Source organism: Heyndrickxia sporothermodurans (genome assembly GCF_003055045.1).
Classification (GTDB): Bacteria; Bacillota; Bacilli; order Bacillales; family Bacillaceae_C; genus Heyndrickxia; species Heyndrickxia sporothermodurans.
Genome location: NZ_NAZB01000032.1, coordinates 1 through 57,671, shown reverse-complemented (window position 1 = coordinate 57,671; position 57,671 = coordinate 1). Strand labels below are relative to the sequence as shown.

Here is a 57,671-nt window from a genome sequence, read left to right as displayed (position 1 = left end):
TTTCGTCGTATGATGCTTGAATAGTAGCGATGGTGTTATTAAACGTATTCCATCTTTCGCTATACTTTGGACAAAGATTTTTTGCTTTTACTTCCCAAGGCCATCTACTAGAGGTTCCATCCAAATAATAAGGACCTTCTATAACCTCAAAATAACCCAAGAGCTTAGCTGTTCCCACAGCATAACAAATTAGTATATCTCCTTCTCTTACAGCAGCAGGTTTCCTCTTAGAAAAGTGAAGCTCCTGTATACCTGTTGATAGTCTTCTATGTTCAGAAAAAGGCTCGTCCGATACACCTACAGGTTTAATAAAGTAACGCTTATCAGAAGTAACTGTATGCTTTTTTTTATTAAGGATATCGCTGACGGTTAAACTAATTTTTGGCTCTTTAGGCATGGGAGATGCTTGTGAAAAGGCATCTATCTTTTTTATTATTTCCTCTAACTCTTTATTGGATAACACTATGCTTTCAACACTGTTGACTTCACTAACCAATTTTAATAATTGACTATTGTCATCAATTAAAACTCCCCATTCATGATTAGTCTCTAATCCAGAGTTTGTGAAATTAGCAGACGTAATTATTCCTTGTAATGGTGCTCCTGAATTTAAGGATATATATATCTTTCCATGTAATTTATTGTCAACTTGGACGCTATAACTAATATTGTTCTTTTGACAATTCAAACAGAAGGAATATAATGAGTTAGATTTTTTAAATAAGTCAGGGTCATTGTCTTTTAAGGTAGTTGTCAGCGAAATATGTCTAATACCCGTTCCTTGTAATTGACTGAAAAAATTATCAAATGATTCCATTAGAAAAGGGCTTATTATCTTTAGCTCATTTGCATTTAAAAGGATATTTTTAATGTCACTATAATGGTTAGAATTAATGTTATTTAAAATTTTCATAATCTCCCTCACCTCACATAGACATGTAACAATTTACCTATTTTAGTATACATTATTTAATTTTGGCTATCTATGATTAGTAAGAGAGAACAGTTTTCTTTTACACTTTAAAATAATAATGTAATTGTATGTCTTCTAACTGAGAGATTCCAATTCTCAAACACAAAGAAGAATTTAATTGAATTTCTTCCACATATTCAAGTTCTAATCTATTTTGTAACAGTAAGTCTAATTCTTTAGAATCCTCAACTATTAATATTGCTTGATGATTTTCAAGAAGAAATTCTTCAATCCTTTCACCATTACTTAGATACTCGTATAAGTGAGAAAACTCACTGCTTAGGTACTTTAACAATTCATTTGGTATATCTCCTGCAAGGTTATTAAGGTCTGTCAAACATTGAATCCTTTTCATCAACGATAACTCCTTGAAGGATTCTGTATAAGCTCTGATACTAAACAAGCTACAATTCCAACCACTGTTCCCATTAAAAAGTATTGCATTACTATTCCCCCTTTATTTTTCAAAAAGTAGTGTTCTTTTTCACATAAACGTAAATAGATACGCCAAATGCCACGCCTGCTTTGAATAGGTCAATTGGTGTCATGAACTCACCTCCCTTGCTGTAAGATTAAACACGAAAAAAGAGACGACAGCTCTTACAGAGCAAACCTCTCTGACTTGTAAATGTATTGATTATTCTACCTTTCCGACTGCCATTTCTTCATACGAAGCTAATAGGCTTCACAAGTTCACCATCTTTCAGCAAACCAATTCCGATATCTTTCAAACCATGCTTATCCTGTAATAAGTACACAACGTTCGATGTACCACCATCGTAGAAGAATACCCAGCATGTTAGTTCTGGTTTGTTTTCATCTGGAATAGTAGCCTTAACCTTTTCGTTCCTTATGTCATCTACTGAAAGAGTTCTAACATCCGCTTTCCAGTCCTTCCAAGCTAAATGTGGGTGATGCTCCTCCATGTAATTCCTGAATACATTAATAATGCTCATAGGTAATTTGCTCCTTTTCATAGGTTGATTAAAATAGAAAAAGGGGGAGAGAACTCATCCGTAATAGATGAATCCTCTCCCCCTTTAAAGGTGAAGTGTTTTGCAACTTCTTTATTGAGCTGTATTTGTATCGTATCAATCTTTCGGTCCTCACTGATGGTGATTTGTCGGATGAGCAGATGCATCAGCCTTTTCCTTTGCTCTCTAGTCAATGACTCTTTATAGGCACTCTTGAAGTTCTGCATGACCTGTTTGACCATAGAAAAGTTTATGAGCTGCGTACCACCTTGCCCCATCTGCAATTCAATTGGTGATAGCCTCTCTTCAAGTCGTTCCTTTTCTTCATTCAAGGTGGATAATCGTTGAACAAGGTCCGCTTTTTGAATCAAATCATCTTCGTACAAACCAAGGACCTTCTCTTTCTTTTGTTGATTGGATTCTAGTGCCTTTTTCAAGGTCTCATATTCGTGTTGAAGTGGAGAAGAATCTCGTTCTTTCTTGTTATTAATCCGTTCAACAATTTGCTCTATAAGCGCATCACTTGTGGCTATGTTTGATAGCTTTTCAAGTACATAAGGGTCTGCATAATCCGTTCTTACTCCATTCGAGCGACAAACCGCTGAACCTTTGTTCTTCCAAGCTCCACATACATAATACTCCAGAACCTTTTTTGTTCCGTCTTTGAGTGTGTTCGTTGTCCTTCCAATCACCATTCCTGCCCCACACGCAGGACACTTCATAATACCAGTGAGCGGGAACTCGCCGTCATGTATTCGATTAGGCTTGCCGCTTCTGCTCGCCATGATATTTTTTGCTTTTTCCCATGTTTCTTCTGAAATGATGGCTTCGTGCTGCCCCTTTTCAATTACAGGGTTAGGATTAATATTGTTTCTTCTCTTCTCGTTCCAATCTCTCCGGACATTGTAGCGAATAAATCCTGCATACAGGGGATTGCTTAGAATCGTTTTTACCCCGTTGATGGAGAAGTCTTTGTTCTTTTTTGTCCGGTGTCCTTCATTGTTAAGTTTGTTTGCGATGGATTTGTAACCATTCCCCTCAACGTAAAGGTCAAATACCTTTCGAACCGTTTGAGCTTCTGTTGGGTTAATCACAAGGGTAGATAGCTTTCTTTTACGATTCTCCCCTGGAACGCTTACGACATCGTAACCAAGCACCTGACCGCCATTCCAAGAACCTTCCTTTGCTCGTGCCAACATCCCCATTTTTACGTTTTGAGCGATATTGTCTCGTTCAAATTCAGCAATGACTGCTAACATACGAAACTGCATTTTTCCAGCAGGAGTTGCTGTTTCATAGTTTTCAGTATATGAGCGAAAAACAATATTTTTCCCTTCAAGTTCTTCAACAATATTAAGCAAATCTTTCGTCTTTCGAGAAAAACGATTCACCTTCCAAACAAGCACTAATTCAAAGTCTTTACTATTAGCATCATGCAGTAGTTGCTGTAAAGCAGGTCTACCTTTAATATTTTTTCCACTTTTACCTCTGTCCACGTATTCCTTATGAACAACGTAACCTTCTCGCTTGCACATTTCTCTCAGAACTCGTACCTGTTCGTCAATACTGTATCCTTCTTCTGCCTGTTCCAACGTGGAGACTCGGGCATAGATAGCTGCTCTTTTCTGTGTTCCAGTTCGGCTAAATTGGTCAAGCTGGTCGTGTAGCTGTCTCGCTGAGTTCGGCATCATGTTCACCCCCTTTCTTGTTTTCATCTTCAATTAAACCTTCAATTAACCACCAAGCTACCTGCGACAAAGGAATTCCTTGCATGGCTGCTAATCTTAAGTGTCTCGTATTGAGTAATTTGCACATGTATTCAAACACCCTCAATCCTTCTTGTGTGGAAGTGTCGAAAGGTTCCGTTACTGAACAAATCTCCACACCATATCTTGCAAGCTCTCTTTCTATTTGTTGAAGCTCTTCCCCATCAGGAGAAAGTGTAAATACATCCCAAACAACAACTACCCCGAACAAGCCTTTAGCAGCATCCTCCAATATTCGCTTCAAAACGTTTCTTCTTTTCCCGTGAGATTCCGAGCTTGGTTCCCAGTAGACTCTACTGACTTGATATCCAGCCCGCTCACACTTGTCTTTTAAGACCTGGACGTCTCGATGAATTCTGTACCCCTCGGGTTGGGTCCACGATGTATTTCTTGTGTAAATTACTATCTTGTCTTGGTTCTGCTGTGCAGTTTCATCTCTACTTATCATTGGAATCTCCTCCTTTGGGGTGTTTTGTAAGGTATTCTGTGACCATTTCTGCTAACATGTCTAAAAGATTTTGATATTCGTAGATAGAACCTTCTTTTTCGTTCATGGCAAGCTCTCCTCGTCGTAGTAATAATATATATTTCATTTTGCATATGATTTTAGGAAAGGGGGAGGGGTGGGGAGTAAAATGGAAACTTTACATATTTATTGCTCCCTTTATCCTTTCCCTTACCAGAATTTTTGTTTTTGTACTCCCCCTCCCCCCTAAAACTGAATGATTTCTCCATTTAAGGCTAGGGTTGGAAGGTTTTCTAACCTCACAAATTCCATTCCTTCGAAATAAACTGTTCCCCTGACTTTCTTTGTCACAATTGGAATCCCCTCATTTGCAAGAACAATTTTGAAGTATCTCCAAAACTTTTGTCGGGATTTAGTTCCTTTGTCGTCAATCCCTTGCTCGTTCAACCACCGTAAATAAATATCATGAAAATCAGATTGCCTTATACGAGCACCTTCTTTGAGAACTATATGTTCAACGAAAAACTCCCTTACAGGATTCTGTTCTACATAATAAGTCCGCTGGCATTCTTCAATTACCTTACAGTGAGTAAATTGGTAGTTATTTTCTCTCAACCGTTTTAGCCCTATAATTGCCCAGTTCAATATCCCAGGTAATTCTACTAGTAATTTGTCAGTAAGTTCTTTGTCCTGTTCATCCGATTCAAATTTCTGGGGGAATGGGACAATTACCAACTTCCTAAAAAAGCCATGAGTCACATCCATTGAATCAGGTAGGGCATTAACAACAAAGACGAGTTTGCAATGTGGTTTATAGCTTATAGAGGGATGATATTTGATATTTATGGTAATGGTGTCACCACTCACAATGGCTTTAAAGTTCTCTGTCTTTAACGCATTACCACCCATTTCATTTTCAGCAGCAATATTTACTGATTTATTGACTAAACCTTCAAGACCGAACTGCTTGCCGAATTCAGCCAACGGTATGCTACTTACATTTTCTCCTCCCACCAACCGAGTAATTATGGAAACAAGGACACTCTTACCATTTCCACCGCTACCGTAAAAGAAGAATGCCTTTTCCGCTTTTGTTTCAGCTGATAAAAGGTAGCCTAAAATTTCCTGATGAACCCGAATGAGTTCTTCGTCATCTTTTGTAATCCCCTTTAGAAACTGCTCAAAGGTTGGAGCAACAGCTTTTGGTTCATATTCAATTGGCAATTGCACCGTTGATAAATAACTCGGGTGGTGGGGAAGTAGTTCAAATCTATCCAAACTCAACATCCCATTTTTCAGATTAATGAAGTTTCGCATGGTATTCATCTCATCCACTGTGTCTGCTTCTCGCAACAAAACTTTAACTACCTCTGCCTCCGCTTTACTATTCCAACTGTTCCAACGCCCTTCATGCATCAAGGTTCGAATTACTTTACCAAGTTCAACTTCTGATGGCTCTACGAAAACACCTTTCCTATGGTAAAGAAATAGACGTCCATCATTCGTTGATTGAACATGGCATCTCCGAACGAATTGCTTAGCAAAAACATTCGCATTAAAGGAATAGCTATTCTTCTTTTCATCGTAAATAAAGCCATGTTCTTCCGCTTTACTAATGTTTATCACCTGTTGCAGTTCCTCCAACAGTTCATCAGGAATCATTGCTTCCGTAATTTGTTCTGCTGATTCAAATATCTTTGCAGATTCATAGTTTGGCATACGAATAAAATCAAAGAGCAATGCCTTAAAATATTGAAGGCTTTCTGAACGGTCAATCATATACAAAGCCGTTACTAACATCGATAGCTGTTCCTTCATGTGAATACCTTCAAGTAGTTTTCTAATTCTTTCACTTCTTTCAAGCAATCTCACTTTATGAACCTTGTAAGGGGAAATGTAGTGGGATACTTCTTTCGTTAAAACTTCCTTTATCTGCTTCATAGGTACTTGCTCCTTTGCAACAGAAGGGGGTATCCCTTCTGTTATTATGTATTAGGGTTTTCAATGGTCAAAATCTCTATCTTTTCAAAAATATTACCGGCTTCCGAAGTCACATGATGAATTCTTGCTTGTCCAGTTAAACCTATCAAATGCCCCATCGTTATTCTTTGACCTTTGAATACCTGTTTGAAGGCTCCAAGAAACATCATAAGAGCGGATTGTTGATTGGATGAGATATTATAAGCTAGTGACAACTTCGTAACTTGTTCGGTAACTTCACTATAAAGGGAAAACGTAATCACATACTGGTCTTTCAAACCAAATTGAGTCACTACATTATCACGAACGTTAATTTCATCGATTCGGTACTCAAATAAGCCCTCATTGACTTTTGCCATCCGCTGCATTGAAACAGAGTCATCAACAAATGAGATGATTCTTTCCATTGCATCATTTCTTTGGGAAGCGTTTGAAAATGATTCAGAGAGTCTTTCATTCATATTCTCGGTATTAATAGTGTTTTGTTGGTTCATAGAAAGTTCTTCCTTTCCATTTTTGTTTGCTTCTTGTTCTAGTTCTTTGTTGTTATCTTCACTTGGTTTATTTATTACTGGGCGTCTTACTTTTTTGAGAGCCATTATGCAACCTCCCTATTTTCACTTAGATACAATTAATAATTTCAATAGACTCGTTATCTCTTAAGCCAAAGCAATTTGAGTTGAATTCTGGGAAAAAATTGACCATATCATTGCTGACACTTCTAACTGAATCCTCTGGGTCATCCCCAAAGTATCCATCTTGAATTAATAGACCTTGTATTGGAGCTTTGTTCAGAAACTCAGCAAATTCAAGTAGAAGTCCTACATACTGCCCTCGGTTCATGACCATCTGATAACCTTTCGTATACCAGTCGATTTCAATCATGTCATCATGAATAAAGATGCGGTTAGGACGTACACTCAAATTAGAAAGGTCTTTCACAAGTTTTTGTAGCAGTCGTTCTAACCCATCCCCGCAAGTTTCTCCAGGAATTTTTACACATGCCGGTAAACGGTAAATTGCATTGATTCCATCATAGTGGTCACTACGAACACCAGTTAAGCCTGCAACAGCAATTTGAAAGTTATTTTTGTAACGAAGCATTTTTCATTCCTCCAATCAATTTCGCTTGCAAAATGAATATAACCCATTTTATTCATACTTGTGAAGGTAAAAATGCTGATTTAAACGGAGTTGATTAAACCTTGTTATTCATATAGAATATAATTATTCATATTTTTATTCATTATTGTTGTGGAACAAGTTATATTTCAGACAAATACCATTAGTCATCTATCGTATGGAGCTTTATTCATTCAAAAGCAATAGGAGACTAATAAAAAATGCACAATTACCGTAAATGTGACAAATTTGTGAACAACCGACTTTTAGGGGGAAATATCATGGAAACTAATATTCATTCAAATAACAATGAACGCTTATCGGAAAAGAAAAAACGTCATCAAGCTATTCACCTTTTGTTAGGGGAAATGGATTTACGAACTCACGAGGACATTGTTCTTGAATTGCAGAATCAAGGGATTAAAACAAGCCAATCTACCGTACATCGTGATTTAGAGCATCTTGGTATCAAGAAAAACAATGATGGGTACTTTAAACCATCACATGATGTACAAAAAAAATTTCATCTTGATATCCTTTATGACCTACTAATAAGCAGTGATTCAAGTACATCTAGCAATGTCCAGACCTATTTCATCAAAACTGAAAAAGGAAAAGCACAGCAAATTGCCTTTCATCTTGAACAGGCATTTAATGACATCGTCTTAAAAACAATCATTGATTTAGACAGTGTTTTGGTTTTTGCAGATGGGGATGAAGCGACGGATGAATTTCTGGAGGTTTTTGAAGGAGAGGATGAATGAGGGTGGCTATTAAAGCCATTCCTTATTCATCCCTCCAATCAATAATCCTTGGGGAACAACATTGTTTGGTATCTTTCGTCATCTATAATCCAAACAGTAGTATTTTTAGCTCCTTTGACTTTGTTATTGATGATAACCTTTGTTTGTAGTGAAGGTACTTCTTGCCTATTCGTTATTGTTAAAGTTTCTTCACATACACTAATTTCAAAAACTTGCAGATAATCCATTTGCTCCTTTCGTTGTTCATTGATTTCATCGTAAAATTGCCACAAGACCACTTGTAATTCAATATCTAATTCTTCACTGATTGCCTTTGTCATATAGCGTGATTTGTTAGTCAAATTTCATCCTTCTCTCCCTGTCCAATCAATACATTTTCATACACTTTTTCTTCATCTTTCAAACAAACTAAAAAGAGTGGATTATTGGTCCTTGCTTCTAAGGCAATTCCAATAATCCACTCTGATTCTCCATTGTATAAATATGTGTGAAATGAAACCGGATTCGGTAATATTTGCAATACATCCTCTGAAATGAGTTCCTCGTCTAGTTCCTCATGATATAGAAGTACCGTTTCCTCACCTATCTCATTTAATTCAACTGCTACATCGAATTTCTCTTCCATAAAATTTATCAATTGCTCGATACCAAACATGGCTTGCTCCTTTCATATATAATATTATTAGCTCACCTTATAGCTATCGTCATACGATACTAATTTCCACTTATGTTTCAGTGCTGGATAGAGAGGATGGAAACCTTTCCGACCAAAATTCGCTTCTATTTGAAGAATGTTTGCCTTCCTGTCTAGCAAAATGGCTAAAATCATATTTAACCGTTCAACAGCTTTCTTATTTGTTTCTACTCCTTTTCCAACCGCAATTATGACATCATCTACTCTAGCAATAGCTTCTTGGATACATTTCAAATTTTCAGTAACAGACTCTTTCGTTTCATCTCCTTCAATAGACGGAAATAAGTTCACAATTTCTGCAACACCATATTCCAATTTAGAAAGGTTATTAGTGACGTACATCGTTGTTTGGTCTTGCACAATTTCATCTGCTTGACCTGCGTTTTTCATGATGACAAGTGCCTTTTTCTTGTTCTTGTCCCACTCTTTCCTAATAAGATACTTGTTTTTCATTTCGTCATCATAAGTGACTTCTGTTTTCATCATGCTTTTTGTTGTTCTCACTGCTTTTTACTCCTTTCAGATATGGCCTTTTTCTTTCAATGAAATGAATGTTTCATCCCCAACGATAATGTGGTCAAGGACGTCTATGCCTATGATTTTGCCAGCTTCCGCTAATCTCTTTGTAACCTCAATATCTTCTTTACTTGGTTCTGGCAGCCCTGATGGATGATTATGTCCAACAATTATTGACGCAGCATTACTTAAGATTGCTGACTTCATCACCTCCCTAGGATGTACTATGCTAGCATTTAAGCTTCCAATATGACAGACATTAATTGATACTGGTTGGTTCTTGGTATCTAGTGAAGCTACAATGAAATGCTCACGGTCTTTATCCGCAAGAAATAACTTCATTAGTTGATAACCATCTTCAGGCGACCGCACTGACCTTTCCTTGTAAAGTAAGCTTGATTCCTTTACTAATTTAAGTGATACAACATTAATTCTCTTTGCTGTTTTAATAACTTCACTTTTTTTCATATAAAAGCCTCCCAACAATAAAATAAACCCCAATCCCTTTAATAAGAAATTGAGGCTGTTTGTCATAATAATAATATATATTTAAAACCACTTTCATTTCGCTTTCGTTGATTTATAAAGTTCATTAATATCTTTAAAGTTCTTTATGTAATTTCTATTTACAATCTCCCATAGATATAGTGAGACTATTGTATTATATGGCGACCAAGTTTTCCAATAATGTTCCCAATCAATATCCTTACCTTCAATATTATATAACCATAAAATGGCGTTCCTTATACTTACATCACTATTAGACAATATATTTTCTCGTCCTAATGAGAAGATTAAGAACATTTCTGCCGTCCATATTCCAATTCCCTTGATTTGTATCAATGATTCTATCACCTTTGAATCATTTTCCAAACTAAGCTTTTCTAAATCAATATTTCCTGATAGTACGCTATTTGTTAATTCTCTTATATATGCAATTTTCTGATATGAAAGCCCGCATTGTCTTAACTCAATATCAGATTTTTCATTAATTATTTGGGGTGTTAACAAAAGACTATTATTTACCACCCTTGATATTATTGTATTTGCTGCCTTGAGTGACAATTGCTGCCCAATAATTCTTTTTACCAATGCATCATAATAATTTTCCTGAAGACTTAACTTGTAATTTCCTATTACTTCAATTAATTTGCACAATTCAGAATCTACATTACAAAGATGATTAGTATATTCATCACCTAAACAAATAATTAGCTCTTTACTCATATTTATCCCCCTTCATCGAAGAAGCTTATATAAGACATAAAACAAAGATAGTAAAATTTAAGCAGAATAGCAAATGTATTCAATTAAAAGGGGTATTTTTCCTAAAGTAGTAAACATTCTTATCAAAAGTTTTTTGGATTAACAATTTTAATTTTGTTAAAGAAAATAATATACCTAATTCAAAGCCCTAAATCTTTAATTAATAAATTTAAAATTTCACAGATAACTGTAAAAATGTAGTAATATAAATGAATAGACTAAAAATTTTATATTGCTATCAGGGGGAAACAAGAATGGAAGCGGCTAAATATGATGAATACCTGCTTACAGTTGCAGAAAAACTTAAATCTATTAAAAAAGATGCAGTGATTGCAACTAATAACTTTTGTAAAGAAAAAATCTTAACAAGGGGAGGAAGAGTTGGCAGTGGTATGGGAACACTATTGGAAGCATTATGGGGTTTCAATATGAATCAATTATTATTGGAAGACTCAGAGTGTGATTGCGAGATAGCATGGTTTCCAGATAATGATTATAATGATTTTGCATGTATTAAGAGAGATGCTCTTTGGGAGCCTAAAACCCAGAGAGGAGAACTATTTAGAATTGAGATAAAGTCAATGAACAAAAATGCTGATGAATCTAAGGGACACTTTGATGAAATAAAAGAAAATCTAGGTGAATTTGATTTATTAGTTGTATTGATTTGGAGCTGGGGGACTGAAGATGGTATACGTTCTTTTCCATATATAGAAGATTACTTTATCGGTAACGCATTAGATGTGGCATACCTAAGAGATAAGCTTCATATCTCAAGAGGAGGCTCATTTGTAGACTCTTCAAATTGTCCAGACGATTGTACTGCCTTAGGTGTTGAATGTAAACATCACGGTGAGCCTCTAAATGCGAGTGGTAATAGAGAAAGAATATCAGGTCCTAAGTCTTGCAAACCATCAGGAAGTTCTCACGCATCCAACTTTGGTGGGTTGGTAAGAATGCTTAAAACAAGTAATGATAACATGCGAAGTGTTTTTAGGGAGATTCGTGCTAAAAATCAAACAGCTCATGATTACATTTCATTCATACATAGAAACTATCCTAATGAAGAATATCATCAATATACGGCAAATGAATGGCAAACATTAGGAAGTTCCCTTGGTATATCTGTAAGCAAAAAGAAAGAAGAGGCTGTCCAAACAATCAGAGAAACCGTTACGGATTATAAGGAAGGGCTTCGTAATCTATTTGAATAAAACCAAAAGAGGAAAACTAGATGTTAAACATCAGCTTTCCTCTTTTAGCTTAATATTAAACTGTTATTTCTAAATTATGCCCACCCTCTATAGCACCTGATTCTAATGAATTTTCGACTGTTGATATCATCATTTCTGGCAGGGAGTTTAATTCTTTCTTTAAAGTTGCTATTCTTTTAATTTTATTTATAATAAATGTTTCAAAATGAGACTGTACCTCAAGTGGAGGCAACGGAACTTCAAGTTCCATTAAATCCTTTATACCAAGTCTTGGAAGAGCCGAACCCGTTTGCATGAATTTTACATAGTTTTGAATATAACTTGAAGATAAAACAGTTCTTAGATAATTTGGTAATACTTTGCTAGTGTCGGGTTGTAAAACATGAAACTCGCCTGAACAAATCCCTTCCTCTATTTCATAATTGGCTGTAGCTAAGTACACTTTATTTAAATATGGTCTTAATCTAGCATACAAAACATCACCTTCATGAAAAACCTTAGAAGTCGATTTAATTTCATTTCCTTTTTTGGGATTAAAATTTACTAATTCCCCTGTTTGAGGAGTTACATTTTCCAAACCAATATAGTTAAATGGTCTATCCGGAAATTCAAAAGGTTTAATATTTTCTTTCCTTTCTTTAACAAGTTCTTTTATTTTTATCATTTTATAAGGAGATTCCACTTGCTTATCAGTGGTAGTAAATAGTTCTACTTTCCATCTCCCATCTTGCTTTAAATCTTTAGAATTAACAACTTTTATCCACATGGTTACCATCCCTCCTCATTCAAAAATCTCACTAATTCTTCTTGGACTTCTTCTAATTCGCTTCCTTTTTTATCACGTCCAGCAGCATCATATCCTATATTGTTTATTTGAGCTAAACAGATATTATAATTTTCTTCAATAATTTCATTAACATCCCACTTGCGCAGAAATAAAATACTTGTTTTAATATTTGCCCCAAAAGGAGAAAAAGTCTCCACCGGCAGGCTAATTATTGCTCTTATCTTTGCATGTTTTTGCAGCCAATCACGAACATATTGTGTTCTTTTATTCGCTAAAATACCATCTGGAAGAACTATAGCCATTTTCCCACCTGGCCTTAAAAATTGTAAACATCTCTCCAGTCCAACTACTTCAAGAGGAACCGATTTAAATCCTTCAGTTAACTCAAAGTGACCAATCTGCATAAAAGCTTCTTTACCTAATAATGAGCCAAAAGGAGGATTAGTAAGTATAATATCAAAATATTCAGGTTTTAAATCAGTGTAATTTCTAAAATCTAGTAAAGAATCATAACATCTTATGTTAGTACTTCCATCACCATGGAGCATCAAGTCCGTCATAGCTACTCTTACCATTCGGTCGCTCTTCTCAATTCCATGGAGATTATTTGAGGAAAACTCTTTTAATAAAATCTCCAAATCATCTTTTTTATTATTAACAACGGAATTTTTAATATATTCAAGAGTTGTTAACAAAAAGTGACCTGAACCACAAAATGGGTCAAGCATTATTTCATTTTTTGTGGGTTGAACTATATTAACCATTAATTGAATAATTTGTAGTGGTGTAAAATATTGGCCCATACCTGCTCTAATTGTGGGACTCAAAACTTTTTGAAATGCTCTTCCCTTTATATCAACATCTGACCTAGTTAAGTTGAAATTCTGAAAGGTTTCTATTACCTTTGCTAAGGCAGCAGAAGATAGTTTTATTTCTGTATTAAATACTCCAACATACCCTAGATATTTTTTAGTTGATTCATTAGCTTTTTTATATAGGCCTCTAATATTTGCTGCTAATTCTTCATTACTCCCATATATAGTACGTTGCATCTTTATTGGTGCATCTATTAAAGTTTCATTTTCGTCGTAAATTTTGCAATAGATTACTTTACAGAGTTCATCTAATGCTTCATCCATATGAAGTCCATCTATATCCCTTATATGACTATGAGCTTCAAAAAAGACACTTTCTACTTTTTCTGATAATAACCTTTGTGTTTTTAATTCTTTATCTCCTACATACTCAATATTATTTATAATGACTTTTTTTTCATTATGTAGCTTGTAATTTTCAATATCTACAATGTAATCTTGTTGTTTAGAACTACTTTTTTTACTTACAACTTTTGTGCCTTCTTCAGAGCCATCTGTAACTATACCTATCCCAACAAAGTTTTTTTCTTCAAAAAAAGAAGATAGATTCTTTTCAGCACTTTCAATATCACCAGGTACTGCAATAGAGACTATGATAAACGGTAGTCCATCTTCTGTATTAATTGTAAAACCATAAAAATCTTTTTCATTTATTAGCAACGTTCGTTCTTTAAGCCAGTCCATTGGATAATTATATCTTTCTATAAGTTCATTAAATATCCAATCTCTTACATCAGCTTTTTGAATAGTTTGCCCTTCATTTTCAGCCCTATTAGAAACCATAGCCCTAATTTTCATAATGTCCCTCCAAATTTATCGCTAAATAGAAGATATAATAAAAACGACAAGCTGTCAATTATTAAATTGACAGCTTGTCGTTAAAAAACCTCATTTACTTATGGTACGGTTCCCCCCGAATAATCCGAAACGCCCGATACACCTGCTCCACCAACACCAACCTCATCAACTGATGCGGAAATGTCATCTTCGAAAATGATAGGCTTTCGTTCGCACGCTTCATAACTCCATCACTCAACCCTAATGATCCGCCAATAACAAAAGCAATTTTACTTTTTCCGTATGTACCGAGTTTGTCGATGCCGTCGGCAAGTTCTTCGGAGGTTTTCATTTTTCCTTGGATGGCGAGGGCGATGACGTGGGCATCTGGGTGGATTTTTGCGAGGATGCGTTCACCTTCTTTTTGTTTGACTTGTTCCATTTCTGTTTCGCTTAGGATTTCTGGTGCTTTTTCGTCAGGGACTTCGATGATTTCTACTTTGGCGTAGGCTGTTAGTCTTTTTAAGTATTCATCGATTCCTTGCTTTAAGTATTTTTCTTTGAGTTTTCCGACGGTGATGATTGAGATATTCACAGTTTACCCCCACTATATGAACAGATTACAAACACAATATCCACAATAGTTATCCACATATCCACAAAAACTATCCACATTTTGTGTGGGAATATTAGTTCCCTACCATATATACTGCAGGAAGATTGCAGTATTCACAGGTTGTGGATAATGATTCGTCTTCTTTCAGTTTTTTAAAAATAGGTGCTAATGCATTTTCATAAATCGCTTGATCTAAGGCGATTTCAACATGCTCTTCGCATACATAAGCCTTCATAAAAAAACCAACCTTTCACTGCATTTTTATCGAACACTTATTGTCCAAATGCTATTTTACCATTAATTTTTCCATTTTCATAAAAAGGTTTTTATAGTTATTATTAATTAAATTCCCTGTAGGGTATGCGTGAAGCGATTTCTATACGAAGTATAACTAGCTGAACGCATACCCTACAGGACTTTAACAGAAACAATATTTTTTCACAAATACTGTGCTAATAACATTCATAGTTATCCACACAAAAACGGGAAGCGACATACGCTCCCCGTTTTTACAATTATCCACATTGTGAATTATAATCTTGATTCATTTGTTAATTTCAATGTTGCTTCTTTTTCTTTTCCTTGACGATAAAATTTTACTTTCATTGAATCGCCTGGTTTTTTATTAGTGTATAAATATTTTCTTAGCTCTAAGATGTTATTTACTTTATGACCATCTAATTCGAAAATTACATCCATTTCTTGCATGCCTGCCTTTGCAGCTGGAGATCCAGGAGAGACGCTTTCAATCATGATGCCTTGTGTTACACCTTTTGGAAGTCGTAATGTTTCTTGTTGATGGTAGGCTGGGACATCACTGACATTTTGAAGTGTTACACCCATTGCTGGACGTCTAATTTTTCCATACTTCTCTAAATCGTTTATTACTGGTTCTGCAGATTTAATTGGAATGGAAAAACCGATTCCTTCGACAGCTTCTTGAGCAATTTTCATTGAATTAATTCCAACGACTTGACCAGAAACGTTTATTAGTGCACCACCGCTGTTACCAGGGTTAATGGCAGCATCTGTTTGTAATACTTCTGCTTCCCAATCCTCAAGTCCGTCATTATTTAAATCCATAGGTACCGTCCGATTGACCCCAGAGACAATTCCTTGTGTGACGGAGCCGGCAAAGTTTTCGCCAAGTGGATTTCCAATTGCGATGACTGGTTCACCAAGTTTCAACTTATCAGAATCCCCAAACTGAGCAACAGTAGTTACATCTTTACCATCCACTTCAACTACCGCTAAATCTGTCCAAACATCACTACCTAATAATCTTGCCGATAATTTTTTTCCATCGTAAAGTGTGACTTCAAGTTGATCAGCGCCTTCAACAACGTGATTATTAGTTACGATAAATGCTTTTCCATTTGCTTTTTTATAAATTACACCTGAGCCCGAGCCTGTTTCATGTTCGCTTTTCCCTTGCCCTTGCTGTGACCAAAAGCCTTGTGATTGGATATTAGCAATCCCGACAACAGCCTTTTCGGCTTTTTGAACCGCTTTCGTTACATCTGTCGTCACATCTAAAGAAACTGATTTGCCTGTAATATTATTTTGGCTATTTTGTGCATTTTCAACTGATGTTTGTTGATCAGAGGAACGATTGAATACATTACCGAGTGAAGGGAAGGCAATCATTACAAGTAATGCTCCAATAATTACACCGACTAGACCAGAAATAAAGGATCCGCCTTTCGACCGCTTTGGTCGTTGATAGCGATCATTATCATTATCATCATAATAACCCACGTTTACCCATCCTTTCTTTCGTCAAAAACTATCTATATTTTAGTTTACCTTCTATATGCCCTTATTATAATCAGCAATTATTAAAATATCATTAAACAGAATTAAGAAATTTCTTTTTAATCAATTTCCAATGCAAAAAGGGCAAAAATCCTTTATGTAAAGAACCTTTACCCTATTTTTTATACTGCAGTCAGTGGAGTTGGAATTTTTGGATCGGTATCAAATAAATCAAATTGGTGACCAATTCCCATTCCACGTGCTTCCAACGTCTGAGCAACACTCATTCTCGCTAAATCTTTCATATTATTATCAAGACTTAAATGGGCAAGGTAAATTCGCTTCGTAGCATCACCGATTACTTCACTCATTGCGATTGCTGCGTCCTCATTCGATACATGTCCGACATCACTTAGAATACGTCGTTTAATACTCCAAGGATATTTACCCATACGCAGCATTTGGACATCATGATTGCTTTCAAAAATAAATACATCCGCATTTGAAATGGTGCCTTTCATTCGATCACTGACATATCCTGTATCAGTAATTACGACAAGCTTTTTTGATCCATTTCTAAACACATAAAACATCGGTTCGGCGGCATCGTGAGAAACGCCAAACGATTCAATATCAAGCGAACCAAAGGTTTTGACTGTTTCCATATCAAATGTAAACTTTTGCTCGACTGGGATAACACCAATGAGATTATCCATCGCTTTCCACGTTTTTTCATTTGCGTAGATCGGTAATTTATATTTACGTGCTAGAATTCCAACACCTTTAATATGGTCACTATGTTCATGGGTAACAAGAATTCCGTCTAAGTTTTCCGGTTTGCGATCAATTTTTTGAAACAAGGCTTCCATTTGTTTGCCGCTAAATCCAGCATCGACTAAAAATGAATGATTTTCTGTTTCAACATATGTCGCATTTCCTGTACTTCCACTGGCAAGTACACTAAAATGCAATGACATTCTTTTCACTCCAATGTTTCAGTTTCAGTTCCAGTTCCAGTTTCAGTTTCTTTATCATTTTTCGGGATTACGCGACCATCTATGGCATTTACAAATAGGTCATCAGCGACCTTGCCATGCTTAACGACAAAATGCCAAGTAGGTACAAGCATTTGTGATTCCGTTTGTGGGATTAATGTATAATAACCTAATTCTGCTTTTACAACTTCACTTTTAGCAAAAATCATATTCTTGGCATAAAGATTGCCGATCGCTGTCATAATCGGCAGTGCCTTTTCTCCGCCTCTTTTTTCCATCTTTTCTAAAATTGTTTGTTTATACGAAACAACTTCATTTTTATCGTTCAGAATTAACACCAACTGACCACTATCATTTTTGAAAAACTGTTTATCTTCATATGTCTGATAAAATATAATTACATTTTTATCTTTGTCGTATTCCCAATATTTATATTGATTGCCATACAACATATTTTCCGATATAAATGTTTCTAATTGAATCGGGTCGAAGCTGGAGTTTAGTTTTTCTGGCTTTTTAAAGGTAGAAAATAAAGACGTTTTATTTGGTCCAATTGTTACCGTTTGATTAACTAATTCTTTTATTTCTTTTTCGGTAAATTTCTTTGTTTTTGCGCTTATATACTGAACTTTAATTGATTCAGAAGGAAAGCTTATATTATAAGTAATCTCCGCTTCCTTTAACCGATCCTCTAATGAAGGATCTTCCTTTAGTTGCTCAATTTTGCTATCACTATATTGTCTAGAAAACTGGACAAATAAAAAGATATCAAGAATTAAGAAGACAATGATAAACATTGTTTTTGTTTTATTCCAATCCATGCTGCTCCCCCTTAATATCCTCAGACATCAATGGCAGCCATTTACCGTCATACTCATAATACCATATCGGTTCAAAATTTAGCACCTTTCGCATAGAATCATAGTCTAACTGATATCCAACCGATAAATTATTAATTTTTTGTTGATCAATATCAAGCTTTTCTAAGTATCCCAACACCATATCAGTAGAAGGAAGTTTTACTTCTCCATTATCTATAGGTACGAGGGATGAAAAGTTGATATATGGTCTTTCATATTCATAAATGATTTGGGCGTCTCCCCAATTGAGTGTTGCATCCGCTATATGGTCTGGATATTTCGTATTAAATACAGGGATTCCATTTTTGAAAAGACGAAAAACCACTTGATTTTTATTTGGATCCGTACTAAAGTAGCGAAAATCATCTTTCCATCCACCATTATTATTAACAAAGTCATTGCTCTGCCTAATTAGATTTTTAATGCGAATAAAAATCCCCGGGCTTTCACTTGGATTAAAGAAATCTATTGAACCACGATCTAAATTCGCCCTCATAAAACTTGTCCCATCTTGATATTCTATATTGCTGCCTTCCTGGCTTTTTTCTACAATCTTGGGTACAGGGAATAAAGCATTTTTGAAATTTTCTACGATTGATAAATCATTTTTATCCCACAAATAACTATATCTTGTAACAGTTTGTACGGATGTAGGTAATAAAATTTCCTTTTTATTATTTAACTTGTACACGTGATATGGTTCGTACAGATCCTTTTTATTGTTAATTTTATTTACAAAGGCTTGTAGACCAGTATAGCTAGCAGATCCACTAAACACTCGTTTCGCCTTTGTATTAATAAAATAAACGGATGCAACCTTCTGGGCCGGATTTGAAATATCAATCACCATTTGGTTAAACTCTTCAGTAGGAACCTTTTTGTCACTGACATGAATAACACCTTTAAATGTATCAAAAGGGATCAAATCTGAAAAATAAAGTTCTAATTTTTTTGATCCGTGTATAATCTTTTGCCAGTCATTGTCTCTATAACTCTTGGCAGCTCCAATCTCATAAAACTTAAAGCTCCCAATTTCATTCATAATCCGATCAATTTCTGTTTCTTCTGTTGTTCCACTATATAAATCATTATCATGAAGGAAAATTTTCATCGGTTTAATGATTTCCTTTAGTTCCTTTGGTTCAACATTTTCTGTATCAGGTGTTTCTGTATTTCTAATGGTTTCATAATTTACTTGGAACGTCCACAAACTCCATGTTAAATAAATACTGATGGCGACTAGAAAGATTAACAATATTGTTTTCAACGTTTCATATTTCATAACCATTCATCCTCTTGAGAACGATCATATGGAAGTGTTAAATAGATCGTTGTCCCTTTTCCTTCTTCACTTCTAGCCCATATTTCCCCACCATGTGCTTCAACCATTTCCTTGGCAATTGCTAGTCCAAGTCCAGAACCGCCCATTTTTCTAGTTCTCGCTTTATCAACGCGGTAAAAGCGTTCAAAAATCTTCTTCAGATTATCTTTAGGAATTCCCATTCCTTGATCGGAAATACTTAGTTCAATCATTTCATTAAGTTCACGAGCTCTAAATGTTATTTGCCCGCCTTCAGGTGAATATTTTAATGCATTTGAAATAATATTATCTAGCACTTGAGTCAATTTATCTAAATCAACCTCGACAAATAAGTCCGCGTTAGGAAGCTTTCGTTTAAAAGTTACATTTTGCTCTTTTGCCATTTCGAAACGATCAATGACATGGTGGAAATATTCAATGATATTAACCCATTCTTTATTTAATTGATAGTCTCTGCTGTCCATTTTTGATAATTTCAACAAGTCATTGACAAGGCGAATCATTCTTTCCGTTTCATTTTGCGTAACTGTTAAAAATCTTGGTGCAATTTCTTTATCTTCCCAAGCTCCGTCAGCTAATGCCTCTAAATAACTTCTCATCGTTGTAAGCGGCGTTCTTAATTCATGGGAAACATTTGATACGAACTCTCTTCGTTCCATATCAATTTTTTCTTGCTCGGTAATATCGTGTAATACAGTTATTAACCCGCTAACAAATCCCGTTTCACTTTGAATAACGGAAAAACTAGCACGCAAAATATACGGTTCATCCTTTTTACTATAATCCAAAATAACCGAGTCCTGTTCATTCAGTAAATCTTCAAAATGGTGGAGGTCCTCAATTTTTAGTAGGGAAACAAGCTCTTTGGAAAGGACTGTTTCACGTGAAACATCTAGCATATCCGCTGCAGGCTCATTAATTAAAATGACTTTTCCTCTTCGATCAGTGGCGATCACACCGTCCGTCATATGGGAAAGAATAGAGGAAAGTTTTCTTCGTTCTCCCTCGGTTGTTGCCTGAGATTCTTGAAGCTTTTTCGTCATATGATTAAAACTATATGCTAGTTGCCCTATCTCATCGTTGCCATACACTTTTACTTTTCTGGAGAAATTCCCTTTCGCCATTGCCAATGCCTGCCTTCGCATATCGGAAATTGGCCTTGTAATTGTTTGAGCTAGTACAATCCCAAGGATTGCTGTAATAACCATAGCGATCGCAGTACCTTTGGTAAAAATTGAATTAATTTCATTGATTTCTTTATATACTGATTCAATCTTACCGACGATATAAATATAGCCAGTTTCATTGCTGCTTAATTTAATAGGATCAATTAAAACCCAAATACGCTTTCCCGAGTTATCAACAAAACGCTTGCTCCAAGTATTTCCGGAATTTATCGCCCTTTTCACGTTATTATCTATTGCCTTTTGTCCGACAATTCCTTGATCACCTGTATCAGAAGTAGCGAGAATGACATTATTACTATCAATTAAACGTATTTCCTCAATCTCTGCGCGTGCATTGTCTTTTAATATATCTTGTATTTTTTTTCTGCTATCTTCATTCGTTTCCTCTGTGCTCATCGCCTCACGAATAAAGTATCCTAAACTGGTCACTCTCCCCTTAATGGAGCTCATAAAGTTTTCTTGTAGTTTTTCCTCTAATTTATTAACAAAATAGACTCCGATAATCTCCATTGATACTAATGTTAATAAAAGAAAAATTAAGACAAACTTTAAATGGATTGACTGAAAAAAACCAACCTTCTTCATCACATTACTCCTGTTCGGGATTACGCAAATAGTAGCCTACTCCACGGCGTGTAACGATCCACGCAGGATGACTTGGATTATCCTCTACTTTTTCTCTTAAACGTCTTACAGTAACATCAACAGTTCGGACGTCTCCGTAATAGTCGTATCCCCAAACCGTTTGCAGCAAATGTTCTCTCGTCATCACTTGACCGATATGTTGAGCTAAATAATATAGTAACTCAAATTCCCGATGTGTTAACTCTATCGTTTCCCCACGTTTAGAAACGATGTATGCATCTGGGTGAATAACTAATGATCCAATTGTAATTTCATTACTTTTCTCTTCTTCGTCTGCTACGGCTGCGACTTGTTGATGGCGTCGCAAATTGGCTTTCACACGCGCGATTAATTCTCTTGTGCTAAAAGGCTTTGTTACATAATCATCCGCTCCGAGCTCTAAGCCGATAATTTTATCGATCTCTGAGTCCTTAGCTGTAAGCATGACAATCGGCATTTCATATTTTTTTCTAACTTCTCTACATACTTCAATTCCATCACGCTTTGGTAGCATAATGTCTAATATTAATAAATCAGGGTTGATTTCCTCGACCATTCTAATTGCTTCTTCACCGTCATATGCACAGTAAACGGTGTATCCTTCTTTCTTCAAATTAAACTGAAGGATATCAGCAATTGGTTTCTCATCATCAACGACCAATATTTTTTTATCCATGCCTATTACTCCCTTTATATTCAAATAAAATCGATTTTAATTATAATGTATTATAATACGATAAAAATTATCCACTACCTCTATTTTACTGTAACATGTTCTATACGTGAATTCATCTTTTAAGGATAATTGATTTTTTCCAACTCTTCCAATTGTTTTTTTATATGAATAAAAAACCTCTAGACTTTGCTAGAGGCACTTTATTCATATATTAAAAGTATGTTTATTGTCTTTACTATTTAGGTTATGTCGAACTAAGATGTTGATTTCCGCTGCAGGTACTCGCTTTCCGCGGGGCTGGCGATGAGCCTCCTCATCGCTTCGCTCTTGCGGGGTCTCATCTGTCCAGCTAATCCCGCAGGAGTCTCGTACCTTCCGCTCCAATCAACTTGGCGTCAATAATCAACATCGAACTTTAAAAAAGGCCAGTATTTATAGAAAGTAATAAATAAAAAAGCATTGCGAGAGTCTTATGTCATCGCAGTGCTTTTTGATGATGGCTCGGGACGGAATCGAACCGCCGACACATGGATTTTCAGTCCATTGCTCTACCGACTGAGCTACCGAGCCAATTGAAATGGCGGTCCGGACGGGACTCGAACCCGCGACCTCCTGCGTGACAGGCAGGCATTCTAACCAGCTGAACTACCGGACCAAATATTATTATTAAAAAATATTTGAAGGATGAGCCATGAAGGACTCGAACCTTCGACCCTCTGATTAAAAGTCAGATGCTCTACCGACTGAGCTAATGGCTCGAACTTAATATTTCGTAACAACGTATTTTATATTACCATAACATTATTTCATAAAGCAACAACTTTCGGCAAATTTCGTAAAAAAAATAGAAAAGCTAAAAGCTCCTTGCTTAGCTTTAGCTAGACGTTGCAGGATAACTTTGTAGGACTGATTACAATAAAAAATGAGGATGATCAAAAATTCATCCTCATTTCCTCATTTATCTCCAAACACTATTAACAACATTTGTTTGTGAACGGTCAGGTCCAACAGAGAAGACGGACAATGGAATTCCTGTTAACTGTGAAACGCGTTCTAAATAGTGACGAGCATTTGCTGGTAACTCTTCTAATGTTTTGCAGCTTGTAATATCTTCCGTCCAACCCGGCAGCTCTTCATAGATTGGTTCACATTCAGCTAAAATATTTAGATTTGCCGGAAACTCTTCAATAACTGTATCTTTATATCGATAAGATGTACAAATTTTAACTGTTTCAATACCCGTTAATACATCAATGGAATTAAGGGAAAGGTCTGTAATTCCACTAACACGACGTGCATGGCGAACAACAACACTGTCGAACCAACCAACACGTCTTGGTCGTCCTGTCGTTGTCCCATATTCACGACCAACTTCACGGATTTGATTGCCTATATCGTCATGTAATTCGGTAGGGAATGGACCATCTCCTACACGAGAAGTATATGCTTTTGCTACACCGACTACATGATTAATTTTTGTCGGACCAACACCGGAACCGATTGTTACTCCACCGGCAATTGGATTGGATGATGTAACAAACGGATATGTACCTTGGTCAATATCCAACATAACTCCTTGTGCCCCTTCAAATAGAACACGGCGCCCTTCATCTAAAGCATCATTTAAAACAACAGACGTATCACAAACATATTGCTTAATTTGTTGTCCGTACTCATAGTATTCATCCAAAATTTCCTCTAATGAAAATCCATTCGTTTCATAGAAACGTTCCAATAAACGGTTTTTCTCTTCTAAATTACGAGCCAATTTCTCTTCAAATATTTCTCGATCAAGAAGATCAGCCATACGAATACCAACACGAGCAGCTTTATCCATATAGGCTGGTCCAATTCCTTTTTTCGTCGTACCTATTTTATTCGCACCTTTTCGTTCCTCATCCATCTCATCAATTTTCAAATGATAAGGAAGTATTACATGTGCACGATTACTAATTCGTAAATTATCTGTGGAAATTCCTCTTTCGTGCAATCCTTTTAATTCTTGAACAAGCGCTTTCGGATCAACCACCAAACCATTTCCGATAACACTGATCTTTTCTTTATAAAAAATCCCAGATGGAATTAAGTGTAATTTATATGTTTCACCATTAAAACGAATCGTGTGACCCGCATTATTTCCGCCTTGGTATCGTGCAATGACTTCTGCATTTTCAGAAAGAAAGTCTGTAATCTTTCCTTTTCCTTCATCGCCCCATTGTGTTCCGACAACAACTACTGATGACATTAATAAGGCACCTCCAAATAATTTTTACGTTCTATATTTTATACCCTACTTATTTTAACAATTTATATAAAAAAGTCAATCCAAACACGAACATTTAGTAGGTGTTTAATCTACTTTATTCGTAATTATGTAAAATATAAAAAAAGAGAACTGGTAAACTCCAATTCTCTTTATCTACTATTATTAATTCAGAAATCTTCTTAAGCTCCCGCCGGAACTTGAGCATCATCAAATCGACGTTCCAAATTAACAAACTTATTATATTCTTTTACAAAAGCTAATGATACGGTTCCAACTGGGCCATTACGCTGTTTAGCAATTATGATTTCGATAATATTTTTGTTTTCACTTTCCTTATCATAATAATCGTCCCGATAAAGGAAGGCAACAATATCCGCGTCTTGCTCAATACTTCCTGATTCACGGATATCTGACATCATCGGACGCTTATCCTGACGTTGTTCAACACCACGAGAAAGCTGAGAGAGGGCGATAACCGGAACTTCTAACTCACGTGCGAGTGCTTTTAACGAACGTGAAATTTCGGAAACTTCCTGTTGTCGGTTTTCACCTGAACGGCCATTCCCTTGGATCAACTGCAAATAATCAATTAATATCATTCCGAGACCATGTTCTTGCTTTAACCTTCGACACTTGGAGCGGATCTCGCTAATCCGAATACCTGGCGTATCATCAATAAAAATACCTGAATTCGAAAGACTTCCCATCGCCATCGTCAGCTTTCGCCAGTCTTCGTCGGTTAATGAACCGGTCCGCAAGTTTTGCGCATTAATATTCCCTTCTGCACAGAGCATACGCATTACTAATTGTTCCGCTCCCATCTCGAGACTAAAAATTGCCACATTTTCGCCAGCCTTTGTTCCGACATTTTGGGCAATGTTTAAAGCAAAAGCCGTTTTACCTACTGAAGGACGTGCAGCGACAATAATTAAATCATTCCGTTGGAAACCTGCCGTCATCCGATCAAGCTCGGTGAAGCCAGTAGGAATCCCAGTAATATCGCCAACACGGTTATGCAGTAATTCAATATTATCATAGGTTCTTACAAGCACATCTTTAATATTATGAAAGGAACCCGCATTTTTCCGTTGGGCAACTTCCATAATGCTTTTTTCAGCCTCATTTAACAATGCATCTACTTCATCTTCACGAGAATAACCTTCCTGGGCAATCGTTGTTGCCGTTCGAATTAATCGGCGCAAGAGAGATTTCTCTTCTACAATTCTCGCATAATATTCAATATTTGCTGCTGTTGGAACAGATGCAGCTACTTCACTTAAATACGATATACCACCAACATCTTCTAATTGTTTAGCAGCAGCTAGTTCTTCAGTAACTGTAACTAGATCAACCGCTTTGCCCTCATCATTTAGCTTTAAAAAAACACTAAATATCTTTTGATGAGCACTGCGATAAAAATCCTCCGGAATCAATGTTTCCGAGGCCAAGATCAATGAAGATGGTTCCAAAAAGATAGCCCCTATAACTGCTTGTTCTGCTTCTATATTTTGAGGCGGCATGCGATCCGCAAATAAATCACTCATTGAAATAAAACCTCCCATTTATGAGCTATACATACTCAAAATAAATCCATAGAAAAAAAGTGATCAATTATATTCGATCACATTTAATTCTTTCTTTATTTCCACTCTTAAAAGAGAGATTGTCATATCAAACATTCACCTTACTTAACTATTTTATCACGAAGTTATTTCTTGTGAAGCTGGCAAATTTAACAAGACGTGTTTTTATTTTTCTTCTTTTACATGGACATTTAATGTTGCTGTTACTTCAGAATGAAGTTTAACAGGTACTTTAGTAACCCCTAGAGTACGAATGGCATCGTCCATTTCTATTTTGCGTTTATCAATTTTAATATCGTGTGCCTTTTTTAATTCCTCTGAAATTTGTTTGCTTGTAATCGAACCGAAAAGGCGACCACCTGTACCAGATTTTGCTTTCAATTCTACAGTAATTTGTTCTAGTTTTTCTTTCAACTTTTTCGCTTCTTGAAGCTCTTCTGCAGCTAATTGCTGTTCCTTTTTCTTTTGTGCATCGAGACCTTTTAAATTTCCTGGAGTTGCCTCTACAGCCAATCCTTGCTTAAGTAAAAAGTTGTGAGCATATCCATCCGCTACATTTTTTGTTTCTCCCTTTTTTCCTTTTCCTTTAACATCTTTTAAAAAAATTACTTTCATGATTGCTGTCTCCCTTCTAAATAATCATCTATTGCTTTCAACAGCGCCTTTTCTGCTTCTGCAATTGTCGTGTTTTGAAGTTGCGTGGCGGCATTCGACAAATGACCACCGCCGCCTAGACTTTCCATTATAATTTGAACATTTACTTTTCCTAATGAACGTGCGCTTATTCCTATCTCTTCTTCTGATCGTTTAGAAATAACGAAAGATGCCTGTACTCCATCCATTGTTAGTAGAGTGTCTGCAGCTTGTGCAATTAATACCGAATTATAAATCTCTTCATCGGTACCTTTTCCAATAGCGATTCCATCACGAGAAAATTTTACACTCTCAATTAATTTTGACCGTTTAATATACGTTTCCAAATCTTCTTTCAAGAACTTCTGGACTAAGATAGTATCCGCACCTTGGGCACGTAAATATGAAGCGGCATCGAATGTTCTTGAGCCCGTTCTTAACGTGAAGCTTTTTGTATCAACGATTATTCCGGCTAATAGGGCTGTTGCTTCAAGCATATTAATTTTTTCATTTTTTGGTTGGTATTCTAATAACTCAGTGACAAGTTCGGCAGTGGAAGAAGCATATGGTTCCATATACACTAAAAGTGGATTTTTTATAAAATCCTCACCGCGTCGATGATGGTCGATAACAACAATATTATCCATCCTCTTAATGAGTTTTTCTTCGATGACAAAGGACGGCTTATGCGTATCCACAATGACCAGTAGGGACTCTTCCGTCGCCATTTCCATTGCGTCTTCCGGTGAAATAAAGCGAGAATATAAATCCGGATATTGCTTCACTTCATCAATTAATCGCTTTACCCCGGTATCAATCTCAGAAAAATTGATAACAATATAACCTTCTATTTGATTCATTTCCGCTACTTTACGTACACCGATAGCTGATCCAACGGCGTCCATATCAGGAAATTTATGCCCCATTACAAAAACTTTATCGCTCTCAATCATCAATTCTTTTAATGCATGAGAAATCACTCGTGCACGTACTCTTGTACGCTTTTCCATCGGGTTTGTCTTCCCGCCATAAAACTTCACTTTTCCATTCATTTGCTTAATGGCTACTTGATCTCCCCCTCTGCCAAGTGCTATGTCCAAACTTGATTGGGATAAAGTACCTAAATCAGGCAAGGTTGGTCCATCAGCACCAATACCAATACTTAATGTTAGCGGGATATTCTGCTTCGTTGTTGTTTCACGTACTTCATCTAAAATAGAGAATTTATTCTCTTCCAACTCATTAAGAATTTTCTCATTAAAAACACCGATAAATCGTTCAGCGGACACTCTTTTTAGAAAAATCCCGTACTCAGTTGCCCATTTATTCAGAATTGACGTCACTAAACTATTGAGACTACTCCGTGTTTGGTCATCCATTCCTTGTGTCACTTCATCATAATTATCTAAAAAGATGATGGCAATAACTGTTCTTTCCTCATTATACAGTTTTACAACTTCAGCCATTTCTGTAACATCTAAAAAGTAAAGTAATCGTTCCTTATGTTTTAAGGTAACGCGGTATTTTCGCCCATTTAATGATATTAGCTCAGTATCTACTTCTTGCTTAATTAACGGAACTAAATCTTCTGCAACATCATATAATGATTCCCCGACTAGTGTATCTTCATTAAAGCATGAAGCCATATAATGATTTGTCCATTCAATAAAGTAATCATCATTGATCAGCATAATTCCAATTGGCATTTCTAATAATGCCTCTTCACCAACCCTTTTTATTCGGTGGGATAAGGTGGAAATATACTCAAGAGTTGCTTTATTTGACCTTTGTTCAAGAAAAAGGGCTAGATAAAACAAGGTCCCTATCAGTAGAAGCCCAATAACCGTAATCCACCAATGGTAAAAAGCAATGAGTCCTAAAAGGGCTAAAGAAACCGCCAGCAGTCCATATAGTGGATAACGTACCATTCGATTTTTATAATATGAAGGCATGTTTATTCTCTCCCATTTAATTCAAAACTCCCAGTGATTATTCCGTTCCCATCATTCAAAACAGGGGTCATGATGATTTTCGTTTAATTATTTGTCGTAAATTAAACCCTAAATCCATTATACCTAATATTCTTACTAGATATTGAAGAGGGAAGAGTAAAAATGAAAAAATAATAATCAAAACCGGAATTGCTTTTGGCCACTTTTTTTCATAGCTATAAAAATAAAGGAAAGAAAATCCTTGAAGTAACATTAATAATTGTAAAACAAAATTTAAGTTAGCTAATGCTGTGTTTGCAAAACTGCCTTGTTCAGGCTTTAAAATAAGCGTCAATATAATTGTTATTAAATAATACCATAATATGCTTCTTGGTAATTGTAAATCCCCAAATGAATTCCACTTCGGAGTATCGATTTGAAAACGCCTAACTATTGGCAAATTAATCGATAACAATATCCAAATAATAAGGAAGGATGCAGTTACAAGCAGACTCGGCAATAGAATTGTAAACGAATTCAGAACGGTATTGAATTGATCCATCAGTTGATCAGAAGATCCTTTGTCTACTGCTTCAAAAATTTGCATGGACTTATTCATTGATTCACGGACCATTTTGATTGTGTCTTTTAAAATGTCTATCTTAAAAAAGACGACCGAAACAACATATTGACCGATTGTATTTAGTAAAAACATGATACTTGCAGCTATGTATAGAAATGTTTTGGACTTTTTCCTTTGAATGCTGTAACCGATAACCATTCCTGTCGTACCGTAGGCGATTGCTACCGGAATTAATAACAATGTTCCTACTAATGCTGAAATAATAATTCCTCCAATTAATAACACAAACGAATATTTTAAAGGATATTTAGCACTATAGAGGATGAACGGTAACAATAGAAAGGCAACCGCAATTAAAGACAAAAATGGGATATAGTTGAAAATCAAAAGTAAAATCGTGAAAACAGCGAGCATTAAAGCTCCTTCTGTTAACATTTTTGTGTTTTTCATTCTTTCACCTCATGTATCTATTAGGTTTATACTACCATATGAAGGAAGTCTAGACAAAAAAAACAGTGCCCTTCAAAGACACTGTTTATTAGAACAATTAACCTGTTTATTAGCTATTCAACTTAAAATGGCTAATTACATTTTGTAAATCATAGCTTAATTCCGTTAAGTTACTGGCTAATTCCGCAACAGATTGAATGGCTCTTAATTGTTCATCCGTCGAAGCGCCAACTTCTTCACATGCTGCAGCCGTTTGTTCTGACATTGCCGCCATGTTTTGGATAATATTTACGACCTCATCTTTATGAGTAGATACTTCTTGTATCCCATTATATACAGAAGTGATTGATTGCTGCATAACATTCATAAGCTTTGTTATTTCCTCAAAGGTTTGATTCGTTTCATTAACTACTTCTGATTGTTGCATCCACGTTTCCTTTGTTTTCTTCATTTCATCTACTACATGATGTGTTCCTTCTTGTATATTTAGTATCGTTTGCTTTACTTGGTCTGTTGCCTTTACTGACTGTTCTGCCAGCTGCCGAACTTCTTCAGCTACTACCGCAAATCCCTTTCCGTGCTCACCGGCACGTGCCGCTTCGATACTAGCATTTAATGCTAATAAATTCGTTTGAGAGGCAATCGATGTAATTGTTTGAATTACTGTCTCAATTGAGTTAATTTTCATCGATAAATCTAAAACTACTGAAGACATCGATTGGATATATTGATCTGCTGTATTAAAGGAAATCTTTAAATCTTGCATTTTACTTATACCTAAATGATTCATTTCATTTGTTTTTAAGGCAAGATTACTCATTTGTTCAGATTTCTCATGAATATCATTAATTTGTGAACTTAAATTTGTAGAATTAATATTGGCCACTTCAGCATCCTCTGCTGATTTAGATGCGCCTTGGGCAATCTCATTTACAGCTAGTGCCATTTGTTCACTTGACGCATTCGTTTCTTCCGAACTTGCACTTAAGTTTTCAGCTGATTCCCTAACTTTTGAAATGGACTCATTTACAACTATAATTACTTGTTTAATTTTTTCAATCATTGAGTTAAAGCTATTCGCCAACTCTCCAATTTCATCATTTGAATTTACATTAGCGTATGCTTGCAAATCCCCATCTGATAATTGGCCCATTGCCGCTTTTAATTTCTTTATCGGCTTAGTAATACGAATTGAAACATATGCTAACACAATAACTGAAAGGATAAGCGTTGATACACCAATAATGATTAGAATCGTTTGTAAATCTTTTGCCAAAACTAATAAATTACCTTGATTGTATACTGCGCCTATTTTCCAACGGTTCGTTAAATTAGTACTATATACGAGCACTTTGCTATTTTTGCCTTCTTGATAGTTAATAATTCCTCTATCCTTATTTTCCTTCATCATTTGCTTAATAAAAGGAATCGTTGTTAAATCCTCGCCATGTGTATCTTTATATATAATTGACTTTCCATCAGAATTGACGATAAACGGGATCCCTTTGTATCCAAGTTTCATATTAGATATCCGGTTGGTAATTTCAGACATTTTAATATTTGCTCCAATTACACCAACGATCATACCTTTATTTATAACAGCTTTTGAAGCGGTAATAATATATTCATTTGTTGCAGGATCTTTATATGGTTCAGTCCAAACGACTCTCCCTGTGGTGGTAATCGCATTTTTATACCAATTTTGTGTAGTTGGATCCGCATCCGCTGATAAATTAGCTTTTGGTAAAGCAACAATTTTTTTATTTGTTGTTGCGAAGTATGTTGAAGTTGCTTCCTTATATGTATTTAAATAACCTGTTAATATGTCTTTAATTACTTGGTCATCTTGCTTTCCCTTCTCTTTGTTATTAATGGAAAGTCCCTGATAACCATATTCCCCAATCTTTTCATACGTACTAATTTGTTCAATGCTTTTTTCGTATTGATTAAAATACAACTGGATTGAGTAGTTTAGTTCATTAACCATTCTATCTGTTTCAGAAATGACATTTTCTTTTGTTTTTTTACTCGCTTGCCATGTTGTAATTGCAATCATTGCTGTAAACGAAACAATTAACAAAATGGTCACAACAAAAATAAACTTAAATTTTATAGATTTAAACACTATCTTTTTAGCACCTACCTATAAGATTACCCTATAATATTGAAACTACTTTTAATTTCGACATATTTCATCAATAGTTTAGAAAATCGGAATTTGTTGTAATATTCAAATTACCAAAACCTACACAAAGCCATAATAGGCAAAAAAAGAAAGCTACTGGTCAAACAGACCAATAGCTTTCTTTCTTCTTATTATTCACCAGATACGTATGGTAATAAAGCCATAGTACGTGCGCGTTTGATAGCAATCGTTAATTTACGTTGGTATTTTGCGCTTGTTCCAGTTACACGACGTGGAAGAATTTTTCCACGTTCAGAAATAAACTTTTTCAAAAGATCTACATCTTTGTAGTCGATATGTGTGATTCCGTTAGAAGTAAAGTAACACACTTTACGACGTTTACGTCCGCCTCTGCGTCCACCTGCCATGTTATTTCCCTCCATTTCTTAATTAGCTATCGTTAGAATGGAAGATCATCATCTGAGATGTCAATCGGTTGACCATCATTTGAAAATGGATCTTCATCTACTCGTGTATATCCTTGGTTTCGTTGATTCTGATTTTGGTTGAATGGTGTGTTTTGATTTCCTTGACCACCGCCATAAAAATCATTGTTGCCGCCACGATTAGGGTTAGCATTAGCATTTCTTGGTTCTAGGAATTGAACACTTTCTGCCACTACTTCAGTAACATATACGCGTTTTCCATCTTGTCCTTCATAATTACGAGTTTGCAAACGACCGTCAACACCTGCTAGACTTCCCTTTTTCAAGAAGTTCGCAACGTTTTCCGCCGGTTTACGCCATACTACACAATTAATAAAGTCTGCTTCCCTTTCACCTTGTTGATTCGTAAACGTACGATTCACAGCAAGAGTAAAAGTGGCAACAGCAACCCCACTTGGAGTATATCGTAAGTCTGGATCTTTCGTTAATCGACCTACTAATACGACTCGGTTCATCATCAGAATCAACCCCTTCCTTTTTAAAAACTATGTTCCACGTGAAACATAGCTATCATTTATATAATTACTCTTCTTCTTTAATGACGATGTGACGGATAATGTCGCCACTGATCTTAGCAAGACGGTCAAATTCTTGAACCGCTTCTGGGTTAGCATTTACAGTTACGAGACGGTAAAAACCATCACGGAAGTCTTCGATTTCATACGCAAGACGACGCTTACCCCAGTCTTTAGATTCGATGATTTCCGCACCTTGAGTTGTTAAAACGTTATCGAAACGTTCAACGAGAGCTTTTTTAGCTTCATCCTCAATATTTGGACGGATAATGTACATAATTTCGTACTTTTTCATCTTTCTGTCACCTCCTTATGGACTATGCGGCCCTTTTAATAAGGGCAAGGAGCAATGTTTAATATACGTTCATTACTCACAAGTAGTAATTATAGCACATCAACTAGCCATGTGCAACGGATGTCCAATCTTTTATATCAATCTTGTTTCAATTATCATAACACAAACATTTGTTCGCGTAAAGTGTTTATCATACTTTTCCTTTGAAAATATCTTTTACAAAAAAAGGCAGTGCAAAAAGCACCACCTTACTTTTTTATTCTTACACATTAAATCTAAAATGCATAACATCTCCATCTTGTACAAGGTATTCTTTTCCTTCTAGACGAACCTTTCCAGCCTCTTTTGCTGCAGTCATTGAGCCGCCAGCAATTAGATCGTCAAATGAAACTGTTTCCGCACGAATGAAACCTTTTTCAAAATCAGTATGAATAATACCCGCACATTGTGGTGCCTTCATTCCTTTTTTAAATGTCCAGGCACGAACTTCTTGGACTCCGGCTGTAAAATAAGTCGCCAATCCAAGTAAGCTATAAGCAGCTTTAATTAATTGGTCCAACCCTGATTCTTCAATTCCTAGCTCTGAAAGGAACATTTCCTTTTCATCATCGTCTAATTCAGCAATCTCCTCTTCAATTTTTGCACAAATGACTATTACTTCTGCACCTTCATTAGCTGCATAGTCACGTACCTTTTGAAGATTTTTATTACTAGAAGGATCCGCAACCTCATCTTCTCCGACATTAGCAACATAAAGAATTGGTTTGCTCGTTAACAAATGAAGGCCTTTTACAAGTTTTAATTGCTCATCCGTAAATTCAACTGAACGAGCAGGTTTGTCCGATTCAAGTGCCTCTTTTAATTTAGTTAGCACTTCAAACTCTGCCACAGCTTCTTTATCCTTTTGCTTTGCCAATTTTTCAACACGAACAATTCGTTTGTCTACTGTCTCTAAATCAGCTAAAACCAGTTCTAAGTTAATTGTTTCAATATCATCAATCGGATCGACTTTTCCGGATACGTGTGTAATATTTCCGTCCTCAAAGCAGCGAACAACATGACAAATAGCGTCTACTTGACGAATATGAGAAAGAAATTTATTTCCTAGTCCTTCTCCTTTACTTGCACCTTTTACAATTCCCGCGATATCAGTAAATTCAAATGCTGTTGGAACAGTTTTCTTTGGTTGAACGAGTTCTGTTAATTTATTTAAACGTTCATCTGGAACTTCTACGATCCCTACGTTTGGGTCAATTGTACAGAATGGATAGTTGGCAGATTCTGCTCCAGCTTTCGTAATTGCATTAAATAAAGTAGACTTACCGACATTTGGCAATCCTACGATCCCTGCTGTTAGTGCCATTATGGGTCACTCCTCTTGAAAGAATATCTATATTATTAGATTGAATTTATCGTTTCTGCATACCTTTCACAATTATATGGATTATCCTAAAAAAGCGCAAGCATCATAGAATGTCCCATAGAAAAAAGCATGAATCTATTCTTCATGCTTTACTAATACTTTCTTCATTTTTCTAGAAAATTCCCTTCTAGGGATCATCACACTATGTCCGCATCCTTCACATTTAATACGGATATCCATTCCCATTCGAATGATTTTCCATCGGTTTGTTCCGCACGGATGCTGCTTTTTCATTTCGACAACATCATTAAGTCCAAATTCCTTTGGTTCCATCATTTACTCTCCCCTTACTTCTTCATTATTTCGTGAATACATGACAAGCTTCGGAAACGGAGCATGAATCCCATGCTGATCGAGAGTCTGTTTGACTTCCTTTCTAATCGCTCTAGCTATATACCAGTGCATCATTGGGACCGTTTCGGCTATTATCCTTAATTGTATATCAGAAGTTCCTAATTTTTGAACACCGAGCAATTCCGGTTTATTAATGATTTCTTCATACTTATCTTGAAGTCCTTCCAGTAACTCTTCGATAATTTCTTCCGCTCTTTCAATGTTTTGTTCATAAGGAATATTAATATCAACAACAGAAATACTGTTATTGATCGAGTAATTTGTAACTTCGGTTATATTTCCGTTTGGAAGAATATGAACTTCCCCTGTCCAGCTTTTGATCTTTGTCGTTCGTAATCCAATTTCATCAACGGTTCCCATAAACTTACCAACACCAACATAATCCCCAACCGAAAACTGATCTTCAAAAATAATGAAAAAACCGGAGATAATGTCTCGCACCAGACTTTGAGCACCAAATCCAACTGCTAAACCAACGATTCCTGCTCCCGCTAACAATCCTTTTACATCAATATTTAATGAAGATAGAATTGTTATTAAGGCAATAAAATAAATCAAATAGGTTAAAACATTTTCCAAAAGCTTTAAAAGTGTGTTCTCCCTTCGCTCCGATACTCGTATTGGCGATTTAGCCCTTACTTTAAACACGTTTCGTATCGTTGCTCTTCCTATTCTAATCACAATAGATGCAACTACGAGAATAATAAATATTTTTAGAATCAATTCTCCTAAATGTATCCACAGTTCTCGATCAAACAACTCTCCTGCAACTTTTTCAGTGGATTTTTCCAATGAATTCAATTCAAACACCAACCTAAAAAAGATTCGATTCTAAAAAAATAGCATAAAAAGACATGCAGATAAACTAATAATCATAATAATTTTTTATTTTCCCCAAAACCTCTTCCTTTATGTATAGAAAAATAATTTCCTCCGTATACTGTTAATACTATTAACGAGGAGTGGACGAAATGAAACTAGGGAAAAGGTTTTTTGAACAAAAAGTGGATGAAAGAAAAATCCCTCATGATGAACCGCTTGCAAAAGAAATCATCTCAACGCAAATTTTATCAATGCTTCCGATAAAAGACGATCAGCCTGTTATCATTGTCTGCATTGGAACAGACCGTTCCACTGGTGATTCATTAGGACCACTCACCGGAACATTTCTTCAAGAAAAAGGGCCATCTATATTTTCAGTTTATGGGACATTAGATGATCCAATCCATGCCGTCAATTTAGAAGAAAAGTTAAAAGCCATCCATGAAATGCATGAAAATCCATTCATTATTGCTATCGATGCATGTCTTGGAAAATTGAAAAGTGTCGGCATGATTCAAATTATGGATGGACCTGTAAAACCCGGAGCTGGAGTCAAAAAAGAATTACCGAGTGTCGGAGATATGCATATTACCGGGATCGTTAATGTTAGCGGCTTCATGGAATTCTTTGTTCTGCAAAATACACGATTAAATTTAGTCGTCAAAATGGCAAAGACAATTGCAGGAGGCATCTACCGTGCAAGTCGTGCCTACCAACAACCTCATATCCATGAACTAGATTGGGATAATAATCATGAACGGACAATCTAACTAAACAGGGAAAGTTAACCTTTCCCTGCCAACTCAAATACTACAAAATTTAAATAAAGAGATTTTTATAAAAATAAATAACTGTAACAATAATAGCAACTACCAAAATTCCCGGAAGCAAATTTGCCACCCGAATCTTCGTTATCCCCGCGATATTTAAACCTATCGCAACGATCATAATCCCACCAGTCGACGTCATTTCGACAATAAAGGAATTCATTAGCGCATCTGGAATAACCCGATCAATTTGCGTTGCAAAAATAGCGATAAGCCCTTGATAAAGAAACACCGGAATGGCTGAAAAAATGACACCAATCCCTAATGTTGTGGTTAAAATTAAGGCTGTAAACCCATCAATAATTGCCTTTGTATATAATACATTATGATCCCCACGTATCCCGCTATCCAATGCACCGATAATTGCCATTGCTCCAATGACGAATATTAGTGTTGCTGTAACAAAACCTTCAGAGATATTCCCTTGTTCATTTGAACCAACCCTTTTTTCCAGCCAGTTCCCAAGTTTATTTAATTTCTCCTCTATCATCGTCATTTCACCAATGACAGCGCCAAATACTAAACTCAAAATAACTATTAAAAAATGCTCGCTTTTTAACCCCATTTGCAGTCCTAAAACAATAACTGCAAGTCCAATGGCATACATAACTGTTCCTTTTACTCTTTCAGGAATTTTATGTAAAAGTTTACCAAGTAGAGATCCGATAACGATGCAAATTCCATTTACAATAGTTCCTAAAAGTACCATAGATCCACCTGCCATATGAAAAAATAAACCATCTACATAGATGGCCTATCAGTCATTATTTTTATCTAATAGCTCTAATATCCGTTCTAAATCTTCATCCGAGAAAAACTCAATCTCTATTCTACCTTTTTTCTTTGATTTTTTGATGGATACTGTCGTGCCAAATCTTTCTCGCAATGCACTTTCAGTTTCACGGATAAATACATTTTTTTCCTCTTTTGGTTTCTTTGTTTCACGTGAAACATTATCATTTAATTGCTGAACCAATTTTTCCAGTTGGCGAACATTTAATCCATCATTTATTACCTTTTCGGCAACTGGTAAAAATTTATCCTTTTTCTTAAGACCTAAAAGGGCACGCCCATGTCCCATAGAAATTTTCCCATCCGTGATAAAAGCTTGGATCTTTTCCGGTAATGCCAGTAATCTTAAATGATTCGCTATATGGGGGCGGCTTTTACCAAGTCGCTTTGATAACTCCTCTTGTGTTAAGTTTAATTTATCCATTAACATCTGATACGCATTTGCTTCCTCAATCGGAGATAAATCTTCCCGTTGTAAATTTTCAAGAACAGCTAGCTCCATCATTTGTTGCTCAGTTAAATCACGAATAACGACAGGTACTGTCTGAAGTTTTGCTTCTTTAGCTGCACGAAAACGTCTTTCTCCTACAACTATTTCATACCCTTTAATGCTTTTTCGAACGATAATTGGTTGTAGAATTCCATGTTGTAGAATTGAATCTTTTAATTCCTCAATCGCTTCAGGTTGAAATATTTTCCGTGGTTGATAAGGATTCGGTCTGATTTCCTTTAGCTTAATCTCTTGAACAGAATCCTCTTTATTTACATCAACATTAGCAAATAATGCATTAATGCCCTTTCCAAGTCCTTTAGCCATTCATAGCCACTTCCTTTGCTAAATCTAAATAGACCTCAGCCCCTCTGGATTTAGAATCATAAATAATAATCGGTTCTCCATGGCTTGGTGCTTCGCTTAATCGAACATTACGAGGAATAATCGTCCGATAGACTCTATCTTGGAAATACTTTTTCACTTCTTCAATAACTTGGATACCTAGATTCGTCCGAGCATCCAACATTGTAAGAAGTACTCCTTCTATTTTTAACTCTTGATTTAGATGTTTCTGAACTAACCGGACAGTACTTAGTAACTGACTTAATCCTTCAAGTGCGTAGTACTCACATTGAACAGGAATTAATACAGCATCCGAAGCGGTTAGTGCATTAAGAGTTAATAATCCTAAAGATGGTGGACAGTCAATCAGAATATAATCGTAATCATCCTTCACTGCCGCTAATGCGCGTTTTAGCCGCACTTCTCTAGATATAGTTGGGACTAGCTCAATTTCTGCACCTGCTAATTGGATTGTTGCAGGAACTGAATCTAATCTTTCTACTCCCGTAGCTTTGATTACTTCTTTTATATCAATATCATCAACTAGAACATCATAAATACACTGCTGGACATCACCTTTATCAATACCTGCTCCACTAGTTGCGTTCCCTTGTGGGTCAATATCAACTAACAGCACCTTTTTCCCAATATGTGCTAAGCAGGCACCCAAGTTTACTGATGTAGTCGTTTTACCGACCCCACCTTTTTGGTTGGCAATTGAAATAATTTTGCCCAAGCGTGTCACCTACTTTCAACTTCCTATTAAATTGGCAATCATATTATCTATTTTAACAAAATTTCAATTAGAAGGTTTAGTTTTTATAAAAAAAAAGAGAAACTTACAAGAACAAGCTTCTCCGAATCTAGTTATTTATTATTTTTTCGGGATTTTAATCGTAATTTGATAGTATTCATCAAACTCTTCTTCTTCTGAGTTTAGTTTGATTCCATTATCCTCAACCATTGTCAACGATTGCCGAATGGTATTAACGGCAATTCTCATATCTTTACTAAATGCCTGACGACGCGGCTTTTGTTTCCGTTCTTTTTTATTTAATAATCGTTCTACATAATCTTCTGTTTGCTTTACATTTAAGTTTTTTTCAATAATATTTGTCAATAGATTTATTTGCTTTTCCGGATCTTTCAATGGAATTAATGCACGAGCATGGCGTTCAGAAATCAATTTTTGCAATAATGCATCTTGAACTTCTTGCGGAAGTTTTAATAAGCGTAATTTATTTGCAACTGTTGATTGCCCTTTTCCTAAACGTTGTGCTAACGCCTCTTGAGTTAAGTTATGTAATTCCAAAAGTTTCCCATAAGCAATCGCTTCTTCAATTGGTGAAAGTTCTTCACGTTGAAGATTCTCTATTAAAGCAACTGAAGCTGTCTCCGTATCATTTAAGTTTTTTATTATTGCAGGGACAGTATCCCATCCAAGCAATTGCATAGCCCTATATCTCCGCTCACCAGCAATGATTTCAAATTGACCGGAACTATACTCACGAACAACTATTGGCTGAATAATACCATGTGTATGTATGGTGCGTGCTAATTCTTCAATTTTATTCTCATCAAATACTGTTCTTGGTTGAAAACGATTGGGGACTATGCTAGAAATAGGAATCTTCCTAACTTCTTCATTTTCATTTACTATTTCTGTTTCCGACTCTTCCACCTTTTCGCCCACACCAAAAAAACGAGAGAAAGGATGCTTCATCGACCGACACCACCTTTAAGAGACTCCCTATCTACCTATTCTTTATTATAAGACAAGTTCCTGCATTTTCGTTGGTTAATTTTCGAGTTTTTCTTACATGATTAAACAAAAACTTGTTAAGTAATTTAAATTTCCCGTAGAAAATTCGCAAATAAACAAGAAGATTTGATTATTATGGCAAAAAACTTATTATTATTTCCTCATTCTAATGGCATTTTATTTGGCGTTCCCGGTTTTCTCGGATATTTCTTAGGAGTCTGTTTGCTTTTTTTAATCACAATAATATTTCTTTCGCTTTCTTCATACGGCAAAGTGAAAGAGTAAGTATTCTCCACATCTGCGCCAAGTAAACGGATTGCCTTATTAGCACTAGTTAACTCTTCCTTCGCATTTGCCGCCTTCATTGCAATAAATAACCCACCTTGTTTTACCAATGGAATACATAATTCACTAAGAACTGACATTCTAGCCACAGCCCTAGCTGTTACAATATCGTACTTTTCCCTATGCTCCGTCCTTTTTCCAAAAGTTTCAGCACGATCATGATAAAAGAAAGTTTCCTTTAATTCCAACTCTTTTGCAAGGTGCTCTAAAAAGGTTATTCGTTTTTGGAGCGAATCAACAATTGATACCTTTAACTCTGGGAAACAAATTTTCAAAGGAATACTAGGAAAGCCCGCACCCGCTCCTACATCACAAATATGATAAGGCTTGTTTAAATCAACATAAAAGGAAGCGGTAATAGAATCAAAAAAGTGCTTTAAATACACATCACCTTTTTCAGTTATTGCTGTTAAATTCATCTTTTCATTCCATTCCACAAGCAACTCAAAATACCGATTAAATTGTTGTAATTGCTTAGAGGAAAGAGAGATTCCCTTTTCCTCTAAGAGAGTTGTAAATTGCTCAATATTCATAAATTTATTCCATCCTTACTGGTTATTCTTTCGCAACCTTTGCAATCCGCCCTTGTTCAATATAAACAAGTAAAATGGAAATATCAGCTGGATTTACACCAGATATTCTAGATGCCTGCGCAATTGATAATGGCCGAACTTTACTTAATTTCTGTCTAGCTTCCGTCGCTATTCCATTAATTGCATCATAATCAATGTTTTCAGGAATCTTTTTATCTTCTAGTTTCTTTAACCGCTCTACTTGCTGTAATGACTTCTCAATATAGCCTTCATACTTAATTTGTATTTCGACTTGTTCGGTCACTTCTTCTGGTAAATCTTGTTCAGCTGGAATTAATTCATGGATATGACTGTAAGACATTTCAGTACGTTTTAATAAATCTGAAGCACGTATTCCGTCTTTTAGTTCACTTCCTCCTGCTTGTCGGATTAATTCCTGTGTTTTTTCATTTGGTTTTATAATAATGGAACGCAATCTTTGCTTTTCTGCTTCAATTTTTTCCTTTTTAGCGACAAATTTTGCATATCTTTCTTCTTTAATTAAACCAATTTGATATCCTAAATCTGTTAAACGTAGATCTGCATTATCATGTCTAAGCAATAGACGATATTCCGCACGGGAAGTTAGTAAACGATAAGGTTCGTTTGTTCCCTTCGTGACTAAATCATCCAATAAAACACCAATATAAGCATCTGATCTGCTTAAAATAACTTCTTCTTGTCCTAATGCATTTCTAGCTGCATTTATACCGGCCATGAGCCCTTGACCAGCAGCTTCTTCATATCCGGATGTACCATTTATTTGTCCCGCGGTATAAAGGTTTTTCACTCGTTTTGTCTCTAATGTAGGCCATAATTGTGTAGGGACGATGGCATCATATTCAATGGCATAGCCCGCACGCATCATTTGTGCTTTCTCTAATCCCGGAACGGTTGCCAGCATTTTTAGTTGAACTTCTTCAGGTAAGCTTGTTGATAGTCCTTGTACATAAACTTCCTGTGTGTTTCTTCCTTCAGGTTCTAAGAAAATTTGATGACGCGGTTTATCTGCGAATCGAACAATTTTATCCTCAATAGATGGACAATACCGCGCACCTGTTCCTTTCACCATTCCGGAAAACATTGGTGATCGGTGTAAATTTTCATCAATAATATGATGTGTCTGTTCATTTGTGTACGTTAACCAGCATGGAAGTTGATCCGTTATATATTTTGTTGTTTCGTAGCTAAACGCTCTTGGTTTTTCATCACCCGGTTGAATTTCAGTTTTACTATAATCGATTGTATGGCTGTTAATTCTTGGTGGTGTACCTGTCTTAAATCGAACTAATTCAAAACCTAATTTCTCTAAATGCTCGGAAAGCTTAATAGATGGCTGTTGATTATTAGGTCCACTTGAATATTTTAAATCACCGATAATGATTTCTCCTCGTAAAAAGGTTCCCGTCGTAATTACTACCGTTTTCGCACGATAAACCGCACCTGTTTTTGTAACTACACCGTTACAAACTCCGTCTTCGACGATAAGTTCTTCAACCATACCTTGAAGCAGTGTTAAATTAGGTTCATTTTCAAGTGTTTTTTTCATTTCATTTTGATATTGGAATTTATCAGCTTGAGCTCGTAAAGCTTGAACTGCAGGCCCTTTACCGGTATTTAACATTCTCATTTGAATATATGTTTTATCAATATTTTTACCCATTTCTCCGCCGAGTGCATCAATTTCCCGAACGACGACTCCTTTTGCGGGACCCCCTACTGATGGATTACAGGGCATAAATGCAACCATATCTAAGTTAATGGTCACCATTAAGGTTTTTGCGCCCATTCTTGCAGCAGCTAAACCTGCTTCACAGCCTGCATGTCCAGCCCCGACAACAACGACGTCAAATTCCCCAGCATCATACTTTTGCATAGTAAATCCCTCCTTACTTTTATTTGTCCAGCTCCAGCGCCTAACGGCTAGCGTATTTCTACGTCTTCCCCTTACGCCGATGACCAAGGCGCCTCCGCTTCTCTTACTTCCCTAAGCAAAATTGCGAGAACAGTTGATTAATCAAACTTTCTTGGACGGTATCTCCGATAATTTCCCCTAGTAATTCCCATGTTCTTGTTAAGTCAATTTGGATAATATCTATTGGTATACCCATTTCAATTCCGGAAATTACTTCCTCGATTGAATCTAATGCCTGCCCAATTAATGCGATATGGCGACTGTTTGAAATATAGGTTATATCGGATGCTTCAATAGAGCCTTGAAAATACATAGAAGAAATAGCTTCCTCAAGCTCGTCTACACCTTTTTCTTCCAATAGGGAAGTAGAAATAATCGTATGTTTATCAGCTAATTGCTTTACTTTGTCCATATTTATTCTTTTTTGTAGGTCAGTTTTATTTATTATAACAATAACGTCCATACCTTTAACGGCTTCGAAAAGTTTCATATCTTCAGTCGTTAAATCATCCGCATAATTCAATACGAGAAGAATTAAATCTGCCTCTTTTAACACTTTTCGTGATCGTTCCACACCAATCCGTTCAACAATATCTTCCGTCTCACGAATTCCGGCGGTATCAACTAAGCGTAGAGGAACCCCTCGTACATTGACGTACTCTTCAATGACATCCCGTGTTGTCCCAGGAATATCCGTTACAATCGCTTTATTCTCTTGTACTAAACTATTTAATAAAGAAGACTTTCCAACATTCGGTCTGCCAATAATGGCCGTAGATAAGCCTTCTCTTAATATTTTCCCTTGGTGGGCCGTTTGTAAAAGTTTCTTCAATTCATCTCTTATATATTCTGCTTTCTCCTTCAGCATCCGATGTGTCATTTCCTCCACATCATCATACTCGGGATAATCAATATTTACCTCGACATGCGCGACAACTTCTAATATTTCTTGACGGAACTTTTTCACTAGTTTAGAAAGTCTTCCTTCCATCTGACCTAAAGCTACCTTCATTGCTCGATCCGTTTTCGCACGAATTAGATCCATGACAGCCTCTGCTTGAGACAAATCAATTCGTCCATTTAGAAACGCTCTTTTCGTGAACTCGCCAGGTTCGGCTAATCTCGCCCCATGCCTCAACACCAATTGTAAAACACGATTTACCGATACTAGTCCACCATGACAGTTTATTTCTACAACATGTTCCCGCGTAAATGTTTTTGGAGCCTTCATCACACTTACCATAACTTCTTCTACTAGTTCCTTCGTACTCGGATCGATGATTTTCCCATAATTTATCGTATGTGATTGGACATTCCTTAGTTTCTTCCCATTTACCCCTACGAAAATTTTGTCAGTTATTTCAATAGCTTGATCGCCACTTAACCGAACGATAGCAATGGCCCCCTCGCCCATCGGCGTCGATATAGCCGTAATTGTATCAAATTCCATCCTTCCTCACCTCAATTCCATATTTGTTTAGTCTATATATCAAGCTTTATTTACGAATTAATCCCAAAATATTAGAATAACAAATTCTAATCTAATTAAAAATAATAAAGTATTTTGTATTCGAAAAAATTATCCACAGTACACAAAGTCAATGATATATATTTTAACTTATCCACATGTGAATAACAATATTTGAAGCAACTACTCTCTTTAGATAAAAATAAACCAAGCGAAATTCGCTTGGTTTATTAATTAGTAGGTTTGATAACTAAATAACGATTCGGTTCTTCCCCTTCAGAATGTGTTTGGATTTTCTTGTTACGGGCTAAAGCGCTATGAATAATTTTCCTTTCAAAGGAAGGCATCGCTTCAAGAGTTACAGCTTTATTCGTATAAATAGCTTTTTCGGCCAATCTTTCTGCTAATTGAATAAGAGAATTTTCCCTTCGCTTTCGATAATCTTCTGCATCCAAAACGATAGTTAAAAATTGATTTTTATATCGATTAGCTATCAATTGCGTTAATAATTGTAAAGAATTAAGTGTTTGTCCTCTTTTTCCAATTAACAAGGCCATTTTTTCACCGGATAGTTTAAATTCAGCTGTATTTCCTTCGATCTTAACTTCAATTTTTGCATCGATCCCCATTTGTTTCACTATTTCCAGCAAATATATTTTAGCTTCTTCAATCGGATCGGGCTTTAATTGAACATGAACGATTGCAGGACGTGAACCAAATATTCCAAACAATCCTTTTTTTCCTTCATCAATTATTTGATATTCAATTCGTTCTTTCGTTACATTTAATTTTCCAAGGGCTACCTCAACTGCTTCTTCGACACTTTGTCCTGTAGCAGTAACTTCCTTCACTTTTTAGCTCCTCCCGCTTTTCCCCCAGTTGATGGACCATTTTGGATTTCTGGAGTTTTAATAAAATACGTTTGAATAATCATGAAGATGTTACCGACTACCCAATATAGCGGCAGTGCTGCTGGTAAACTGATTCCTATTACAATGATCATAATTGGCATTACCCAAAGCATAATTGACATTTGTGGATTTTGGTTTTCTGTTCCTGCCATCATTACTTTTTGTTGAAGGAAAGTCGTTACTCCCGCAATAACTGCCAATATATAATCTGGTGATCCTAAATCGAACCATAGGAACATCGATTCTCTAATTTCTGGTGTTCGATTAATTGCATGGTAGAATCCAATTAGTATAGGCATTTGAATAATTAACGGAAGACATCCTGCTAATGGATTTACCCCATACTTTTGAAATAATTGCATTTGTTCTTGCTGTAATTTTTGTTGTGTAACCGCATCTTTGGAACTATATTTTTCCCTTAGCTTTTTAATCTCAGGTTGAATTAATTGCATTGCTTTTGAACTTTTTGTCTGCTTAATCATTAATGGAAGGATGATTAAGCGAATAATGATTGTTACAAAAATAATCGATAACCCATAGCTATTTCCTAGAAATACTGCAACCTTTTTAATGATCCAGGATAGTGGAAAGACGATATATTCATTCCAAATCCCTTTACTTTCTGGAGTAATGTCTTTATTGAACTCCGTACATCCTGAAAGGACGGCTGCAAGTCCCACTATTGCAATAATTAAAAATATTCTTTTTCTCAAACCGCTGTTTCCTCCCTGCTTTCTAAGTATCAATTTTTTATGTAGATTAAGGCATCCATATTACATTACAGCAATTGGACACCCTTACAAACAATAAAAAAAAATTAATCAACTAGAACTTTTGCTACTTTTAACACATGTTGCAAGCTTTTATTTACTTCATGGAAATTCATTTCGGCCGCTGGTTTTCTAGCGATGATCACATAATCATTATCTTTTTTGATATTTTCTTCTAATTCGTGGAAACATTGACGAAGATAACGTTTAATTTCATTTCTTTTAACTGCATTTCCTATTTTTTTACTGACTGACAAACCTATACGGAAATTTTTTTGATTTTCCTTTTTTAAAACATATATAACAAATTGGCGATTCGCATACGATTTTCCTTGTTTAAAAACTTTTTGGAAATCAACATTTTTTTTAATTCGATACGATTTTTTCATTTCTATCACTCGCAATACGAAAGTTTACGAAAAGGTGGTAAGAAAAAAAACCACTGAGACGTTTCAGTGGTCTACGCTGATAATACTTTTCTTCCTTTACGACGACGAGCAGCTAAGACTTTACGTCCATTTTTTGAACTCATACGTGCACGGAATCCATGAACTTTACTTCTTTTACGAGCGTTTGGTTGATATGTTCTTTTCATTTATGACACCTCCCTCGAGGATCTTTTGTAACAGTAGAAGACAGTCCTACTAATTATAATGATCATCAATAATAATTGTCAACTCTTTATAGCAGAATACTTTTTCCAATAATCGCTATTTAAATATCGTCTAGTTTTTAAAAATTGGATAGGTAAATCTAATAATATATGTTGTGGATAATTTTCGACAGCATTTTCACTATCCACAACAATTATTGACAGGTTTTTCACAAATTAATAACCTGTGAATAAATTTATTCCTCAGGCTACGGATGGTGTGGATAATTTTTAAAATGCATTGCAACGCCTATAATTATTTGTTATGATTATTGTGTTTTCACTCTGAATATATATTTGTGCATAACTTATTTATCCACAAATTGTGGATATCGTGTGGATAGTTTATGTACATGCTTTGTATAAACTTGTCCACAAACAGTGGATGGTGTCGAAAATCTACTTTCTTTCCTTATTATAAGTTTTTCCACAATCATAGTTATGTATATTTATTAATTTTAACATCTCTAAGACGAAACATTGTTACGTTGTTTCTCACATACACGTCAAAAATACTGATATTACAAAGGAGGGTATGGTGTTGGAAAATATAGCTGATCTTTGGAATAAAGCACTAACTATTATTGAAAAAAAGATCAGTAAGCCTAGCTTTGAAACATGGTTAAAGTCTACCAAGGCACATTTATTACAAGGCGATACGTTTATCGTTTCGGTGCCTAATGATTTTGCTAGAGATTGGCTAGAAGGGCGATATGTCACGCTAATTTCAGATGTCCTCTATGACATAACTGGTGAAAAACTCACAGTAAAATTTATCATCCCTCAAACTCAAGAGGATGAAGAATTTCAATCAAAGGTTCCGCCTCAAAATAAACCTAAAATAGAGGATTCAACAGAATTATTCCAAAACGTACTGAATCCAAAATACACGTTTGATACTTTTGTTATTGGTTCTGGAAATCGCTTTGCACATGCTGCTTCGCTTGCTGTAGCAGAGGCTCCCGCTAAAGCCTATAATCCGCTTTTTATTTATGGGGGGGTTGGCCTCGGAAAAACGCATTTAATGCATGCCATTGGACATTATGTAATTGAGCATAATCCTACTGCGAGGGTCGTTTATTTGTCCTCCGAAAAATTTACGAACGAATTTATTAATTCCATTCGAGATAATAAAGCTGTCGATTTCCGTAATAAATACAGGAATGTTGATGTGCTATTAATAGATGATATTCAATTTCTTGCTGGAAAAGAATCAACTCAAGAAGAATTTTTCCATACTTTCAACGCCTTACATGAAGAGAGTAAACAGATTATCATTTCTAGTGACCGTCCTCCAAAGGAAATTCCAACATTAGAGGATCGTCTACGATCTCGTTTTGAATGGGGTTTAATTACTGATATTACCCCGCCGGATTTAGAAACTCGGATTGCTATTTTGCGAAAAAAGGCAAAGGCAGATGGACTTGATATCCCAAATGAGGTTATGCTGTATATTGCTAATCAAATTGATTCAAATATTCGAGAGCTAGAAGGAGCGTTAATTCGAATCGTAGCCTATTCATCCTTAATCAATAAGGACATAAATGCAGATTTGGCTGCTGAAGCATTGAAAGATATTATTCCTAGCTCGAAGCCAAAAGTGATTACGATTCAAGATATTCAAAGAACAGTTGGACAAGAATACAATATTAAATTAGAGGATTTTAAAGCAAAGAAAAGAACAAAATCTGTTGCTTTTCCGAGGCAAATTGCTATGTATTTATCAAGAGAATTAACTGACTTTTCTCTACCGAAAATTGGTGAGGAATTTGGCGGGCGAGATCATACGACTGTTATTCATGCCCATGAAAAAATATCTAAACTACTTCTAACGGATGCTCAACTGGAAAAAAGCATTCAAGAGATTAAAAGTCTACTAAAAGGGTAACCTGGGAAATTGTGAATAACTTTTTACTGTATATGCACAGTCTGTCCACATGTGGATAGGCTGTGTTTCCTTTCGATTTTTAAGTTATCCACATGTTCACAGGCCCTACTATTATTACTACTATTTTTTAAAAGATTAATTATATATAAATCACCATAAATTAGAACAATATTAAACAAGTTGACAGTTACGTATTTGCAATCCATTTTTCCAAAGATGAATGGTACAATAATTAATTAAACAAGTCTCGGGGGGAAAATCATGAAATTTTCGATACAACGTGATCGACTTATCCAAAGTGTACAAGATGTAATGAAAGCAATTAGTTCTAGAACTACGATTCCCATATTAACTGGAATAAAAATTGTAGCGACAAATGAAGGCGTAGCATTTACAGGAAGTGATTCAGATGTATCCATTGAATCATTTATTCCAAAAGAAGAAGATGGAAATGAATTAGTGGAGATTTTTGCTCCTGGTGCCATCGTTCTACAAGCTAAGTTTTTTAGTGAAATTGTTAAAAAGTTACCTATGGATTTCGTTGAAATTGAAGTAATCAATCATTTGCAAACCGTTATTCGTTCAGGTAAATCTGAATTCAATCTAAATGGATTAGATCCTGAAGAATATCCACATCTACCTCAAATTTCTGAAGAGAATGTATTTAAAATTCCAACAGATATTGTTAAAAACCTTATTCGCCAAACCGTTTTTGCTGTATCTACGTCTGAAACTCGCCCAATTCTAACCGGGGTAAATTGGAAAGTTGAATCAGATCGATTAACATGTATTGCTACGGATAGCCACCGCTTAGCAATGCGTTCAGCAGCCATCGATTTTGTAAATGAGGCGAAATATAACATTGTCATTCCTGGAAAAAGCTTAAATGAATTAAACAAAATTTTAGATGACACAAATGAACCAGTAGAAATTGTTATTACCGAAAATCAAATTTTGTTTAGAGCAAAACATTTACTATTTTTCTCAAGACTTTTAGAAGGTAATTATCCTGATACTTCAAGATTAATACCTACTGAAAGCAAAACAGACATTGTTATTAATACAAAAGAGTTTTTACAAGCCATTGATCGTGCCTCTCTATTAGCAAGAGAGGGTAGAAATCCCAATGTTGTTAAATTCTCTACGCTAACATCAGGAATCATTGAAATTTCATCTAACACTCCTGAAGTTGGGAAAGTTGTTGAACAAGTTCAAAGTCAGTCAATTGAAGGCGAAGATTTAAAAATTTCATTCAGTGCAAAATATATGATGGATGCCCTAAAAGCATTGGAAGGTTTAGAAATTCGTATTAGTTTTACTGGGGCAATGAGGCCATTTATCATTCGACCAATTAATGACGAATCGATCTTGCAACTTATATTGCCAGTCCGCACTTACTAAATAAAAGTTCCTGTCTTAGACAGGACTTTTTTTACATTTATCCACAATAAACATCTAAAAATATTTATAAAAAAATCATCCACATGTTAATAACTTTGAAACGAAGTGACGTTGTATTAATTAAAATTATTTAGTAAAATTATATATTAGAGAATTATGAAGCGGAAAAGAGTGAATGTATGGAAAAGAACGTATCAATTGAGACGGAATTCATTACTTTAGGCCAATTTTTAAAATTAGCTGATGTTATTCAAAGTGGTGGCATGGCCAAATGGTTTTTAAGTGAACATGATGTATTTGTTAATGGTGAACAAGACCAAAGAAGAGGGCGAAAACTTTCAGTAGGTGATCGAATAGAAATTCCGAGCGTTGGTAATTTTGTTATATCCCGATAGATAATTTTTGGGAGAAAAAGGATGTTACTGAATGTATATTGAAGAGTTAGAACTGAAAAATTACCGTAACTACGAATCGCTATCTATTTCCTTTGAAAATAACGTAAATGTGATTTTAGGTGAAAATGCACAAGGAAAAACTAATGTTATGGAATCTATTTACGTTTTAGCTATGGCAAAGTCCCATCGAACATCAAATGATAAAGATTTAATCCGTTGGGATGAGGAATATGCTAAAATAAAAGGTAGGATAAAAAAACATAGTGGATCAACACCGCTAGAACTAGTTATTTCAAAAAAAGGGAAAAAAGCAAAATATAATCATATTGAGCAATCTAAATTAAGCCAGTATGTAGGAAATATGAATGTTGTCATGTTCGCGCCTGAAGATCTCCATCTTGTTAAAGGGAGCCCTCAAGTTAGGCGTCGTTTTATTGATATGGAGATTGGACAGGTATCACCCGTATATTTACATGACATCAGTCAATATCAAAAAATTTTACAGCAACGGAATCATTATTTAAAACTGCTGCAACTCCAAAAGCAAAAAGATGAAACGATGCTTGATGTACTAACCGACCAATTTATACAAATGGCCGTTAAGATCATAAAAAAGAGATTTGAGTTTATTCAACTGCTAGAAGAATGGGCAAGACCAATCCATACGGGGATATCCCGGGGCTTAGAATCGTTAAAAATTCAGTATAAACCGTCCATTGATGTATCAGAAGACATGGATTCGTCAAGCCTATTAACGAAGATGGAGGAAAAATTTTCTATTAATAAAAAAAGGGAAATTGAACGAGGTGTTACATTATTAGGTCCACATCGTGATGAGCTTGTATTTTTTGTGAATAATCGTGACGTGCAAACATTTGGTTCACAAGGACAGCAACGAACAACTGCTCTTTCATTAAAATTGGCTGAGATAGAATTAATCCATTCAGAAATAGGGGAATACCCCATTTTACTCCTTGATGATGTTTTATCTGAACTAGATGATTACCGCCAATCCCACCTGTTGAATACGATTCAAGGAAAAGTCCAAACTTTTGTTACAACTACAAGCATTGATGGAATCGACCATCAAACACTGAAAGAGGCATCGACCTTTTCTGTAGAATCCGGGATTATGTTTCCGGTGAAATGAGGTGTAAAACATGTACCTACATGTAGGCGAAGATGTGATGGTTCGAGCAGATGAAATTATTGCTATTATAGATAAAGGTTCAGTTAATCAGTCTGTTATTATGCAAGAATTTTTCCAATCAAAGAAAAAGGGCATGATTAACTTGTCAAAAGGAAAGTTTAAATCCTTAGTCATTACTGACCATCAGCACTATCTTTCACCTTTATCCTCTAGTACGCTTTTAAAGCGATTAAATTAAAACTATTTTTGTTTTTTTATGACTAGAGAAAATAACTAGGAATTTTAATTGTTTTTCAGTAACCCCTATGAAGAATATTTATTTATTTTGATACGTTATAAATACATGTTTAACTAATTTATTTTTAAAAAGTGTAGGTGAATTCAAGTGCCAATGGAACAAGATCAAGTTCAAGGTCAAAGCTATGATGAAAATCAGATACAGGTTCTTGAAGGACTGGAAGCTGTTCGGAAGCGTCCAGGTATGTATATTGGATCCACAAGCAGCAAAGGGCTACATCATCTTGTTTGGGAAATTGTAGATAATAGTATTGATGAAGCACTTGCCGGATTTTGTGACGAGATAAATATTGTCATTGAAAAGGATAATAGTATTAAGGTTGTCGATAATGGACGCGGTATTCCGGTTGGGATACAGGAAAAAATGGGAAGACCCGCAGTTGAAGTCATCCATACTGTCCTTCATGCCGGAGGAAAATTTGGTGGCGGAGGATATAAGGTATCTGGTGGTTTGCACGGAGTAGGTGCTTCCGTAGTTAATGCCTTATCAAGTGAATTTGAGGTTTATGTCCATCGTGATGGGAATATATATTATCAAAAATATGAACGTGGAGTTCCTTGCTTTGATTTAAAGATCATTGGGGAAACAGACCATACCGGAACGACTAGCCACTTCGTACCGGACAAGGAAATATTTACAGAGACTACGGTCTTTGATTACGATATTCTTGCAACACGCGTTCGTGAACTTGCATTTTTAAATCGGGGATTAAAGCTTACGATTGAAGATAAAAGAGACGAATCGAAAAAAAATGAATATCACTATGAAGGTGGAATAAAGTCATACGTTGAACATTTAAACCGTACAAAAGAAGTCATCCATGAAGAGCCAATCTATGTAGAAGGCGAAAAGGATGGGATTTCTATTGAGGTTTCAATTCAATATAATGAGGGCTTCACAAGTAGCATTTATTCTTTTGCCAATAATATTCATACGTATGAAGGTGGTACACATGAATTTGGCTTTAAGACAGCCCTAACAAGAGTTATTAATGACTACGCTCGCAAAAATGGCCTAATTAAGGAAAGTGATTCTAATTTATCGGGTGAGGATGTTCGTGAAGGATTAACTGCGATCGTTTCAATTAAACATCCTGATCCACAGTTCGAAGGGCAAACAAAAACAAAATTAGGTAATTCAGAAGCTAGAACAATTACCGATGCTATTTTCTCCGAGCATTTTGATAAATTTATGTTAGAAAACCCAACAGTTGCTAAAAAAATTGTTGAAAAAGGTTTAATGGCAGCACGTGCACGTTTAGCAGCGAAGAAAGCAAGGGAACTTACTCGTCGAAAAAGTGCATTAGAAGTTTCAAGCCTTCCCGGGAAATTAGCGGATTGTTCATCTCGTGATCCGAAAATCAGCGAATTATTTATCGTTGAGGGAGACTCTGCCGGTGGCTCTGCGAAGCAAGGTAGGGATAGACATTTTCAAGCGATTTTACCTTTAAGAGGGAAAATCCTCAATGTTGAAAAAGCACGGTTAGATAAAATTTTAACTAATAATGAAATTCGAACCATTATTACTGCATTAGGTACAGGGATTAGTGAGGATTTTGACATTTCAAAAGCTCGCTATCATAAAATAGTCATCATGACTGATGCCGATGTCGATGGCGCACATATTCGAACATTATTATTAACATTCTTCTATCGCTATATGCGACAAACAATAGAGGCGGGATACATTTATATTGCACAGCCGCCCCTTTATAAAATAGCTCAAGGCAAACGCGTTGAATATGTATATAGTGACAAGGAATTAGAACAAGCATTAAGTCAAATGCCACAGCAACCGAAACCCGGAATTCAACGATATAAAGGTCTTGGTGAAATGAATCCTGAACAATTATGGGAAACAACAATGGATCCAGAGCGTAGAACTTTACTTCAAGTAAGCTTAGAAGATGCAATAGAAGCGGATGAAACATTTGAAATGCTTATGGGAGATAAGGTTGAACCACGACGTAATTTTATCGAAGAAAATGCAATTTATGTAAAGAACTTAGATATTTAATCGGGAAAGTACAAGCAACAAGATAGGTTAAGCACTTTAGTGCGTTAGTAATGTTAACTTTTCATCTTTACAAGAGGGGCAATCAGTCATTACTGATTGCTTCATTCTCTTAAGGGAGGTTCCAGTATGGCTGAAACACCAAGTTCAAATATTAAAGAAATAAATTTAAGTCAGGAAATGCGTACATCTTTCTTAGATTATGCGATGAGTGTAATTGTTTCACGTGCACTTCCAGATGTGCGTGATGGATTAAAACCAGTACATCGCCGAATTCTTTATGCGATGAACGATTTAGGTATGACATCGGACAAAGCATTTAAGAAGTCGGCACGTATCGTTGGAGAAGTAATCGGTAAGTACCATCCACATGGTGATTCGGCCGTTTATGAGACGATGGTTCGTATGGCTCAGGATTTTAGCTATCGCTATATGCTTGTAGATGGACATGGTAACTTCGGTTCTATTGATGGTGATTCTGCGGCTGCAATGCGTTATACAGAAGCTCGTATGTCTAAAATATCAATGGAATTACTTCGCGATATTAATAAGGACACAATTGATTATCAAGATAACTATGATGGTTCTGAGAAAGAACCCGTTGTGTTGCCATCAAGATTTCCGAATTTATTAGTCAACGGTACTTCGGGTATCGCTGTTGGTATGGCGACTAATATTCCACCACATCAACTTGGGGAAGTAATTGATGGAGTATTGGCTTTAAGTAAGGATCCTGATATTACCATCCAAGAATTGATGGAATTTATACCAGGACCGGATTTCCCTACTGCAGGATTAATTGTGGGAAGAAGCGGAATTAGACGTGCTTATGAAACCGGGAAAGGATCAATTACATTAAGGGCACGAGTAGAAATTGAACAAAAGGCAAATGGCAAAGAGACCATTATTATTAAAGAAATTCCTTACCAAGTGAATAAAGCAAAGCTTGTGGAAAGAATTGCTGAACTTGTACGTGATAAAAAAATTGATGGAATAACAGATTTAAGAGACGAATCTGATCGTACTGGTATGCGCGTAGTTATTGAAGTACGAAGAGATGCCAATGCGAATGTTCTTTTAAATAATTTATATAAACATACAGCATTACAAACAACATTCGGAATCAATACGTTAGCACTTGTTGATGGTCAACCGAAAGTATTAAATTTAAAACAATGTTTATATCATTATTTGGAACATCAAAAAGTCATTATTCGTCGTAGAACGGAATTCGAATTAAGAAAAGCTGAAGCTAGGGCACATATTTTAGAGGGATTACGTATTGCTCTTGATCACATTGATGAAATAATTAGTTTGATTCGTTCTTCTCAAACAACAGAAATTGCAAGAAATGGTTTAATGGAACAATTTTCATTATCTGAGAAGCAAGCTCAGGCTATTCTTGATATGCGTCTCCAACGTTTAACAGGATTAGAACGTGAGAAGATTGAAGAAGAGTATCAAGAATTGTTAAAACTAATCGCTGAATTAAAAGCTGTTTTAGCAGATGAAGAAAAGGTACTGGAAATTATTCGTGAAGAATTAATAGAAATTAAAGAACGCTTTAATGATAATAGGAAAACTGAAATTGTTTCAGGCGGTATTGAACAAATCGAAGATGAGGATTTAATTCCTCGAGAAAATATTGTCATTAGTTTAACCCATAATGGATACATTAAACGTCTGCCAATTTCCACATACAGAAGTCAAAAACGTGGAGGACGCGGGGTCCAAGGAATGGGAACAAATGAGGACGACTTTGTTGAGCATTTATTAACAACTTCAACCCATGATACGATCCTATTTTTCACTAATAAAGGAAAAGTTTTCCGATCTAAAGGATATGAAATTCCTGAGTTTAGTCGAACAGCTAAAGGGATTCCAATAATAAATCTCCTTGGAATTGAAAAGGACGAAGAAATTAATACGATGATTCGTGTCGAAGAATTTGTGGAAGATTCGTTCTTATTCTTTACTACGAAACGTGGAATATCTAAACGAACTCCACTAACTGATTTTGCAAACATACGAACAAATGGATTAATTGCTATTCATCTTCGCGATGAAGATGAACTGATCTCTGTTAAATTAACTGATGGAAATAAAGATATGATCATTGGTACTAAAAATGGTATGTTAATTCGCTTTCCGGAAGTTGATGTTCGATCCATGGGAAGAACTGCTACCGGTGTTAAAGGAATCACGCTAACGGGTGATGACGAAGTCGTTGGAATGGAAATTCTCGAAGATAATGACGATGTTTTAATTGTCACTATTAATGGTTACGGAAAACGCACTAATTCTTCAGAGTATCGCATTCAAAGCCGTGGTGGTAAAGGGTTAAAAACATGTAATATTACAGAAAAGAATGGAAACTTAATTGCAGTAAAAACCGTTACTGGGGAAGAGGATCTTATGCTGATAACCGCCGGAGGAGTTCTTATACGGATGGCAGTCGGTGATATTTCCCAACTTGGACGTAATACTCAAGGAGTCAAATTAATTCGCCTTGGTGAAGACGAACATGTGGCAACCGTTGCAAAAGTCGAAAAGGAAGAAGAGGAACCTTCAGATCAAGAAGAATTAGAAGTAGTTAATGACAATAATCAAGAAGCTGAAGAGGAATAATAGGTTTTTTTGCAATTTTTAAAAGAGACATCGATTCGATGTCTCTTTTTTGATAAAATTGAAAATAAATAGAAATAAAATAGATACTATTACTTATATGGAGTGGTCATATGAAAATAAATATAGACGGATTACGTGTAGGATCTATATTAGCTGAGGATGTAATGGGAATGACTAGTTCCCCAATTATCCCTAGAGGGACGGTTATATCAATAGAACATATTGATGTTTTAAAAGCATTTTTTATTAGAGAAGTAGAAATAGAAAGTATATCTAATGGTCAAAAGAGACAAAAGGGAGCTAACAAAAACCATTCTGAAGTGAATGTAACTAAAGCGGAACAAGTAAAAGTCCACTCCATCTTTCCTTTTTTATTTTCTGAATCAGTAAAAAAGTACAAAGCTGATTTTCAAAAATGGCAATCCGGAACTATAATTGATATAGCAAATGTGAGAGACTATTTATACCCTTTATTGGAAATAGCTGAGGAGGAAAACATCGCTCTTAACTCTCTTTTTGTAAATAATCCGGAAGATTATATTTACTATCATTCTATTTCAGTTGGAATTCTTAGTGGATTAATTGCTAAAAGAATGGGGGATAATAAAGGCCGCTATTATCAAACGGCTCTAGCAGGCTGCTTAGCAAATGCAGGTATGGCAAAGATTTCACCAAGAATCATTTCTAAACAAACAACTTTAACTAACAGTGAAAAGGCTGAGATTCAAGAACATCCAAATTATAGTTTGAAAATGGTGCAAAATAGTCCACTACTCAAATCAGAAACGAAATTAGCAATCTTTCAACATCATGAGAGACTTGATGGAAGCGGTTATCCAATGGGGGTAAAAGGGAAACAATATTACTCTATGTCTAGAATTATTACAGTAGCTGATGTATTTCATGCACTAGTATCTGATCGCCTTTATAAGAAGAAAATAGCACCTTTAAAGGCCCTAGAGATAATGAAAATAGATGAATTTGGTAAATTTGATTTAGAAGTGATAAACACTCTATTATCGATGATTGCCAATCTTTCAATAGGAACAAAGGTTAAGATATCAAACGGCTCTTTCGGAGAGGTGATCTTTATTAAACAAACTGCACCAATTAGACCGCTTATAAGGTTGAATGATGGAGAAATCATCGACCTTGAAAAGGAAAGAAATTTATATATAGAAGAGGTATACTAGTTTCGATATTACTATTGTATTTTCCTTATTCGTTTGATATAATAAATTTCGTTGGCTTTTTAATAAATATATAAAAGTATTTTAAAATAGTAATTGACATTACATGATGAAATATGCTATTATATAAAAGTCGCAAATAACAATTGATCTTTGAAAACTGAA

General features: G+C 35.6%; 57 protein-coding genes and 3 tRNA genes (1 of these 60 running past the window's edge). 11 read left to right on the top strand and 49 right to left on the bottom strand.

The features are described 5' to 3' along the window. From B5V89_RS14150 to B5V89_RS14115, 8 genes are all read right to left on the bottom strand, one after another. On the bottom strand, positions 1-913 hold the 5' portion of the coding sequence (locus tag B5V89_RS14150; RefSeq protein ID WP_061797206.1) for a restriction endonuclease PLD domain-containing protein. It extends 125 nt beyond the left edge of the window; the window shows 913 of its 1,038 coding nt (coding positions 1-913); the start codon lies at positions 911-913; the stop codon falls past the left edge of the window. A 100-nt stretch (positions 914-1,013) separates the two neighbouring features. After that, entirely contained in the window at positions 1,014-1,328 is a 315-nt protein-coding gene (locus tag B5V89_RS14145; protein WP_043858381.1) for a hypothetical protein, read from the bottom strand. Positions 1,329-1,638: 310 nt separating this feature from the next. Next, complete coding sequence (locus B5V89_RS14140) at positions 1,639-1,929, bottom strand: hypothetical protein (protein WP_108072542.1); 291 nt, start codon at positions 1,927-1,929, stop codon at positions 1,639-1,641. Positions 1,930-1,946: 17 nt separating this feature from the next. Beyond that, the gene (locus B5V89_RS14135) at positions 1,947-3,635 is read right to left on the bottom strand and encodes a recombinase family protein (protein ID WP_108072540.1); all 1,689 of its coding nucleotides are present in this window, start codon (positions 3,633-3,635) and stop codon (positions 1,947-1,949) included. Then, complete coding sequence (locus tag B5V89_RS14130; RefSeq protein ID WP_061793161.1) at positions 3,598-4,161, bottom strand: recombinase family protein; 564 nt, start codon at positions 4,159-4,161, stop codon at positions 3,598-3,600. The genes B5V89_RS14135 and B5V89_RS14130 overlap by 38 nt, the downstream gene beginning before the upstream one ends. 264 nt (positions 4,162-4,425) lie before the next feature. After that, positions 4,426-6,120, bottom strand: coding sequence for a DNA primase family protein (locus B5V89_RS14125; RefSeq protein WP_108072538.1), 1,695 nt, complete (start codon positions 6,118-6,120; stop codon positions 4,426-4,428). A gap of 44 nt (positions 6,121-6,164) precedes the next feature. Beyond that, a complete protein-coding gene (locus B5V89_RS14120; protein ID WP_061797220.1) occupies positions 6,165-6,758 on the bottom strand; it encodes a hypothetical protein in 594 nt (197 codons plus the stop codon). Between the two features lie 22 nt (positions 6,759-6,780). Then, entirely contained in the window at positions 6,781-7,263 is a 483-nt protein-coding gene (locus tag B5V89_RS14115; protein WP_048559395.1) for a hypothetical protein, read from the bottom strand. 299 nt (positions 7,264-7,562) lie between these two features. Between B5V89_RS14115 and B5V89_RS14110 the strand changes: the two genes are divergently transcribed. Continuing rightward, positions 7,563-8,045: an arginine repressor gene (locus B5V89_RS14110; RefSeq protein ID WP_069297343.1), complete on the top strand. Its 483-nt coding sequence runs from the start codon at positions 7,563-7,565 to the stop codon at positions 8,043-8,045. 38 nt (positions 8,046-8,083) lie between these two features. On the opposite strand, the gene B5V89_RS14105 is transcribed toward B5V89_RS14110, so the two are convergent. The 5 genes from B5V89_RS14105 to B5V89_RS14085 form a co-directional block, all read right to left on the bottom strand. Then, entirely contained in the window at positions 8,084-8,386 is a 303-nt protein-coding gene (locus B5V89_RS14105) for a DUF960 family protein (protein WP_069297342.1), read from the bottom strand. Next, the gene (locus B5V89_RS14100; protein WP_061793155.1) at positions 8,383-8,700 is read right to left on the bottom strand and encodes a hypothetical protein; all 318 of its coding nucleotides are present in this window, start codon (positions 8,698-8,700) and stop codon (positions 8,383-8,385) included. Before B5V89_RS14100 ends, B5V89_RS14105 begins: the two co-directional genes overlap by 4 nt. A 27-nt stretch (positions 8,701-8,727) precedes the next feature. After that, entirely contained in the window at positions 8,728-9,243 is a 516-nt protein-coding gene (locus tag B5V89_RS14095; RefSeq protein WP_108072536.1) for a DUF1643 domain-containing protein, read from the bottom strand. A 15-nt stretch (positions 9,244-9,258) separates the two neighbouring features. Then, entirely contained in the window at positions 9,259-9,723 is a 465-nt protein-coding gene (gene radC, locus B5V89_RS14090; protein WP_108072534.1) for a RadC family protein, read from the bottom strand. A gap of 93 nt (positions 9,724-9,816) precedes the next feature. Then, positions 9,817-10,482, bottom strand: coding sequence for a DNA-3-methyladenine glycosylase family protein (locus B5V89_RS14085; RefSeq protein WP_108072532.1), 666 nt, complete (start codon positions 10,480-10,482; stop codon positions 9,817-9,819). A gap of 293 nt (positions 10,483-10,775) precedes the next feature. Here B5V89_RS14085 and B5V89_RS14080 point away from each other — a divergent pair, with 293 nt between their 5' ends. Continuing rightward, on the top strand, positions 10,776-11,735 hold the full coding sequence (locus tag B5V89_RS14080; RefSeq protein ID WP_108072530.1) for a hypothetical protein: 960 nt from the start codon (positions 10,776-10,778) through the stop codon (positions 11,733-11,735). Positions 11,736-11,790: 55 nt separating this feature from the next. Here the strand turns inward: B5V89_RS14080 and B5V89_RS14075 are convergent, their stop codons facing one another. The 25 genes from B5V89_RS14075 to B5V89_RS13955 form a co-directional block, all read right to left on the bottom strand. Next, positions 11,791-12,501 carry a restriction endonuclease subunit S gene (locus B5V89_RS14075; RefSeq protein ID WP_181294677.1) on the bottom strand — a complete coding sequence of 237 codons (711 nt, stop codon included), beginning with the start codon at positions 12,499-12,501 and terminating at the stop codon, positions 11,791-11,793. A 2-nt stretch (positions 12,502-12,503) separates the two neighbouring features. Then, on the bottom strand, positions 12,504-14,195 hold the full coding sequence (locus B5V89_RS14070; RefSeq protein WP_108072527.1) for an HsdM family class I SAM-dependent methyltransferase: 1,692 nt from the start codon (positions 14,193-14,195) through the stop codon (positions 12,504-12,506). Between the two features lie 94 nt (positions 14,196-14,289). Next, positions 14,290-14,769, bottom strand: a complete 480-nt coding sequence (gene rlmH, locus B5V89_RS14065; RefSeq protein ID WP_066230880.1) for a 23S rRNA (pseudouridine(1915)-N(3))-methyltransferase RlmH — start codon at positions 14,767-14,769, stop codon at positions 14,290-14,292. A 94-nt stretch (positions 14,770-14,863) separates the two neighbouring features. Continuing rightward, entirely contained in the window at positions 14,864-15,025 is a 162-nt protein-coding gene (locus B5V89_RS14060) for a CxxH/CxxC protein (protein ID WP_107920287.1), read from the bottom strand. A gap of 296 nt (positions 15,026-15,321) precedes the next feature. Then, on the bottom strand, positions 15,322-16,548 hold the full coding sequence (locus B5V89_RS14055; protein WP_244913502.1) for a S1C family serine protease: 1,227 nt from the start codon (positions 16,546-16,548) through the stop codon (positions 15,322-15,324). Between the two features lie 179 nt (positions 16,549-16,727). Then, entirely contained in the window at positions 16,728-17,522 is a 795-nt protein-coding gene (locus B5V89_RS14050) for an MBL fold metallo-hydrolase (protein WP_108072525.1), read from the bottom strand. Between the two features lie 5 nt (positions 17,523-17,527). Then, positions 17,528-18,361: a two-component system regulatory protein YycI gene (locus tag B5V89_RS14045; protein ID WP_108072524.1), complete on the bottom strand. Its 834-nt coding sequence runs from the start codon at positions 18,359-18,361 to the stop codon at positions 17,528-17,530. Then, on the bottom strand, positions 18,348-19,682 hold the full coding sequence (locus B5V89_RS14040) for a YycH family regulatory protein (protein ID WP_181294676.1): 1,335 nt from the start codon (positions 19,680-19,682) through the stop codon (positions 18,348-18,350). Before B5V89_RS14040 ends, B5V89_RS14045 begins: the two co-directional genes overlap by 14 nt. Further along, positions 19,679-21,493, bottom strand: a complete 1,815-nt coding sequence (gene walK / locus B5V89_RS14035; protein ID WP_108072521.1) for a cell wall metabolism sensor histidine kinase WalK — start codon at positions 21,491-21,493, stop codon at positions 19,679-19,681. The genes B5V89_RS14040 and walK overlap by 4 nt, the downstream gene beginning before the upstream one ends. Before the next feature lie 4 nt (positions 21,494-21,497). After that, positions 21,498-22,208, bottom strand: a complete 711-nt coding sequence (yycF, locus tag B5V89_RS14030) for a response regulator YycF (protein ID WP_066230906.1) — start codon at positions 22,206-22,208, stop codon at positions 21,498-21,500. Between the two features lie 497 nt (positions 22,209-22,705). Beyond that, positions 22,706-22,778: transfer RNA gene (locus B5V89_RS14025), tRNA-Phe, on the bottom strand. 8 nt (positions 22,779-22,786) lie between these two features. Next, positions 22,787-22,863 (bottom strand) — tRNA-Asp (locus B5V89_RS14020). 30 nt (positions 22,864-22,893) lie between these two features. Further along, positions 22,894-22,966: transfer RNA gene (locus B5V89_RS14015), tRNA-Lys, on the bottom strand. 200 nt (positions 22,967-23,166) lie between these two features. Then, positions 23,167-24,453, bottom strand: coding sequence for an adenylosuccinate synthase (locus B5V89_RS14010; protein WP_108072519.1), 1,287 nt, complete (start codon positions 24,451-24,453; stop codon positions 23,167-23,169). Between the two features lie 200 nt (positions 24,454-24,653). Continuing rightward, positions 24,654-26,018 carry a replicative DNA helicase gene (gene dnaB, locus B5V89_RS14005; protein WP_066235818.1) on the bottom strand — a complete coding sequence of 455 codons (1,365 nt, stop codon included), beginning with the start codon at positions 26,016-26,018 and terminating at the stop codon, positions 24,654-24,656. A gap of 204 nt (positions 26,019-26,222) precedes the next feature. Then, positions 26,223-26,672 carry a 50S ribosomal protein L9 gene (gene rplI / locus B5V89_RS14000; protein WP_066235817.1) on the bottom strand — a complete coding sequence of 150 codons (450 nt, stop codon included), beginning with the start codon at positions 26,670-26,672 and terminating at the stop codon, positions 26,223-26,225. Beyond that, positions 26,669-28,642 (bottom strand): DHH family phosphoesterase, encoded by a 1,974-nt coding sequence (locus B5V89_RS13995; protein ID WP_066235816.1) that lies wholly within the window; start codon positions 28,640-28,642, stop codon positions 26,669-26,671. Before B5V89_RS13995 ends, rplI begins: the two co-directional genes overlap by 4 nt. A gap of 67 nt (positions 28,643-28,709) precedes the next feature. Next, positions 28,710-29,654 (bottom strand): YybS family protein, encoded by a 945-nt coding sequence (locus B5V89_RS13990; protein WP_066235815.1) that lies wholly within the window; start codon positions 29,652-29,654, stop codon positions 28,710-28,712. Positions 29,655-29,763: 109 nt separating this feature from the next. Continuing rightward, entirely contained in the window at positions 29,764-31,779 is a 2,016-nt protein-coding gene (locus tag B5V89_RS13985) for a methyl-accepting chemotaxis protein (RefSeq protein ID WP_108072518.1), read from the bottom strand. Positions 31,780-31,970: 191 nt separating this feature from the next. Continuing rightward, positions 31,971-32,207 (bottom strand): 30S ribosomal protein S18, encoded by a 237-nt coding sequence (gene rpsR / locus B5V89_RS13980; protein ID WP_058005131.1) that lies wholly within the window; start codon positions 32,205-32,207, stop codon positions 31,971-31,973. A gap of 32 nt (positions 32,208-32,239) precedes the next feature. Then, complete coding sequence (ssb, locus tag B5V89_RS13975) at positions 32,240-32,743, bottom strand: single-stranded DNA-binding protein (protein ID WP_066235813.1); 504 nt, start codon at positions 32,741-32,743, stop codon at positions 32,240-32,242. A 64-nt stretch (positions 32,744-32,807) separates the two neighbouring features. Next, positions 32,808-33,095, bottom strand: coding sequence for a 30S ribosomal protein S6 (rpsF, locus tag B5V89_RS13970; protein ID WP_066235812.1), 288 nt, complete (start codon positions 33,093-33,095; stop codon positions 32,808-32,810). Between the two features lie 262 nt (positions 33,096-33,357). After that, positions 33,358-34,458, bottom strand: a complete 1,101-nt coding sequence (gene ychF, locus B5V89_RS13965) for a redox-regulated ATPase YchF (RefSeq protein WP_107920279.1) — start codon at positions 34,456-34,458, stop codon at positions 33,358-33,360. Positions 34,459-34,593: 135 nt separating this feature from the next. Continuing rightward, positions 34,594-34,791, bottom strand: a complete 198-nt coding sequence (locus B5V89_RS13960) for a DUF951 domain-containing protein (RefSeq protein WP_066235822.1) — start codon at positions 34,789-34,791, stop codon at positions 34,594-34,596. Between the two features lie 3 nt (positions 34,792-34,794). Next, complete coding sequence (locus tag B5V89_RS13955) at positions 34,795-35,673, bottom strand: mechanosensitive ion channel family protein (RefSeq protein ID WP_066235810.1); 879 nt, start codon at positions 35,671-35,673, stop codon at positions 34,795-34,797. Between the two features lie 170 nt (positions 35,674-35,843). Between B5V89_RS13955 and yyaC the strand changes: the two genes are divergently transcribed. Beyond that, positions 35,844-36,464 carry a spore protease YyaC gene (gene yyaC, locus B5V89_RS13950; protein ID WP_066235809.1) on the top strand — a complete coding sequence of 207 codons (621 nt, stop codon included), beginning with the start codon at positions 35,844-35,846 and terminating at the stop codon, positions 36,462-36,464. 49 nt (positions 36,465-36,513) lie between these two features. Here yyaC and B5V89_RS13945 read toward each other — a convergent pair whose 3' ends face one another. The 11 genes from B5V89_RS13945 to rpmH form a co-directional block, all read right to left on the bottom strand. Then, positions 36,514-37,230, bottom strand: coding sequence for a DUF554 domain-containing protein (locus B5V89_RS13945; protein WP_066235808.1), 717 nt, complete (start codon positions 37,228-37,230; stop codon positions 36,514-36,516). 48 nt (positions 37,231-37,278) lie between these two features. Next, positions 37,279-38,130 carry a ParB/RepB/Spo0J family partition protein gene (locus B5V89_RS13940; protein ID WP_066235807.1) on the bottom strand — a complete coding sequence of 284 codons (852 nt, stop codon included), beginning with the start codon at positions 38,128-38,130 and terminating at the stop codon, positions 37,279-37,281. Beyond that, the gene (locus tag B5V89_RS13935; protein WP_066235821.1) at positions 38,123-38,884 is read right to left on the bottom strand and encodes a ParA family protein; all 762 of its coding nucleotides are present in this window, start codon (positions 38,882-38,884) and stop codon (positions 38,123-38,125) included. The genes B5V89_RS13940 and B5V89_RS13935 overlap by 8 nt, the downstream gene beginning before the upstream one ends. A gap of 138 nt (positions 38,885-39,022) precedes the next feature. Next, positions 39,023-39,871 carry a nucleoid occlusion protein gene (gene noc / locus B5V89_RS13930; protein WP_066235806.1) on the bottom strand — a complete coding sequence of 283 codons (849 nt, stop codon included), beginning with the start codon at positions 39,869-39,871 and terminating at the stop codon, positions 39,023-39,025. 200 nt (positions 39,872-40,071) lie between these two features. Further along, entirely contained in the window at positions 40,072-40,788 is a 717-nt protein-coding gene (gene rsmG / locus B5V89_RS13925) for a 16S rRNA (guanine(527)-N(7))-methyltransferase RsmG (RefSeq protein WP_066235805.1), read from the bottom strand. A 22-nt stretch (positions 40,789-40,810) separates the two neighbouring features. After that, on the bottom strand, positions 40,811-42,703 hold the full coding sequence (gene mnmG / locus B5V89_RS13920; protein WP_066235804.1) for a tRNA uridine-5-carboxymethylaminomethyl(34) synthesis enzyme MnmG: 1,893 nt from the start codon (positions 42,701-42,703) through the stop codon (positions 40,811-40,813). A 103-nt stretch (positions 42,704-42,806) separates the two neighbouring features. Next, positions 42,807-44,192, bottom strand: coding sequence for a tRNA uridine-5-carboxymethylaminomethyl(34) synthesis GTPase MnmE (gene mnmE / locus B5V89_RS13915; protein ID WP_108072516.1), 1,386 nt, complete (start codon positions 44,190-44,192; stop codon positions 42,807-42,809). Between the two features lie 248 nt (positions 44,193-44,440). After that, entirely contained in the window at positions 44,441-45,061 is a 621-nt protein-coding gene (gene jag / locus B5V89_RS13910; RefSeq protein ID WP_066235802.1) for an RNA-binding cell elongation regulator Jag/EloR, read from the bottom strand. Further along, on the bottom strand, positions 45,058-45,834 hold the full coding sequence (gene spoIIIJ, locus B5V89_RS13905) for a YidC family membrane integrase SpoIIIJ (RefSeq protein ID WP_066235801.1): 777 nt from the start codon (positions 45,832-45,834) through the stop codon (positions 45,058-45,060). The genes jag and spoIIIJ overlap by 4 nt, the downstream gene beginning before the upstream one ends. A 104-nt stretch (positions 45,835-45,938) precedes the next feature. After that, positions 45,939-46,280 carry a ribonuclease P protein component gene (gene rnpA, locus B5V89_RS13900; protein ID WP_066235800.1) on the bottom strand — a complete coding sequence of 114 codons (342 nt, stop codon included), beginning with the start codon at positions 46,278-46,280 and terminating at the stop codon, positions 45,939-45,941. Positions 46,281-46,351: 71 nt separating this feature from the next. Beyond that, entirely contained in the window at positions 46,352-46,486 is a 135-nt protein-coding gene (gene rpmH / locus B5V89_RS13895; protein WP_066235799.1) for a 50S ribosomal protein L34, read from the bottom strand. A gap of 598 nt (positions 46,487-47,084) precedes the next feature. Between rpmH and dnaA the strand changes: the two genes are divergently transcribed. The 8 genes from dnaA (at position 47,085) to B5V89_RS13855 (ending at position 57,509) form a co-directional block, all read left to right on the top strand. Next, positions 47,085-48,431, top strand: a complete 1,347-nt coding sequence (gene dnaA, locus B5V89_RS13890) for a chromosomal replication initiator protein DnaA (protein WP_066235798.1) — start codon at positions 47,085-47,087, stop codon at positions 48,429-48,431. Positions 48,432-48,692: 261 nt separating this feature from the next. Then, positions 48,693-49,832: a DNA polymerase III subunit beta gene (gene dnaN, locus B5V89_RS13885; RefSeq protein ID WP_066235797.1), complete on the top strand. Its 1,140-nt coding sequence runs from the start codon at positions 48,693-48,695 to the stop codon at positions 49,830-49,832. A gap of 179 nt (positions 49,833-50,011) precedes the next feature. Beyond that, the gene (gene yaaA / locus B5V89_RS13880; RefSeq protein ID WP_066235796.1) at positions 50,012-50,227 is read left to right on the top strand and encodes a S4 domain-containing protein YaaA; all 216 of its coding nucleotides are present in this window, start codon (positions 50,012-50,014) and stop codon (positions 50,225-50,227) included. 31 nt (positions 50,228-50,258) lie between these two features. Continuing rightward, entirely contained in the window at positions 50,259-51,377 is a 1,119-nt protein-coding gene (gene recF, locus B5V89_RS13875) for a DNA replication/repair protein RecF (RefSeq protein WP_066235795.1), read from the top strand. A 10-nt stretch (positions 51,378-51,387) separates the two neighbouring features. Then, positions 51,388-51,615: an extracellular matrix regulator RemB gene (gene remB / locus B5V89_RS13870; protein WP_066235794.1), complete on the top strand. Its 228-nt coding sequence runs from the start codon at positions 51,388-51,390 to the stop codon at positions 51,613-51,615. 153 nt (positions 51,616-51,768) lie between these two features. Continuing rightward, positions 51,769-53,691, top strand: a complete 1,923-nt coding sequence (gyrB, locus tag B5V89_RS13865; RefSeq protein ID WP_066235820.1) for a DNA topoisomerase (ATP-hydrolyzing) subunit B — start codon at positions 51,769-51,771, stop codon at positions 53,689-53,691. Positions 53,692-53,817: 126 nt separating this feature from the next. Beyond that, positions 53,818-56,316 (top strand): DNA gyrase subunit A, encoded by a 2,499-nt coding sequence (gyrA, locus tag B5V89_RS13860; protein ID WP_108072515.1) that lies wholly within the window; start codon positions 53,818-53,820, stop codon positions 56,314-56,316. 110 nt (positions 56,317-56,426) lie between these two features. Continuing rightward, on the top strand, positions 56,427-57,509 hold the full coding sequence (locus tag B5V89_RS13855; protein WP_108072513.1) for an HD-GYP domain-containing protein: 1,083 nt from the start codon (positions 56,427-56,429) through the stop codon (positions 57,507-57,509). The last annotated feature ends 162 nt before the right edge of the window (positions 57,510-57,671 follow it).

Coding starts and splice junctions, on each gene's coding strand:
- B5V89_RS14145 (WP_043858381.1), bottom strand. CDS start 1,328: ATGAAAAGGATTCAATGTTTGACAGACCTTAATAACCTTGCAGGAGAT.
- B5V89_RS14140 (WP_108072542.1), bottom strand. CDS start 1,929: ATGAGCATTATTAATGTATTCAGGAATTACATGGAGGAGCATCACCCA.
- B5V89_RS14135 (WP_108072540.1), bottom strand. CDS start 3,635: ATGCCGAACTCAGCGAGACAGCTACACGACCAGCTTGACCAATTTAGC.
- B5V89_RS14130 (WP_061793161.1), bottom strand. CDS start 4,161: ATGATAAGTAGAGATGAAACTGCACAGCAGAACCAAGACAAGATAGTA.
- B5V89_RS14125 (WP_108072538.1), bottom strand. CDS start 6,120: ATGAAGCAGATAAAGGAAGTTTTAACGAAAGAAGTATCCCACTACATT.
- B5V89_RS14120 (WP_061797220.1), bottom strand. CDS start 6,758: ATGGCTCTCAAAAAAGTAAGACGCCCAGTAATAAATAAACCAAGTGAA.
- B5V89_RS14115 (WP_048559395.1), bottom strand. CDS start 7,263: ATGCTTCGTTACAAAAATAACTTTCAAATTGCTGTTGCAGGCTTAACT.
- B5V89_RS14110 (WP_069297343.1), top strand. CDS start 7,563: ATGGAAACTAATATTCATTCAAATAACAATGAACGCTTATCGGAAAAG.
- B5V89_RS14100 (WP_061793155.1), bottom strand. CDS start 8,700: ATGTTTGGTATCGAGCAATTGATAAATTTTATGGAAGAGAAATTCGAT.
- radC (WP_108072534.1), bottom strand. CDS start 9,723: ATGAAAAAAAGTGAAGTTATTAAAACAGCAAAGAGAATTAATGTTGTA.
- B5V89_RS14085 (WP_108072532.1), bottom strand. CDS start 10,482: ATGAGTAAAGAGCTAATTATTTGTTTAGGTGATGAATATACTAATCAT.
- B5V89_RS14080 (WP_108072530.1), top strand. CDS start 10,776: ATGGAAGCGGCTAAATATGATGAATACCTGCTTACAGTTGCAGAAAAA.
- B5V89_RS14075 (WP_181294677.1), bottom strand. CDS start 12,501: ATGTGGATAAAAGTTGTTAATTCTAAAGATTTAAAGCAAGATGGGAGA.
- B5V89_RS14070 (WP_108072527.1), bottom strand. CDS start 14,195: ATGAAAATTAGGGCTATGGTTTCTAATAGGGCTGAAAATGAAGGGCAA.
- B5V89_RS14060 (WP_107920287.1), bottom strand. CDS start 15,025: ATGAAGGCTTATGTATGCGAAGAGCATGTTGAAATCGCCTTAGATCAA.
- B5V89_RS14050 (WP_108072525.1), bottom strand. CDS start 17,522: ATGTCATTGCATTTTAGTGTACTTGCCAGTGGAAGTACAGGAAATGCG.
- B5V89_RS14045 (WP_108072524.1), bottom strand. CDS start 18,361: ATGGATTGGAATAAAACAAAAACAATGTTTATCATTGTCTTCTTAATT.
- B5V89_RS14040 (WP_181294676.1), bottom strand. CDS start 19,682: ATGAAATATGAAACGTTGAAAACAATATTGTTAATCTTTCTAGTCGCC.
- walK (WP_108072521.1), bottom strand. CDS start 21,493: ATGAAGAAGGTTGGTTTTTTTCAGTCAATCCATTTAAAGTTTGTCTTA.
- yycF (WP_066230906.1), bottom strand. CDS start 22,208: ATGGATAAAAAAATATTGGTCGTTGATGATGAGAAACCAATTGCTGAT.
- B5V89_RS14010 (WP_108072519.1), bottom strand. CDS start 24,453: ATGTCATCAGTAGTTGTTGTCGGAACACAATGGGGCGATGAAGGAAAA.
- dnaB (WP_066235818.1), bottom strand. CDS start 26,018: ATGAGTGATTTATTTGCGGATCGCATGCCGCCTCAAAATATAGAAGCA.
- rplI (WP_066235817.1), bottom strand. CDS start 26,672: ATGAAAGTAATTTTTTTAAAAGATGTTAAAGGAAAAGGAAAAAAGGGA.
- B5V89_RS13995 (WP_066235816.1), bottom strand. CDS start 28,642: ATGCCTTCATATTATAAAAATCGAATGGTACGTTATCCACTATATGGA.
- B5V89_RS13990 (WP_066235815.1), bottom strand. CDS start 29,654: ATGAAAAACACAAAAATGTTAACAGAAGGAGCTTTAATGCTCGCTGTT.
- rpsR (WP_058005131.1), bottom strand. CDS start 32,207: ATGGCAGGTGGACGCAGAGGCGGACGTAAACGTCGTAAAGTGTGTTAC.
- ssb (WP_066235813.1), bottom strand. CDS start 32,743: ATGATGAACCGAGTCGTATTAGTAGGTCGATTAACGAAAGATCCAGAC.
- rpsF (WP_066235812.1), bottom strand. CDS start 33,095: ATGAAAAAGTACGAAATTATGTACATTATCCGTCCAAATATTGAGGAT.
- ychF (WP_107920279.1), bottom strand. CDS start 34,458: ATGGCACTAACAGCAGGGATCGTAGGATTGCCAAATGTCGGTAAGTCT.
- B5V89_RS13960 (WP_066235822.1), bottom strand. CDS start 34,791: ATGGAACCAAAGGAATTTGGACTTAATGATGTTGTCGAAATGAAAAAG.
- yyaC (WP_066235809.1), top strand. CDS start 35,844: ATGAAACTAGGGAAAAGGTTTTTTGAACAAAAAGTGGATGAAAGAAAA.
- B5V89_RS13945 (WP_066235808.1), bottom strand. CDS start 37,230: ATGGTACTTTTAGGAACTATTGTAAATGGAATTTGCATCGTTATCGGA.
- B5V89_RS13940 (WP_066235807.1), bottom strand. CDS start 38,130: ATGGCTAAAGGACTTGGAAAGGGCATTAATGCATTATTTGCTAATGTT.
- noc (WP_066235806.1), bottom strand. CDS start 39,871: ATGAAGCATCCTTTCTCTCGTTTTTTTGGTGTGGGCGAAAAGGTGGAA.
- rsmG (WP_066235805.1), bottom strand. CDS start 40,788: ATGAATATTGAGCAATTTACAACTCTCTTAGAGGAAAAGGGAATCTCT.
- mnmG (WP_066235804.1), bottom strand. CDS start 42,703: ATGCAAAAGTATGATGCTGGGGAATTTGACGTCGTTGTTGTCGGGGCT.
- mnmE (WP_108072516.1), bottom strand. CDS start 44,192: ATGGAATTTGATACAATTACGGCTATATCGACGCCGATGGGCGAGGGG.
- rnpA (WP_066235800.1), bottom strand. CDS start 46,280: ATGAAAAAATCGTATCGAATTAAAAAAAATGTTGATTTCCAAAAAGTT.
- rpmH (WP_066235799.1), bottom strand. CDS start 46,486: ATGAAAAGAACATATCAACCAAACGCTCGTAAAAGAAGTAAAGTTCAT.
- dnaN (WP_066235797.1), top strand. CDS start 48,693: ATGAAATTTTCGATACAACGTGATCGACTTATCCAAAGTGTACAAGAT.
- yaaA (WP_066235796.1), top strand. CDS start 50,012: ATGGAAAAGAACGTATCAATTGAGACGGAATTCATTACTTTAGGCCAA.
- recF (WP_066235795.1), top strand. CDS start 50,259: ATGTATATTGAAGAGTTAGAACTGAAAAATTACCGTAACTACGAATCG.
- remB (WP_066235794.1), top strand. CDS start 51,388: ATGTACCTACATGTAGGCGAAGATGTGATGGTTCGAGCAGATGAAATT.
- gyrB (WP_066235820.1), top strand. CDS start 51,769: ATGGAACAAGATCAAGTTCAAGGTCAAAGCTATGATGAAAATCAGATA.
- gyrA (WP_108072515.1), top strand. CDS start 53,818: ATGGCTGAAACACCAAGTTCAAATATTAAAGAAATAAATTTAAGTCAG.
- B5V89_RS13855 (WP_108072513.1), top strand. CDS start 56,427: ATGAAAATAAATATAGACGGATTACGTGTAGGATCTATATTAGCTGAG.